This window comes from Devosia sp. P2_G7, from assembly GCF_056403495.1.
In genome coordinates this window covers 551,798-606,207 of record NZ_JBFUFI010000001.1, presented here as the reverse complement: position 1 = coordinate 606,207, position 54,410 = coordinate 551,798, and the positions used below count along the sequence as shown (strand labels likewise).

Here is a 54,410-nt window from a genome sequence, read left to right as displayed (position 1 = left end):
AACCTCAGCGCGACACAGGCGGATGCCGAGAAGGCGAATGCCGACCTCGCCGACCGGACGATCACCTCGCCGGCGGCGGGGCGGATCGAGCGGGTGTACTTCGACGCGGGAGAGATCGTTTCGGCGGGAACGCCGGTGATCTCGATCCTGCCGGAGGGGGCGCTGAAGGTGAAGTTCTACGTGCCGGAGACGGTACGGTCCGGGTTCGCGCTGGGCGACAAGGTAGCGGTGAGCTGCGACGGGTGCCCGGATGGGCTGACGGCGACGCTGAGCTATTTCGCGTCGGACCCGCAGTTCACGCCGCCGGTGATCTATTCGCGGACCGAGCGGCAGCGGCTGAGCTTCTTGATCGAGGCGACGCTGGACGACGCGTCGTTGCATCCGGGGCAGCCGGTGACGGTGGAGCGGGTGGAATGACCGAGCCGCTGGTTATCGATGTGCATGGGCTGACCAAGAGTTTCGGGCCGAAGCGGGTGGTCGATCATTTCGATATCCAGGTGCCGAAGGGAGCGATCTACGGGTTTTTGGGGCCGAATGGCTCGGGCAAGACCACGACCATCCGGATGCTCTGCGGGCTTTTGACGCCGGACGAGGGCGAGGGGACTTGCCTCGGGTTCGATGTGCGCAAGCAGGCCGAGCAGATCAAGGAGCAGGTCGGCTACATGACGCAGAAGTTCTCGTATTACGAGGACCTCAGTATCCGCGAGAACCTCGATTTCGTGGCGCGGATGTATCGGCTCGACCGGCGGAAGGAACGGGTGGACCAGGCGTTGGCCGATCTCGGGCTGGCGGACCGGGCGAAGCAACTGGCCGGGTCGCTGTCGGGGGGCTGGAAGCAGCGGCTGGCGCTGGCGGCGTGCCTGCTGCATGAACCGCGGCTGTTGCTGCTCGACGAGCCGACGGCGGGCGTCGACCCCAAGGCGCGGCGGGATTTCTGGGACGAGATCCGGCGGCTCTCGGCGATGGGTGTCACGGTGCTGGTTTCGACCCATTACATGGACGAGGCGGTGCAGTGCGACTTCATCACCTACATCGCCTACGGCAAGAAGCTGATCGACGGACCGTCGGCGAAGATTCCCGAGATGGTGGGGCTCGAGACCTGGCGGGTGGAGGGGCCGGACCTGCCGGCGCTGGAGGATCGACTGAAGGCTGAGCCGGGCGTGGTGCAGGTGGCGCGCTTCGGCACGGTGCTGCACGTGTCGGGGACCGACAAGGCGGCGCTCGAAGCCACCGTCGAGCGGCTGAAGGCGGAGGGGACGCATCGCTGGAGCCTGCAGGTGGCGGGGCTCGAGGAGGCGTTCATCTACCTGATGACGGGGGCACGAGATAACTTTGCCGGCGACGCCGGACAGGTCGCGGCATGAACGCGGTGTTCTCGTTCAGGCGCTTCGGCGCGGTGCTCTACAAGGAGTTCATCCAGATGCGGCGCGACCGCATCACTTTCGGGATGATGATCGGACTGCCGATCATCCAGCTGTTCCTGTTCGGGTTTGCCATCAACTCCGACCCGCGCAACCTGCCGACGCTGGTGGAGATGGGCGACAATGGACCGCTGAGCCGGGCGGTGATCGCCGGGATGCAGAACTCGTCGTATTTCGCTTTCAAGGGTGCCGTGGCCGGGATCGGCGAGGGCGAGGAGGCGCTGCGGCGGGGCGAGGCGAACTTCGTGGTGGTGATCCCCGAGGATTTCGAGCGCGACGTGGTGCGCGGCAATAAGCCGGAGATTTTGGTGGCGGCCGATGCGTCAGACCCATCGGCGACGGGCGGGGCGGTGGCGGCGTTGTCGGGGATCGTCAATGTGGCGATTGCCGAGACGCTGACGGGGCCGCTGGCGCAGCAGGCGGGATCGGCGCCGTTCGCGATGGTGGTGCATCGCGAGTACAACCCGGAGGGCAAGACCTCGACCAATATCGTGCCGGGACTCTTGGCGATCATCCTGTCTATGACGATGGTGATGATCACGGCGGTGGCGATCGTCAAGGAGAGCGAGCGCGGCACGATGGAAATGCTGATCGCGACGCCGGTGAAGCCGCTCGAGGTGATGCTGGGCAAGATCCTGCCCTATGTGTTCGTCGGCTATGTGCAGACGGCGGTGTTCCTCGCGGCGGCGAGCCTGATCTTCGGGGTGCCGTTCGAGGGGAGCGTGTGGGCGTTCTTTTTGGGGTTCAACCTGTTCATCGTGGTGAACCTGGCGCTGGGATTTTTGATCTCGACGGCGGCGCGGAGCCAGATGCAGGCGATGCAGCTGAGCTTTTTCACGATTTTGCCGTCGATCCTGCTCTCGGGATTCATGTTCCCGTTCGCCGGCATGCCCGGCTGGGCGCAGTTCATCGGGCAGGCGGTGCCGGCGACGCATTTCCTGCGGGTGGTGCGGAAGGTCATGCTGAAGGGCGGCGAGGTGGCCGACGTGACGGGAGAGCTCTGGGCGCTGGTGGTGATCCTCGTGGTGATCTCGGGGATCGCGATGCTCAGGTATCGGCAGACGCTGGACTAGCCGTATCATCACGGCTCGCCTATCTGACTGGGCGAACAATGGAGTGATGCGATGAAGGCCGTGGTGTTCGAGGAATTCGGCAGCCCGAGGAAAGTGCTGAGGCTGGTGGAGCGGCCGACGCCGGAGCCCGGGCCGGGGCAGGTTCGTGTCAAGCTGGTGCTGTCGCCGATCCATAACCACGACCTGATGATCGTCACCGGGCATTATGGGTACAAGCCGCAGCTGCCGCATGTGCCGGGGACCGAGGCGCTGGGCGTGGTCGACAAGCTGGGCGATGGCGTGACCAACCTCAAGGTTGGACAGCGGGTGACCGGCGGGGCGAGTGCGGCTTGGGCCGAGTATTATCTCGCCAATGCGCAGTCGCTGGTGCCGGTACCGGATGGGGTAGACGAGGCGACCGCGTGCCAGCTGGTATCGATGCCGCTGAGCGCATGGCGGCTGCTGGGTGAACTCGAGGTCGAGGCGGGCGACTGGATCGTGCAGAACGCGGCGAATGGCGCGGTGGGCAAGATCATCGCCAAGCTCGCGGCGGAGCGGGGCGTGCGGGTGCTGAATATTGTGCGGCGCGAGGAGGCGGTGGCCGAGCTCGCCGCCGAGGGGATCGGCGATGCCGTGTCGAGCGAGCACGCGGACTGGCAGGACCGAGCGCGGGCGATCACCGGCGGGGCGCCGATCAAGCGGGCGCTGGATTCGGTGGCGGGCCGGGCTTCGGACGAGCTGATGGACCTCGTGGCCGAGGAGGGCTGGCTGATCTCGTTCGGGGCGCTGAGCGGCCGGCCGGTGCAGCTCAACCCGGATAACCTGCTGTTCAAGCGCGCGGTGGTGAAGGGGTTTTGGGCCGCAAAACCCTCGACCTTCCACACGCCGGAGCAGATCCGCGCGGCGATCGTCGAGTTCGTCGGCAAGGCGGCGCGGGGCGAGCTGAAGCTGCCGATCGCCGAGGTGTTCTCGCTCGAGCAGGCGGCGGAAGCGGCGGAGGCCAGCAACGAGAAGGGCCGGCAGGGAAAGATCGCGATCCGGGGGAGCTGACGTGATCGTCTGGATCGCGTCGTTTCCGCGCTCGGGCAATGTGCTGAGCTGGTTGCGGCCCGAGGCGGGCAATCGGCTGGTGCTGCGATATGAGACGCTGATCGGCGAGCCAATTAGCGCCGTGACTGCAGCGATGGCGTCGCTGGTGCCGGAGATGCTTCCGCAGGGAGGCGAGGCGCCGATTCTGGTCGCGGCCGGAGAATGCCGCCGCGATGGCGATGCTTGGATGGTCCGACGCCTAGCTGCGATTGAGCGCTTCGGCTCGATCAGCGATGACGCCTCCTGCTAGAGGCCCAGCGCGCGGTTTACTTCGGCGAACAGGCGTTCGTCGGGCCAGTAGTTGTCCTGCAGCCATTGTTCTGACTTGCGGACCTCTTCGAGATTGCGGGCGACCCAGCCGATGCGCAGTGCGGTGCAGATCTTGCCGGTGGAGTGGCGGTACATCGCGGCCATGGTCTCGAAGACGCGCTTCGAGTGGCCATAGGTGTTGAGTTTGGCCCAGCCGACCTTGGGTTCGGCCCAATCGGATGAGGGCAGCAGGACGCGCGGGACCGGGTAAGCCTCACAGGCGGCGAGCAGGCGGGCGGCGTCGATGACCGCCTGGTAGTGCACCGCGTCCGGGGCATCGACGTCGGGCGAGGTGGCGACGTGGATGACGGCCTCGGCATTGGCGAGGGCATCGCGGACGGACGGCGCGTCGTAGTCGATGGTCGCGATGTCGGCGACGATCTCGGCACCGGCGACGCGGTCGATGCCGATGGCGCTGGGGAACAGGCGGCGGAGGCGCCGGCCGACATTACCCTCGGAGCCGATGATCACGGCTCTCATGCAGTGAGGCCGAACATCTGGTCCTGGCGCTGGCGCAGGGCGTAGAGGCGGGTGGATTGGTCGGGGAGGGCGTTGGCGCGGGTGAGGAGCTGGCCCTTCTTTACCGGGGCGGTGACCTTGCCGCCTTCGAGGAGGCCGACCGGTACAGCGTGCTGGCGGCGGGCGTCTTCGACGGTCAAAATGAAGCTGCGGTAGCAGGTTTCGCCGATGGCATCGAAGGTTTCGCCGACGGCGAGGTCGCGCTTGGCGACGGCGCAGACTTCGGCGACGGGGTTAGGCATCGGCACCATGTCGGGGCGACCGTAGAGCATGATGCGGGCGGCCGTCAGCGGCACCTCGAGCGAGGTCAGGTGGTAGGGGCGGAAGAAGGCGTAGTAGGGGCCCTTGCCGACATGCAGATCGTCCATGCGCTCGATGATGCGAGGGTGCTCGGCCTCGACGATGACGAAGACGCCGGGGGCGACGCCCTTACCGATAGTGAAATCGACGACGCCCTTCTTGTTGAGGATGCCGCCATCGGCCTTGGGGATCAGTACCTTCACCATCTCGTCGCGGTCGGCCTTGGGGCCGTGCATGCCCGGGACATCGGGGACGAGGCCGGTGGCGTTGGCGATGCAGGCCATCTCCACCATGGTCTTTGAGCCATCGACGAACTCGACCAGCATGCGCGGGTTCATGTTCCGGCGGATCGCTTCTTCGCGATAGTCGTCGGGAACCGCGTCGTGATTGAGCGGGTTGTTCTTGCCCTTGCCGGCGGAGACGACGCGGTAGCCGAGCGCCGAGGCGAACTCGATCAGCTCCATGCAGCTTGAGGGTTCGTCGCCGGCGCCGACGGAGTAGATAACGCCGAGGCGGTCGGCCTCGTGCTTCAGATAGGGGCCGATGGTGACGTCGGCCTCGACGTTCATCATCACGAGGTGCTTGCCGTGCTCCATCGCGGTCAGACAGTAGTCGGCGGCGACGCCGGGCTTGCCGGTGGCATCGATCACGACGTCGATCAGCGGGTTTTTGACCAGCGTCTCGGCGGAGGTGACGGCCATCTTGCCAGCCTCGATGGCGGCGGTGACCTTGGAATCGGTATCGGCTTCGACGGCGTGGGCGTCGTCGCCATAGGCGATGGCCATGGCGGCGCGGGCGGTGTGCGGCCGGCGAGTGGCGATCGCCGCCACTTCGATGCCCTGCATCAGCCCGCCCTGGGTGACGAGATCGGTGCCCATTTCGCCCGAGCCGATGACGCCGATGCGGATGGGTTTTCCAGAGTCGGCGCGCGCCTTGAGATCGCGCGCGATACCGGTCAGATGCACATTGGTGAGCGAGGTGGGGATGTTGGCCTTCATGACGGGCTGCTCTATCACTCACTCGGAAACATGGGAACACACGTATGACCGGCCAGCTCGATGTGATCCGCGAAGGGCACCTGGGGATCATTGCGCTCAACCGCCCGGAAGCGATCAACGCGCTCAGCCTCGAGATGATCGACGGGATCACCCGGGCGCTGGAGCAGTGGGCCGACGACGACGGGATCCGGCTGGTGCTGTTCGAGGGGCGGGGGCCGCGCGGTTTCTGCTCGGGCGGCGATGTGCGGGCGGTGCGGCAGGCGGTGCTCGACGGGCAGCCGGAGGTGGCGGATGCGTTCTTTGCCGCCGAGTACCGGATGAACGGCGTGATCGCACGTTATCCGAAGCCGCTCGTGGCGCTGACGCATGGCGTGGTGATGGGCGGTGGGATCGGGATTGCCGGGCACTGCGCGTTCCGGTTCACCACCAGCGAGGCGCGGTTCGCCATGCCCGAGGCGGCAATCGGCTTTGTCTGCGACGTGGGGGTGAACTTCATTCTCGGCAAGGCACCGGCGCACCGGGCGCTGGCTTTCGCGATGACCGGGGTGCCGGTGGGGGCGGGGGATGCGCTGGCGCTTGGGCTGACCGATTGCGCGATCGATCCCGCGCGGTTCGATGCAGTGCGGGCAGGGATTGTTGCGGCGGCCGGTGTGGCGCGGGTCGAGGCGGCGCTCGGGGCGTTGATGCAGGCGGAGATGGCGCCGGTGGGCGAGGCTGTGCTGTGCGCTGCGGCCGACCGGCATGAGGGGCTCGACTGGACGGATGCCGAGGCGATCGTCGGGAAGGCAGGGCGGGAGCCGCTGCTGGCGCAGTTGACGTTGCGCTCGCCGACCAGTCTTGTGGCCATTCTCGAGAGCCACCATGCGGCGCGGCGGATGGTCGACGTCGTCGCGGTGCTTGCGGCAGACCTGCGGCTGGCACGGCTGCTGGCGCGGCTGCCGGACTTCGCCGAAGGGGTCCGCGCGGTGCTGGTGGACAAGGACCAAAAACCCGAGTGGCGCCCCAAGTCGCTGGACGGCGTCGACCGGGCTTCGATCCGGGCGGTAATCGGCGTCGGGTAAGTCCTGAAAGCGCCCGAACTTAGCACTTCCTAAACCGTTCCATCGGATGCTGGCGCCGGGCAGAAGTCCATGGGGGCAGCCAAGTAGATGGCTCAGGCACGCAGCAAAACCATCGCCTTGCCGGCGATCGTCGATCTCGACGCGCTCGATCCGATTCGCGACGAATTGGTCGATGCCATCGATTCCGGGCCGGTTGCGGTCTCCGGGGCGGCGATCGAGCGGGTGGCGACCAATGCGCTGTTCCTGCTGCTGAGTGCCGCCGAAACCGCCCGCCGCAACAATTTCGCATTTTCGGTCACCGCGCCCAGCGAGGCGTTCCGGCTGGCCGTTTCGCGGCTGGGGCTCACTGGCCCGTTCGCCGCGATCATGGAAGGGTAATCATGCGTGTACTGACGGTCGACGACTCTAGAACCATCCTTGCGATGCTGCACCATACGCTCAGCAATGCGGGCTTCGAGGTGCTGCAGGCCGAGGACGGCCAGAAGGGCCTCGACGTGCTCAAGAACGAGAGCGTCGATGTGGTGATCACCGACATCAACATGCCGGTCATGGACGGAATCGAGTTCATCAAGAACGTCCGCGCCTCGGGCATGCACAACTCGCTGCCGATCCTGATCCTCACCACCGAAACCAGCCAGGACAAGCGCGACCAGGGCCGCGCCGCCGGCGGTACTGGCTGGATCGTCAAGCCGTTCGACCCGGAGAAGCTGATCTCGGTGATCCACCGCGTGGTGCACTGAGTTCTGCAAGAGCCTAACCGCCTTCCCGGCAACCCAGAAGGGTTCGTGACTAGCCCATGAGCGACCTCGACGACTTCAAGGCCACCTATTTCGACGAGTGCTCGGAGCTGCTGCTCGAACTTGAAGAGCAGTTCGCCGCCATCGAAGAGGGCGACCGTTCGAGCGACCGGCTGAACGCGGTGTTCCGCGCCATCCACTCGATCAAGGGCGGCGGCGGGGCGTTCGGGTTCCAGGGACTGGTGGGGTTTGCCCACGCCTACGAGACGCTGCTCGACCATGTGCGTGATGGGCGCGTCGAGCTCAGCGAGACGGTGACGGCGCTCTGCATCCGGGCCAACGATATCGTCGCCGACTTCGTCGCTGCGGCCAAGGACGGGACCGAGCTCGAAGCGGGCTACGGGGCCGAGGAAAAGCTGCAGTTCGACACGCTGACCTCGGGCGATCCGGACATGGCCGGCGAGCCGATGGAGGAGTTCGACATCGACTTCGTGCCTGTCATGGTGACCATTGCAGGGGCGGAAGACGAGATCGAGGAAGAGGCGGTGGCCGAGCCGCTGAGCCTCGAAGGGCTCGACGATGCGTTCGAGGCGCCGCCGCTGGCGCCGGAAACCGGGCACTGGACGATCCGCTTCACGCCGCATTCCGAGCTTTATGCGCGGGCCAACGATCCGCTGCTGCTGCTGCGCGAACTGGGGACGCTCGGCGACATGCAGGTGCGGGCGGTGCTCGACGAGATTCCGGCGCTCGCCGATTTCGAGCCGTTCGGGGTCTATTGCAGCTGGGAGATTTCGCTCAGCTCGGAGAGCGCGACCGAGGCGTCGATCGCCGAGGTGTTCGAGTTCGTCGAGGGCAATTGCGACCTGACGATCACACGCGGCACGGCACCGGTGATGGCCGAGGAAGCGCTCGACGCCGAGATCGAGGCGATGCCGTCGTTTGCCGAGCTGATCGACGTGACTGCGGACGAGCCGGAAGCCGAGATTGCGGCAGAGGCGCCAACCGCTGAGCTGCTGAGCTTTGCCGAGCTGGCCGAGAGCATGAAGCCGGCGCTGAAGGCGGCGCCGCCGAAGATGCCGCCGCCGCTGAAGCAGGCGGCACCATCAGAGGATTTTGACGGCGACAACGATCGCCGCTCGGGCGCCGAGGACCGGCGCAACGGGGTGCAATCGATCCGTGTCGACCTCGACAAGATCGACCGCGTGGTCAACATGGTGGGCGAGCTGGTGATCACCCAGTCGATGCTCACCCAGCAGATGGATGAGACGCTCCGGGCGCGCTACCAGGAGCTGGTGCGCGGGCTCGAGGTGCTGGCGCAGACGACGCGCGGGCTGCAGGACTCGGTGATGGCGATCCGAGCGCAGCCGGTGAAGACGGTGTTCAGCCGCATGCCGCGGCTGGTGCGCGAGTTGGCGTCGAAGACCGGCAAGAAGATCCGGCTCGAGACGATCGGCGAGAATACCGAGATCGACAAGACGATCATCGAGCAGCTTTCCGACCCCCTGACCCACATGATCCGCAACTCGGCCGACCACGGCATCGAGAGCCCGGAAAAGCGGCTGGCGGCGGGCAAGAACGAGAGCGGGGCTATCCGGCTGTCGGCCGAACAGGCGGGCGGCAATATTTTGATCGCGGTGGAAGACGATGGCGGCGGCATCAACCGCGAGCGGGTGCTGCAGGTGGCGCGCGACCGTGGCGTGGTGGGGCCGGAGCAGACGCTGAGCGACGAGCAGATCGATCAGCTGATCTTCGCGCCGGGGTTCTCGACCGCTTCGGAGGTCTCCGACATTTCCGGCCGCGGCGTCGGCATGGACGTGGTGCTTTCGAACATCAAGAAGATCGGCGGCTCGGTGCATGTGAAGAGCTGGACCGGCAAGGGCACGCGGATGACGCTGCGCCTGCCGCTGACGCTCGCGGTGCTCGACGTGATGCTGGTGAAGGTGGCGGGCAGCCCTTACGTGATCCCGCTGAGCTCGATCGTCGAGACGATCCAGTGCGCGCGGGCCAATTTCTCCCGCATGCCGACCGGTGGGCAAGTGCTGCAGGTGCGCGGCGAATATGTGCAGGTGGTGGACCTGGCTTCTCGCTTCGAGATGACCACGGACGTCGAGCGCGACAACCGCTTCGTCGTGCTCTGCGAGGCGGAAGGCGGGGTGAAGGTGGCGGTGATCGTCGACGACATCATCGGCCAGCAGCAGGTGGTGATCAAATCGCTGGAGGAGAACTTCCAGTCGATCGAGGGCATCGCCGGCGGCACTATCCTCGGCGACGGCAACGTGGCGCTGATCGTCGACGTGCAGGGTTTGAAATCCGCAACCGCGGCTCACAAGACCGCCGCCTGACGCGGCGCGACCGGACAATTGACGCCGGCCAGGAGGCCGGCAGGAAAGGCAGAAGACCATGGAATCCCTCGCATTCAAGGACGACATCTCCGGCAGCGTCGCGGCTGCCGCCAACTCGCTGCAGCTGATCGCGTTCTCGATCGGCGAGCAGACCTACGGGGTGGAAATCACCACGGTGCGCGAGATCCGCGCCTGGAACGGCGCGACGCCGCTGCCCAATACGCGCGAGTTCGTGCGCGGGGTGATTAACCTGCGCGGTACGATCGTGCCGATCTTCGACCTGCGCGCCCGCTTCGGCGAAGGCGTGACCTCGCCGACCAAGAACCACGTGGTGGTGGTGATGTCGGTGGGCGAGAAGTGGGTGGGGATCCTGGTGGACGCGGTGTCGGACATCCTGACCGTCGCCAAGTCGGACATCCACAACGTGCCCGAGGGCAACTCGATCGACACCGAACTGCTCAACGGCATCGTGACGCACGAGAGCCGCATGGTCGGGCTGATCGACCTGCACGCGGTGGTGTCCGGGGCGAAGATGGACGGCTGAGGCCGGGCTGTCACTGAAGGTTCAAGGCCGTCCGCGAGGGCGGCCTTTTTGTTTTTGAGTCAGTGGAAGTTGCGGCCTGAGGGAAGGGCGGCATAGGTCTCGCGGTCGAGCTGTTCGCGGCGGCGGCGCTCGCCTTCGTCGCGCCCGGGTTGCGGGCCGGAGCGACCTTCGTCGCCGTGCGCCAATATGCCATTGCCGAGATCGAGGCCTTGCGCCAGATCGAGCAGGCTGGGGGTAAAATCGGTGAAACTGCGCGAGACGAGGTGGGTGACGAGGCCCTCGCGCTGCAATTGACCACGCACCGCCAGCAGGCGCGAACCGAGTACGACGCGGCGGTTGTTGTCGAAGGTCTTGTTCCACACGATGATGTTGGCGATCCCCGTCTCGTCCTCGAGCGTCATGAAGATCACGCCGCTCGCCGTCCCCGGCTGCTGACGCACCAGCACGAGGCCGGCAGTTTCGACGATGGCGCCGTTCGGCTTGTCGATCAGGTCAGCGCAGCGCAGCGTGCCGCGGCGGTCGAGTTCGGGGCGGAGGAAGCCCACGGGGTGTCCCTTTAGCGACAGCGACAGCGTCCGGTAGTCGTGCACCACCGATTCACCCGGAGCCATGACCGGCAGGTCGATCTCGGCGTCATCGGGTTTCGAGACCCGCTTGGCGATCGAGAACAGCGGCAGCTGTTCGGAGCCGGCGACGCCGTTCAGCCCGCGGACGATCCACAGCGCCTCGCGGCGGTTTATCCCAAGTGAGCCGAAGGCATCGGCCTCGGCCAGCTTCTCCAGCGTTGCCACCGGGACCCCCGTCCGCACCCAGAGGTCGCGGATCGAGGCATAGCCATCACCGCGGCGGGCGATGATCAGGTTGGCGTGGTCCTGCTTCAGGCCGAGCACCTGCCTCAGGCCCAGCCGGATCGCCTTGGTCGACCAGATGTCGTCGCGCATCTCGGCGTGCTGCTTCATGATCCGCTCGCTCGCCGGGGTGCCGTCCTCCAGCACGTGCAGCCAATCCGAGCGGTTGATGTCGGCTTGCCGCATCTCAACCCCGTGCTCGATGGCATCGCGGACGATCTGCGCCGGCGAGTAAAAGCCCATTGGCTGGCTGTTGAGCAGCGCACATGCGAACACATCGGGGTAGTGGCACTTCATCCAGCACGAGGCATAGACCAAGAGGGCGAACGAGGCGGCGTGGCTTTCGGGGAAGCCATAATCGCCAAAACCCTCGATCTGCGCGAAGCAGCGCCGGGCGAAATCCTCGGCATAGCCGTTGTCCTTCATGCCATTGAGGAACCGGTCCTTGAGCGTATGGATGGTGCCGTTGCGCCGGAACGTCGCCATGGCGCGACGCAGCCGATCGGCTTCGCCCGGGGTGAATCCGGCGGCGACGATGGCGATCTGCATCGCCTGTTCCTGGAACAGCGGAACGCCGTAGGTTCGCTTCATCACCTCGTAGAGGTCGGGTGGCATGGGCTCCACCTTCTCGAGCCCCTGCCGGCGCTTCAGATAGGGATGCACCATGCCGCCCTGGATCGGGCCGGGCCGGACGATGGCGACCTCGATGACGAGATCGTAGAACTCTACCGGCTTCAGCCGCGGCAGCATCGACATCTGCGCCCGGCTTTCGATCTGGAACACGCCGATGGTGTCGGCGCGGTGGGTCATCCGGTAGACCGGCGCCTTGACCACATCGTCGACTTCCTCGGCCATCAGCAGCGGCAGCGTGACATCGCGATCGTAGTGCTGGTGCAGCAACTCGAACGAGCGGCGCAGGCAGGTGAGCATGCCCAGCGCCAGGATATCGACCTTGAGGATGCCGAGCGCGTCGATATCGTCCTTGTCCCACTCGACGATGGTGCGGCTCTCCATCGCCGTTTTCGAAATCGGCACCAGGCTCTCTAGGGAATCGCGGGTGATGACGAAGCCGCCGACATGCTGGCTGAGGTGGCGGGGGAACGATTTCAGCACCGGCACGACGTTGAACATCTGCGTCAGGGTCGGATCGTCAGGATCGAGCCCCAGCATCTTGATGCCCTTGAGGTCGGCGGCGTTGCCCCAGCCCCAATGCAGCTGGTTGAGCGCGCCGATGGTATCGTCGGAAATCCCGAATACCTTGGCGGTCTCGCGGATGGCGCTCTTGGAGCGATAGGAGATGACGGTCGCCGTCAGCCCGGTCCGCTCACCACCGTACTTGCTGTAGACATACTGCATCACCTCTTCGCGCCGCTCGTGCTCGAAATCGACGTCGATATCCGGTGGTTCGTCGCGTTCGGTTGAGAGGAAGCGGCCGAACACCAGCTTGACCTTGGTGGGGTCGACTTCGGTCACTCCCAGGCAATAGCAGACTGCTGAATTGGCGGCCGAGCCGCGCCCCTGGCAGAGGATTTTCAGCTTATGCCGGGCGTAGCGGACAACGTCCTCGACAGTGAGGAAGTAGGATGCGTAGCCTTTGTAGGCGATAAGGCAAAGTTCGCTCCAAAGACTGCGTTTGACCGTATCGGGAACTCCTTCGGGATAGCGATCGCGCGCGCCCTCCCAGGTCAGGCGCTCCAGTGTCTCCTGTGCCGTCTCGCCGTTGCCGATGGTTTCAGTCGGATAGTTGTACTTCAGCTGGTCGAGGCTGAAGCCGATGCGGTTCAGCAGCAGCTGCGTTTGCGCGATGGCATCGGGATGCTCAGAGAACAGCCGGGTCATTTCGGTCGGCGGCTTCAGGTGTCGCTCGGCATTCTGCTGCAGCCGGCGCCCGGCGGTCTCGAGCGTCAGGTGCTCGCGGATGCAGGTCACCACGTCCTGAACGATCTTGCGGTTGGGCTCGTGGTAGAGCACGTCATTGACGGCCAGCATCGGCACGCCGGCGTCCGCTGCCATCGCGGCCAGCCGGTTGAGTCTGGCCCGGTCGGTGCCCTTGAAGGTTGCCGCTGCAGCCAGCCAGACATTGCCCGGACTGAGCTTTGCCAGCCGCTCGAGCACGACGCCGGAATGCTCCCAGCGCGTCTCGTCGCAATGGAGGATCAGCAACTGGCCTTCGATGAAGTCTTCGAGGTCGGAGAAGCGGATGACGCACTTGCCCTTCTCGCTCTCCTTCCCGAGGTTGCCGCGGCTCAGCAGGCGGCAAAGCCGGCCATAGGCCTCACGGTCAGAGGGATAGGCGACGATATCGGGGGTATCATCGGCAAAGCAGAGCCGGACGCCGACGACGTAGCGGAAGTCGGGTGCCTTGTCCTTGAGGTCGCGGTGGGCAACGTAGCCGCGCACCACGCCGGCAAAGCTGTTGCGATCGCAGATCCCGACGCCACTCAGACCCAGCGCGATGGCGGCCGAGACCAGCTCCTCCGGATGCGAACCGCTTCTCAGGAACGAGAAGTTGGACGTCACCATCAGTTCGGCATAGCTGGGGCGGGTCATGCGAAGAACCCGTGCATGAACCAGCGCGGCGCTTCGGCGGCGCCATAGAGCCCGATGCGGAAGATCCAGAACCGCCGGCCGCCGTCATCCTCGATGACGTAGTAGTCGCGGACGGTGGTCAGTGGGTCGAACGCCGCGAGCGCGGAAACGTGTTCCGGCTCCTTTGGCTTCTGTTTGTCCGACTTGGGGTCGTCGCGCGGGTCGCGCTTCTTGCTGCCCCGCTCTGGCGGTTCCAGCACCTCAAGATTCTTGCCCGAACGCCACCACTCGGCCTCGATCCGCTCCGGCCCCGATGCCTTGAGGATGCGGTAGGCGATGCGCCGCCAGATGATCCGCATCGGCGGGCCATGCGGCACCTCCGCTATCACGTTGATCGGCTCTGGATTGGGCAGTAGCCGGAGCGGTCTTCGCAGTTCGGGATCAGGAAGAGCTTCCGGATCTTCCTCGGTTTGAGCGATTACAGGCTCCAGCTTCGCTGCCCGCTCGGGGATGTGGGTGTTGACGAACTTCGAGCGGGTGAGTGCCAGGGGGCCGAGCCGGCTCGTCATGCGATCATATAGTCGGTCGAGGTCCTGCGCCCCATCGCGCACTTCGAACGCCCCGAGCTGGATGCTCTGCACCTCCGACAACGAACTGGCCGCCAGCCGGATCATGTCGATGCCGAAGCCGGCATCGTACTCGCCTTCGAGCCGCTCCGACCGGTGCACGAACAGCTGGGCGATGTGGTTGGGATCTCGCGTTGCCCGGCCGGCATTGATGGTGAGGTTCATCACCTTGTGGTCGACCCGGTAGAGCAGCAGGTGGAAGGTCTGCGCCCCCAGCCCCTCGGACTCGAGGCGCAGGCCGAGCTGGATGGCGAGATCGCGGGCCGTCATCAGCACGTCGTCCATGTAGCCAACGGGTTCGGCGAAGCGGCGCTCGGCATAATATTCGGCGATCGGCAGACGCGGCGTGATCCGCTCTTCGATCCGGCCCAGCGCCTGGTCGAGCCTGAGGATCAGCGATTCCCCGAACCGGGCCTGCAGTGCCCGCCGATCCCGGTCATAGAGCTGCCCGATGGTCTTGAGCCCCATCTGGTTGAGTCCCGAGACCTGCGCCTCTTCGAGCCGCAAGCCGACGATTGGCAGGGTGGCGAGCGCCGCTTCGGTCTCACCCTTGGGAATGACGCTGCCGGGTGAGAAATGCGCCAAGGCCCAGGCCGCCCCAACCGTATCGGCGATGGCGCCAGAGACGGTGAAACCCAGGGTGCGCAGCCGGTTGACCAGCACTTCCAGCATTTTTGCCTCGCCGCCAAACAGGTGGGCGACCCCGGTGATGTCGAGGACCAGGTCACCGTAGGGCGCCGCCGCCGAGTGAACGGCGACAATCGGGCTGGCGTTGGAGTGCCAATCGGCAAAATCGGCGAAGACCTGCTCGATATAGGCCCGGTCGATCTCGCGGACTTCGAGTTCCGGCACCAGCGCGCGAGCGTCCGACAGGTTCTGTCCGGATGTCAGGTTTGCCTTCGCCGCCGCGGCATCCACCGCGGCGAGACGCATGGCGCCCTTCTGCTTCTCCCACAGGGCCAGCGGGCGGGTCGAGCGGGCGAGCGCCGGATCAGCCCGCCTGAGACAGTCGGTCGCCCAGCGTGGTAACGACAGGGCGAGATGGCGGCGCCGTTCGGTGAACAGCAGCTCCGGTGCGGCGTTCGGGTTCGACTGAAACGAAACCATTTTCTGTCCAGTCCACAAGCATGTTCTTGCCTTCGGCTCGTTGCGTCTTGTCGCCGAGCCGGCCTTTTTCGATCTCGATCTGGAAGCGGGGCGGGCCGGGTGCGCGCGGATCGAACGCCACCTCACCGCTCATTGCCGGCGAAACCCGCCAGCGCAGTTTTGCTGCGCTCGCCTCGCGTCCCCGGCCGTAGCGGATGAGGAACGCCGAGGTGCCGGCCGCAGCTGCACGGAGGCTCAATCGGCGCGACACGGTGAAATCGAGTGCCTTGGGGTGACTTGCGAGATCGGCGATGACCCCGGCGACCGCACGGCAGGCAATTGCTTCCTCCATTGCCCAGAGCAGCTCGGTTACGCTCTCGATCCGGCCGATCACCAACCGCGCCGGATCGATGCCGAACTGCTGGAGCCCCGCGCCATAAGGCAGCCCCAGCTCCTGGCCTTCACCTACCAGCTGCAGGTAGAGGATCGCCTGCCGTTCGGTGGTCAGCAGCTGCCGGGCGAGCCCGAAGGCGAAGCCCAGCGCGGCGCCGCTCTGGCGCTGCTCGTCGGCAAACACCTCGTGCAGCAGTCCATTGGGTGCGACGAGCAGCTCCAGCGGATCGGCAAGCTCCGGCTCGTCATTGGCAGCCTTTCCCAGCCCCTCCGCCACCATCGCTGCGCCTTTCGCCAGCAGCGGGCGCTTTTCCAGGGCGGCGATTTTCAGTCGTAGGGCGTCGAGATCGTGGCGTGCGAGGCCCGGCATCTGAGCCTCCCTGTTGTCAGTAATTAGAACAAATAGGGAACACCAGAGTCCGGTCGAGAGTCAAGCAGAAGAGTCAGCACACGCCGTGCTCACATCCTCGCGCTGCGGCACGCGGGCACTTTCGCGATTGGGCGGGAGTGCCTATCTTCCGTCGACCCACCCAAGGACTCCTCCCATGTTCGATGCGCTGCGCTCCATCTTCCAGAGACCCGATGCCACTGTGCTCAGCATGGAGCCGAAGCTGGCGGTGGCGGCGTTGCTGGTGCATCTGGCGGCGATCGACGGCAGTGTCAGCGAGGCCGAGCGGCAGGCGCTCGAGGGCACGCTGATGGATTATTACGGGCTCGGCGAGGACGAGGTGCGCAAGCTGATCGTCGAGGCGACCAAGCGGGACCAGGAATCGGTGGATTTCTACCGCTTCACTTCGGCGCTGAGTTCACTGGACGATAGCGAGAAGATCGAGATCATCCGGATGATGTGGCAGGTGGTGTTCGCCGACAAGCGCAACCACGAGCTCGAGGACAACATGGTATGGCGCATCGCCGAGCTGATCGGGGTGTCGTCGCGCGACCGCACGGTGCTGCGCAACCAGATGGCGCGGGCTTGAACCAGCTCAAAGGACGTTGCCGCTTTCGCGGGAATGACCCGGTGGTTGTCGGTTAGCTGAGGACCGGCGAGGCACTCAGGATGGGCCTCGGCCTTTGCCGGGCAGACGCGTTGGTGCGGGGCGCCTAGCGCTTCCAGGCTTCGAACTTGCCGACATATTCGGGCTCGCTCTTCTCGCAGTCGAAATCCTTTGCCTTCTCGTCGGCGGTTTTGCGGGCGAGGGCGTTGGCGTCGGGGTTGGCGAGGGCGTCGATATAGGCGATGTGGCAGGTGGCGCCGGGGGTGACTTTGGTGACGACCAGCACCTGGCCCTCGGGTTTGCCCTCTTCACCCTGGGTGAAGAAGCGGAGGATGGTGGCGAAGGGCTTGAAGTAGCCTTCGGCGTTGGAGACGCGCCACTCGATCTTGTCGCCCAGGTGGTTGAATGGGTTGAGGGTCTGCTCGGCAGCCTTCTCGGTGGTGGAGGTGAGGCCGTAGGAGACGAACATCCGCAGGTCGCCTTCGGTGACCATGACCGGGATGCCCTTGAGGCCGAGGCAAGCCCACATGGTGCCGAAGTCATCGGACTCGATCACCGTGCAATCGACGTTGAGGTTGAGGTCGGTGTAGCTCGATTCGATCTGCTGGGCGCTGGCCGAGCCGGCCCAACCGATGCAAGCGACATAAAGCGCACTGGCGAAAATGCGTCCGATCACGGCAATACCTCCTCAATACGTCTTGAACACCGCTGGGCTTCGCATGCCACCCGCGCATTCGTATGCCTTGCAATCATGGCCCCGGATAGGCCACAACCCGCCGAAATAGACCTAAGGCAGACCCAATGAACATCGACGCGATCCCGATCGGCAAGAATCCCCCCGACGACCTCAACGTGATCATCGAGGTGCCGCTGGGCGGCGAGCCGATCAAGTACGAGATCGACAAGGCCTCGGGGGCGCTGTTCGTCGACCGGTTCCTCTATACGCCGATGCGCTATCCGGGGAATTACGGCTTCGTGCCGCATACGCTTTGCGGCGACGGCGATCCGCTCGACGTGATCGTGATGAACTCGCGGCCGCTGGTGCCGGGTGCGGTGGTGCGCTGCCGGCCGTTCGGCATCCTGTTCATGGAAGACGATGGCGGCACCGACGAGAAGATCCTCGCCGTGCCGGTGTCGAAGCTGACCAAGATGTATGACGGGATCAACGACATCACCGACATGCAGCCGATCCAGCTGGAGCGGGTGAAGCACTTTTTCACCCACTACAAGGATCTCGAGCCCGGCAAGTGGGCCAAGATCGAAAAGCTCGGCGGCGTCGACGATGCGCGGCGGGTGATTCTCGAATCGATCGAGCGGGCCAAGGCGGCGAAGTAGTGCCGGCGGGTGCGCTGGTAGGCCCGATTGGGCCGCCCCTTGAAACTGTGAAACCGGGTTCACATATATCGGTCAACGGTTGGATCGGGGCGCTGTCCCTCCCGGCGACATGATCCCAGCCTACGAAAGGCGCTCCCCTAACGGGTTGAGCGCCTTTCTCTTTTTCAGCGTGTCGAAGGGTGAGCGATGAGCGGACGGATCGTCATTCTCAACGGGGTGCCGAGGGCGGGGAAATCCTCGATCGCGCGGGCGGTGATGGCGCTGGTGCCGGGGCGGTGGGTGAACCTCGGCGTCGATGCGATGAACGAGGCGCTGCCCAAGGACATGCTGCCTGGGATCGGCTTGCGGCCGGGCGGGGAGCGGGCGGAGCTGGAGCCGACGGTGGTGCGGCTCTATGCCGAGCTATACGACGAGATCGCGGAGCGGGCACTGGCTGGTGGCGATGTGGTGGTCGATGTCGGGCACCATGACGGCTACTCGCGGCCGCTTGGCATACTGGCCGCATCGGCGCGGCGGCTTGCTGGGCTGCCGGTGCTGTTCGTCGGGGTGCGCTGTCCGATCGAGGTGATCATGGCGCGGCGGAATGCCAATCCGCAGCACGGGTTCGGCCTCTATGTAGCGGGCGAAGGCGTGCCGGAGGCGGTGCGGCGCTGGCAGGGTGCGGTGCATGTGCCGGGGATCTACGATCTTGAGGTCGATACCGGGGTGATGACGCCGGAGCAGTGTGCGGCGGCGATCGCCTCGGCACTGCTGGCGCCGCCGCGGCCGAGTGCCTTCGAGCGGCTCGCCACACTCTAGCGTCAGTGCGGTCAACCACCAGCCAAAGCGACTACGGGTAACCCGCATGCGGGACGTCGACGCGGGCGCTGAAGACGCGGCCGGTGGGCTTGGCGACATCGACAGTGCCCGTCCATTCATTGGCGACCATGTAGAGCGTCCGGCCATCGGGGCCACCGAGCATGACGGCAAAGCACATGCGGTCGAGCTCGAACTTCTCGACGATCTCGCCACCATCGCGGACGCGCAGCACGGTGGGTCCGGTCGAGGTCCAGATGGCGCCTTCGGCATCGGCGCAGATGCCGTCATTGCCGTACTCGCCGACATTGGCCCATAGCCTGCGATTGCTGAGGCTGCCGTCCTCGGCGATGTCGAAGGCGCTGAGGTTGCCGTTGAACGACTCGGCGCAGACCAACGTCCTGCCGTCGGCGAGAATGGCCATACCGTTGGGGAAGGCGAGACCTTCGGCCACCTTGCGACTGGTGCCGTCGGGCGAGACCAGCGCGATGAAGCCGGGGCGGAATTCGCCGTCGGGGAAGTCGAAATCGACATTGTTGACGTAGATGTGGCCGCTGGGGTGCACGGTAATTTCGTTGCAGCCGCGGTCCGACAGGCTCGACAGGTCGGCGAAACGCGTGAAGCTGCCGTCGGGCTGCCGCACCTTCAGATCGTTATCTGCGGCGTGGACCAGCAGCATCCGCCCATCGGACAGCCAGTCGAAAGAAAAGGGCAACGAGGCGACCTCCGCCTCGACGGTTGACCGGCCTTCGCTGTCGATGGTGTAGAGTTTCTGGCCGACCCAGTCGGCGAACCAGAGCTTGCCATCATGCCAGCGCGGGCACTCGCCGAGCAGGATGCCATCCATCAGCTGGGTTATCTCAGTCATCGTCGCACTCCCTCATCGCTCTCAGGACAGTGTCGGGCGACGCGCGGCCATTTCGACAGGGGCGGGAAAGAAATCGGGCGCCGGAGGGGTGTCCGGCGCCCGAAGGGATTAGTGATTCACGTGAAGCAGGAGCGGCTTAGTGGCCGCCCATGCCCGCCATTTCGGGGTTCGCCGGCGGCTTCTTGACGAAGAAGGCCGCAACGATGGCGAACGTCGAGATGACGGCGCCGCAGAGGAACCCGGTGCGGATGCCGGCGGCGAGCGCGGTCACCGGCTCGGTGCCGGCGGCCGTCAGCGCGGCGGTCTGGATGGTCATCAGTGCCACGAACAGGGCGACGCCCGCCGCACCCGCGACCTGCTGGACCGAGCCGAGAATGGCCGAGCCATGCGAATAGAGCTGCATGGGGAGCGAGCTCAGCGACGCGGTGAACAGCGGTGTGAACATGATGGCGAGGCCGATGCAGAGCGTGATGTGGCCGGCGAGGATCACCCAGATCGAGGTGTTCTGATCGACCAGCGTGAGGCCCCAGAGCACGGCGCTGACAAGGATCGAGCCGGGAACCAGTAGGCGTGTCGTGCCCCACTTGTCGTAGAGCCGGCCGACCACCGGGCCGAGCAGACCCATCGTCAAGCTGCCTGGCAGCAGCATCATGCCGATCTGCAGCGGATCGAGCTTGATGACGTTCTGCAGGAACAGCGGCAGGAGGATGATGACGCCGAACAGCGCCATCATGGCGATGGCCATCATCACCACCGACAACGTGTAGTTGCGGATGGCGAAGGCGCGGAGATCGAGCAGCGCCTTATCCTGCAGGCTGAGCTGGCGCCACACGAACAGCACCATGGTGACGAGACCGACGCCGAGCGGAATCCACGGCGACATGCTGCCCTCGCCAGTGGCAGCCGACGCCTCGCCGAAGCTCGAGAGGCCATAGACGATGCCGCCGAATGCCAGCGCCGAAAGGACCACCGAGATGAAATCGAGCGGGGTCGAACGCGGGGTCGAGACGTTCTTCATCCGCCACGCGCCCAGTGCCAGGGCGGCGAGCGCGATCGGCAGCACCAGGATGAACATGAAGCGCCACTCGAAGTGAGTGAGGATGAAGCCGCCGATGGTCGGGCCGATGGCCGGAGCCACCGACATGACGATCGAGATGTTGCCCATGGTCTTGCCGCGGGATTCGGGAGGCACCAGCGTCATCACCGTGGTCATCAGCAGCGGCATCATGATGGCGGTGCCGGTTGCCTGGATGACGCGGCCGAAGACCAGGAGCTCAAGGCCGGGCGAGAGGGCGCAGATCAGCGTACCGGCCGAGAAGATTGACATGGCGAGCATGTAGATCGGCCGGGTGTTGATGCGCTGCAGCAGGAAGCCGGTGATGGGAATCACCACCGCCATCGTGAGGAGGAACGCGGCGGTGAGCCACTGGGCGGCGCTGGCGGTGACGCCGAGATCGGTCATCAGCGGCTGGATGGCGACGCTCATGATGGTCTCGTTGAGGAACACCACGAAGGTGGAGACGAGCAGCAGCGCGATCACCAGCCGGTTGCGGGCGGCGGTGGAGGAATCAATCGGAGCCGAGGCGGGCGCGAACCCGGCGGCATCGGACGGGACATCGGTGATGGTGTCGGAGGTCATTTGCGGCCTGCCTTGCGAGAAAATGAATCAAAGTAGGGGACGGTAGATGGCACAGATGGGGCGGCTGGAGCCAGCCGCCAAGGCGCATAACGCGGATGCATTGGGGCGGCAATTACTGGTGCGGTCATGAGGAAATCTCCTTGGCTTTCACCAGATCGACGAGTGACGTGCGGTGGAATCGACAGCGGCCGTATCGAAATCAGTTAAGCGGTGACTTAAGCGTTGTTGGAGCGAGAGTCAACGCAAGACGTCCGTGGGAACCGATGATCCGCTCGCACTGCGGCTGTCCTAACGCAGGGTGGGGGTCTTGAAGCAAGCCCCTTGTGCGCTACATATCAATAACGGAGGGGGGCAGTGCCCACCTCCTTTTTGCTGTCTGCCGGACGCGGCAGCCCACCTCCAAATCCCTCCAGAAGCCCACCGACCCGTATGGATGTGCTCCGTTACGAGCGCGTCGCAGTGGCGTGAAAGCCTGATACAGTTCCGCCCGCAGGGTGGGACCGGTGGGTAGCGTCAACTTCTGGAGATTGCACATGCATTATAAGGAAGAGAAATTTGAAGGTCGGGGCGGACTGAGCATTTTCTATCGCTCGTGGCGTCCGGATAATGCAGCGCGGGCGATTGTGGTCATCGTCCCCGGGTTCAACTCGCATGGTGGCCAGTATGGCTGGGCAGCCGAGCAACTGGTGGCAGACGGGCTGGCGGTCTACGCCGTCGACCTGCGCGGTCGCGGCAAATCGGATGGCGAACGGTTCTATGTCGACAAGTTCGCCGACTATGTCGGCGATGTCGAAGGGCTGATGAAGATCGTCAAGCAGCGCGAGCCGGGGCTGAAAGTGTTCCTCCTCGGACACAGCGCCGGCGGCGTGGTGTCGTGCATCTACACGCTGGAGCACCAAGCGGAGCTGGCTGGGCTGATCTGCGAGAGTTTTGCGCATCAGGTGCCGGCGCCGGACTTCGCGCTCGCGGTGCTGAAGGGGCTGAGCCACATCGCGCCGCACGCCCAGGTGCTGAAGCTCAACAACGAGGATTTCTCGCGAGATCCGGCGGTGGTGGCGGCGCTGAATGCCGATCCGCTGATCGCCCATGAAACTCAGCCGACCAAGACCGTGGCGGAGATGGTGCGGGCCGATGAGCGGCTGAAGGCGGAGTTTCCGCTGATCACCCTGCCGGTGCTGATCCTCCACGGTACGCTCGACAAAGCGACCAAGCCGAGCGGCAGCCAGCTGTTCTACGACACGGCCGGCTCGGCCGACAAAACCCTCAAGCTCTATGAGGGGCACTTCCACGACCTGCTCAGTGACCTCGGCAAGGAAGAGGTGATGGGCGACATCACCGGCTGGATCGACGCGCGGGCTTGAGGCGGCGCCGCAGTTGAGTTGGAGGCCGGGGCGATGCTCCGGCCTTTTGCGTTTCAGGTGTAGGGTTCGGGAACCTCTTGCGCAGGCGGACACTCCAATGCCGCACGGAGGATGAGATGCTGACAGTGCTGAAGCAGCGGAGCGACGTGGCTGGGCTGAGCGAGGCAGAACTGGTCGAGCTGGCGCGACAAGGTGGCGAGAACGCCATTCGCACGCTGATCGAGCGCAACAACCAGCGGCTGTTCCGGGCCGCGCGCAGCGTGCTGCGCAATGACGGCGAGGCCGAGGACGTGGTGCAGGAAACCTATGTGAAGGCGTTCACGGCGCTGGCGAGCTTTCGCGGCGAGGCGAGCTTTTCCACCTGGCTGACCCGCATTGCGCTGAACGAGGCGGTGTCCCGGTTGCGACGGCGGCGCAGGAACAGCGATCTAGAAGCGCTGGACCAGGCGGTGAGCGCCGATGCCGGGCTGGTGTTGCTGTTCCCGCTGTCGCTGGTTCCGCTCCCCGCTGATACGGAGGCCGCACGGTCAGAAATGCGCCAGATACTGGAAACAGCCATCGATGGCCTGCCGGAGGGATTTCGCACGGTGTTCGTGCTGCGCGATGTCGAGGGGCTGAGCACCGAGGAGACGGCGGAGCAGCTGACGCTGAAGCCGGAAACGGTGAAGACCCGGCTGCACCGGGCGCGGCGGATGTTGCGGGCGGTGCTGGAAGAGCAGATGCGCGGCTCGTTCGCCGAACTCTATCCGTTCGACGGCGCGCGCTGCGCCAACATGGCGGACCGGGTGATCGCGAAGCTCAGGCAGGCCTAACCGGTCACAGCGGCTTTTCGGCGAGGCCGCGGAAGGCGTCGGGGATGGAGCGCTCGAGTTCGAGCGTGGCGGAGCCGTAGCCGATGGCTTCGCGGCCGAAGCGAGTGCGGACGGCATCCATGGCGCGATCGGCGACGAGGCGGGAGGCGCCGCGACGGGTGCCGGGGTGGCGGGGCTCGTCGGCGAGGCCGAGCGGCAGTTCGAGCTGGACCAGCGGGTTGCGCTCGAGGTGCGAGACCGAGATGGCGAGGAGCGTGATGGTGCGCTCGTCGGGGTGATCGGCCTGCACGACGCGCACCAGGTCTTCGGCGATCTCAGCGAGGCTGACAGTGGCGGCGATGGGGCTATCGATGGTGATCGAGCGGGTGACGGCGCGCATGTCGCGGAAGCGGACGCGCAGGGTGATGGTGTGGCCGTGCCAGGATTTGACCCGCAAGCGCGAGGCGATGCGATCGGCGAGGTGGTGCAGCGTCGGGCGGTAGATACGCTCGATGAAAGGCTTTTTGCCGAGGGCGGATTGAGCGCCGGCCGAGCGGGCGCGCTGATTGGTGACGATGGCGCGCGGGTCGCGGTTCCAGCTCAGGGCGCTGAGCTTTTCGCCGGTGGCGCGGCCGAGCAGAGCCTGCACCCATTCGACGTGCTTTTCGGCGAGCTGGCCGATGGTGAGGATGCCCTCGTCTTCGAGCTTGCCTTCGGTGACCGGGCCGACGCCCCACATCAGCCCGACCGGCAGATGATGGAGGAATTCGAGTTCGCGGACCGGGTCGACGACGACGAGGCCATCGGGCTTGGCGACCTGCGAGGCGATCTTGGCGAGATGCTTGGTCCGCGCGACGCCGACGGAGATGGGGAGGCCGAGCTCGGCGCGGACGCGGGTGCGGATGGTCTGGGCGATGGTTTCGGGCGAGCCGAACAGGTGTTCGCAGCCGGCGACATCGGCGAAGGCTTCGTCGATGGAGATACGTTCGACCAGCGGGGTGTAGTCGGAGAGCACGGCGATGGCGGCGTCACCGAGCTGTTGGTATTCCTCGAAATGGCCGCCAGTGAAGATCAGTTCGGGGCAGAGTTCCTTCGCGGCCCAGCCGGACATGCCGCCGTGGACGCCGAAGGCCTTGGCCTCGTACGAGGCAGCGAGCACTACGCCACCGCCGACGGCGATCGGTTTGCCGCGCAGCTCGGGGTTCAGCAGCTGCTCGACCGAGGCGTAGAAGGCATCGAGATCGGCATGCAGGATGGTGGCGGGCTCCATCCGGGTTCTCCGTGGCGGCGTTGAGAACATAAAGTGAACGAAGGGTGGGGCTTGTCAAGCTGAGTTTGCGGCTGCCGGGGGCTTGTCTTGCTATCGACAGGTGTGCCGCCTAGGTCTGCTGCTGGGGATCTGGAGGGTGCGATGCGGGCAGTGGTCTATTCGGCTTACGGGATGCCGGAGGAGTTGCGGCTGACGGAGGTGGCACGGCCGGTGCCGAAGGCGGGCGAGGTGCTGATCCGGGTGAAGGCGGCGTCGCTCAATTCTTGGGATTGGGACCTGCTGCGGGGCCAGCCGTTCCTGGTGCGGCTCGGCGGGCTGCTGCGGCCGCCGTACCCGATCCTTGGGGCGGATGTGGCGGGCGTGGTCGAGGCGGCAGGCGAGGGGGTAACGCGGTTCGCGGTGGGCGATGCGGTGTTCGGCGATCTCAGCGGGGCGAGCTGGGGCGGGTTCGCGGAGTATGTCGCGGCGCCTGAAGCTGCATTAGCGGCGATCCCCGCGGGAGTGAGTTTTGAGGCCGCGGCGGCAACGCCGCAGGCGGGACTCTTGGCGTGGCAGGGGTTGCGCTGGAAGGGCGAGGTGCAGCCGGGCGACAAGGTGCTGATCAATGGCGGCGGAGGCGGGGCGGGGACGTTTGCGATCCAGCTGGCCAAGCGTGCCGGGGCCGCGGTGACGGGGGTGGACCGGGCCGAGAAGGCGGAGCTGATGCGATCGGTCGGGGCGGACCGGGTGATCGACTATGCGGCGACGGACTTCACTGCCGAGGGGCTGCAGTACGACCTCATCCTCGACATGGTGGCGGCGCGGCCGCTGGCGCATTACCGGCGGGCGCTGGGTCCGCGGGGCCGGTTCGTGATGGTGGGTGGGAAGACGTCGACGATCCTCACGGTGGCACTGGCCGGGGCGATGACATCGAAGCCGGAGGGGCAACAGATGGGGCTGCTGCTGCACCGGCCGGATGTGGGGCAACTGGCGGAGCTTGGGGCGCTGGTGGCAGCGGGGACGATCGTGCCGGCGGTGGAGCGGGTGTATCCGCTGGAACAGGCTGCAGAGGCGTTTCAGCGGATCGGCGACGGGCGGGCGCTGGGGAAGCTGGTGGTGGCGCCGTAGCTGTCAGCCCCCCGCCAGGGCCAGCAGGCGGTCGGTTTCTTCCGGGACGTTCTCCGAAAGGCGGGCTGCGGCGATGATGGGGAGCCAGGCGCGGATTTCGGGGGCGGTAAGGGGGCCGAGGGCCAGGTAGCGCTCGAGATAGGCGTTGGCGAGGTCGGGGCCGGCGCCGTGCAGCATCAGCACGTAGGAGCGGGCGACGTCGGCGGCGGGTGGGCCGGAGGTGGCGTCGGGCCAATCGACGATGATGGCGGCGCCGGGCGTGCCGATGATGTTGAACGGGTGGAAATCGCCGTGGCAGAGGCGGTTGCCATCGGGCAAGCAGGCCAGGTCGACGAGCTGTTTTGTGCGCAGCGCTTCGTCGAGCTGGGGCACATGGGCGATGCGGTGCGCCAGGCGAGGCTTCAGCGGCGACAGGCGCGTTTCCTCGCGGGCGTGCATGGCTAGGTGTAGCTGCACCATGGCTTCGAGCGCGGCGGGGATCTGCGTGGGATCGGCGGTGGCGAGGGTCGCCAGCGGCTGGCCGGTGGCGCGGGACATGACGAGGCCCCAGCGGCCGGCGAACTTGCCGGCTTCGAAAACCTGCGGGGTGGGCAGGCCGTGATCGGCGACGACGGCGAGGATGGCAGCCTCGCTGAAGGCGACGGCGCGGGCGGCAGGGTCACGATAGAGCTTCAGCACGTGCTCGCCGTAGTGGAAGGCTTCGGCCACCTTGCCGGAGCCGAGCAGGTGGCCGATTTCGGGGCGGGTCATCAGCTGAGCGCGGCCTTGAGGGCGGTGGCAATCGTGTCCTTCCCGCGGGTGAGCTGGAAGACCTTGCCGATCGACTTGGGCTCTTCGAGCAGGGCGACCACCACCGCGGCGACGTCCTCGCGCGGGACCGACTCCTCGTTGATCGCCTCCTGGCTCAGCACCACCTTGCCGGTGCCGCCGCCATCGGTGAGCTCGCCCGGCTCGAGGATGGTCCAATCGAGGCTGGAGCTGGTGATGTGCTTGGCCGCGGCGCGCTTCTGCTTGTAATAGTCCTTCATCTCATCGTTCATCGAACGGGTGGAAAGCCCGGTGCTGGCGCCGATGGAAGAGATCGAGACGTAGCGCTTCACGCCCGTCTTTTCGGCAGCGCGGACGGTGCGCAGCGTGCCCGTGCGGTCGAGGGCGCTGCTTTCGCCGGCGCCGGACCCGGCCGCGAACACCACGGCATCGGCATCCTTCATGGCGAAAACGATGTCGTCGAAGGGCGATTTATCGAGATCGAGCAGCACGGTTTCGGCGCCGAGCTTCACCATATCGGCCATGTGCCGGGGGTTGCGAATAGTGGCGACGACGGCGTGCCTGGCCGCGATGAGCTTTTCAACGATCAGGATGCCGGTGCGGCCGTGGCCGCCGATGACGATGATGCGCATTGGGATACCTCAGTTCCGGAAAGGGTGCCGCAGGTGAGGCGATAGGGCAAGCTCGCTAGGAGTAAGGGAGATGATTCGATGACTGGACGGCAGGTGGTGGTGCACCACGACGATCTGGGGGCGAGCTGGAGCGCCAACATGGCGTTTCTCGAGCTTTGCGAGCAGGGCGTGGTCACTTGCGGCTCGGTGATGGTGCCTTGCCCGTGGTTTCCGCATATGGCGCAGTTGGCGCGGGAGAATTCCGAGCTCGATATCGGGGTGCACCTGACGCTGACCGCCGAGTTCGACCGCTTTCGCTGGCGGCCGATGACCGGCACGGCGGACAATGGCATGTGCGACGCCGAGGGTTTTATGTGGCGCCGGGTGGCGGACACGCGGGGCGCCGATGTGGCGGCGGTGGAGCGCGAGCTCCGGGCGCATATCGATGCGGCGCTCGACGCGGGCATCGATGTGACGCATCTCGATGCGCATATGGGCACGGTGTGGTTGCCCGAGTTCGTCGAGATCTACGAGCGGCTGGGGGCGGACTACCGGTTGCCGATCTTCCTGCCGGGGCCAACGGATAGCTGGGTGGAGCCTTCGGCGGCGCTGAATCGCGCGACGGAGCGGGCTCAGGGCCGGGGCAACCCGGTGTTCGACGGGGTGGTGTCGACGCCGTTCGGCAATCTCAGCCCGACGGCGGCGGACTATCGCGGAATCCTCGACGGCGCGCGGCCGGGGCTCAACTGGGGGGCGTTCCATTTCACCCGGCCCGGTGACGTCGCGATGATCTCGGACGACGCGCCGCTGCGGCTCGCCGAGTACGAGCTGTTCCGTTCGGGCGCGGTGGAGCCGATGTATGCCGAGCTCGGGCTGGAGCTGGTGGGGATGCGCGGGTTCCGCGAGCGGATGCGGGGCCGGTAGATCGATTTTCTCCGATGCGGATTCGCGATGTCGAATTGGCGGGCGCGGGTTCGACTAGCCTCGTAAATCCGGAGGGATCGAAAAATGAAGTTCGTTTGTCTCGTCTATATCGACAGTGTGGCCATCGGGGCGCTGAGTGAGGCCGAGGGGCGGCAACTGGCCGACGACTCGATTGCGTTCGACTGGGGCCTGAGGAACAGCGGCAAGCTGATCCTGGCGCAGCCGCTGGAGGCGCCGGGGACGGCGGTGACGGTGCGGCAGCGGGCGGGCAAGCTCTCCCGCACCGACGGGCCGTTCGTCGAGGCCAAGGAGCACCTGGGCGGGTTCTTCATGATCGAGGCGGCTGATATCGACGAGGCGATCGCACTGGCGAAGACGAGCCCGATCATGCGCGTCGCGAGCGTGGAAGTGCGGCCGGTGCTGGAGCAGGTGGATAGTGTGACGCGGTTGGGGCGGCCGGGGGTGGTCAGTTGAATCTGACCATGCATAGCAATTGAACAGAGCAGCAAAGCCGATCGCAAACATGGCGCCGGCCGAGCGCGCTGACCTAGCTAGGATCAAGATCCGCAAGGTAGTAGATCGCATTAGTGCTCTGCTGGCGTTGTCTGAACAGAACAAACTGATCGTCTACTCACCGCTTCTGTCCGGTCAGATACCCCGCTCTCTCGCTGCAAATGCGTTCAATATTTTCCAACGCGCGATGCATGCACAGGAGGTCGTGCAGCTCTTCGCGCTTTGGGATACCCCTGACGAGAAGCTGACGCAGAACAGCATAAGGATAGTACACCAACTGATCGACGACGACGGGGTGGTGGACATCTTGGCGAGAGAGGCCGGGTCATTCTGGCCCCACCAGCCGAGCTTCGGCGAGGGGGAAGAAGCGAAGACCCGGAAAGACCTGAACTTGCTAAGGATCAAGATTCCGCAGGTAGTTTCGTCGGAAGAGTTCCGGGCCCTAAAGAACCTCAGAGACAAGTATCTGGCTCATGCCCTCGACGCTACCGTAGCGGAATCCAAGGGATCTCCGATAAGGGCCGCCAAGTATGGCGATGAGCAGAAGCTGCTCCAAGAGACCGTTGAGATCATTGAGGGTCTCTACCTGCGAGTGTCGGGTACGAACTTCGATCTAGAGGAGAATCGAGCCATGCATGGTCGCCACGCGGAAGAGTTGTGGTGGAACTGCACGTTCAAAATACCCGGCCGATGACCCATCGGTGCCGAGCGATCGCCCGAAATAAGAAGGCCCGGGTCTCCCCGGGCCTCCTGCATTTCGCATCAGGAGAGAGGCTTACGCCACCCCACCCATATGGGCCAGCACCGCCAGCAGCAGGAGCGCCACGATGTTCGTGATCTTGATCATCGGGTTCACTGCGGGACCAGCCGTGTCCTTGTAGGGGTCGCCGACGGTGTCGCCGGTGACGGAGGCTTTGTGGGCGTCGGAGCCTTTGAAGTGCTTGACGCCGTGGCTGTCGGTGAAGCCGTCTTCGAAGCTCTTCTTAGCGTTGTCCCAGGCCCCGCCGCCGGCGGTCATCGAGATGGCGACGAAGAGGCCGGTGACGATGACGCCCATCAGCATGGCGCCGAGCGCGGCGAAGCCCTGGTCGCGGCCGGCGATCCAGAAGATGACGACGAAGACGACGATCGGCGACAGCACCGGCAGCAGCGAGGGAACGATCATTTCCTTGATCGCGGCCTTGGTGAGCATGTCGACGGCCTTGCCGTAGTCAGGTTTGTCGGTGCCGGCCATGATGCCCGGCTTTTCCTTGAACTGGCGGCGGACTTCCACCACCACCGATTGCGCGGCGCGACCGACGGCAGTCATCGCCATGCCGCCGAAGAGGAACGGCAGGAGGCCGCCGAACAGCAGGCCGACCACCACGTAGGGGTTAGCGAGCGAGAAGTTCACCGCCTGCATGCCGTAGAAGAACGAGCCTTCGACGGCGTTGGCGACGAAGTACTGCAGATCCTGCGTATAGGCGGCGAACAGCACCAGGGCGCCGAGGCCGGCCGAACCGATGGCGTAGCCCTTGGTGACGGCCTTGGTGGTGTTACCGACGGCGTCGAGCGCGTCGGTGTTGTGACGCACTTCCTTGTCGAGGCCGGCCATTTCGGCAATGCCGCCGGCATTGTCGGTGACCGGACCGAAGGCATCGAGGGCCACGACGATACCGGCGAGCGCCAGCATGGTTGCCACGGCGAAGGCGATGCCGAACAGGCCCGCCAGGTTATAGGTGACGATGATGCCGGCGATGATGACGATGGCCGGGAGCGCGGTGGATTCGAGCGAGACCGCGAGGCCCTGGATGACGTTGGTGCCGTGGCCGGTGACCGAGGCTTCGGCGATCGAGTTGACCGGGCGGCGGCCGGTGCCGGTGTAGTATTCGGTGATGACGATGATCAGGCCGGTGATGGCGAGGCCGACGACACCGCACCAGAACAGGTGCCACGGGGTGAAGGCCTTTTCGGCGGTGCCGAGTGCGGCATTGAGATCGCCGAACACCAGCCAGAGCACGGGGAGCAGCGCGATCAGCGAGAGGACGCCGGTGGCGATGATGCCCTTGTAGAGGGCGCCCATGATGTTGTTGGAGGCGCCGAGCTTGACGAAGTAGGTGCCGATGATCGAGGTGATGACGCAAGCGCCGCCGATGGCGAGCGGCAGCACCATGCCCATGAGCTTGAAGGCGTCGGGCAGGACGATGGCGGCCAGCACCATGGTGGCGACGATGGTCACCACGTAGGTTTCGAACAGGTCGGCGGCCATGCCGGCGCAATCGCCGACGTTATCGCCCACGTTGTCGGCAATGGTGGCCGGGTTGCGCGGATCATCTTCCGGGATGCCGGCTTCGACCTTGCCCACCATATCGCCGCCGACATCCGCACCCTTGGTGAAGATACCGCCGCCGAGACGGGCGAAGATCGAGATCAGCGAAGCGCCGAAGCTGAGCGCCACCAGGGAGTCGATGACGACGCGGCTGGTCGGCTCGTTGCCGAGGAACTGGGTGAGGACGATGAAGTAGAGCGCCACGCCGAGAAGGCCGAGGCCAGCGACGAGCAGGCCCGTGACCGCGCCGGACTTGAAGGCGAGGTCGAGACCGCCGGCGAGCGATTTGGTTGCCGCCTGCGCGACGCGCACGTTGGCGCGGACCGAGACGTTCATGCCGATGAAGCCGGCGGCGCCCGAGAGCACTGCGCCGATCAGGAAGCCGACGGCGGCATAGGCGCCGAGCAGGAAGAAGGCGAGGATGAAGATGACCACGCCGACGATGCCGATGGTGGTGTACTGGCGGCGGAGATAGGCGGAGGCGCCTTCACGCACTGCGGCGGAAATCTCCTGCATGCGGGCGGAACCCGCATCGGCCTTCAACAGGCCCTGCGTCGTGACGACGCCGTAAACGATGGAGAGCAGACCGCATATGACGATCGCCCAGAGCAATAGAGTCATAGAAATGTTCCCTCGGTTCTGATCACCGGGGAACGCTCCGTAGTTGCAGCGGCGAACCGCTCCTCCTCGCCCCCCGACGATGCGTGCCAAACTTGTGCCAAATCGCCGCAGGGTGTGCAACGGCTTTGCGACAAGGGGATGCGGGGCGGTCTGCCTTCTCCCCTTGAGGGAGAAGGTGGCGAGCGCAGCGAGACGGATGAGGGGGCGGATATCGCGACTGCCCCTCACCCGCCTCGCTTTGCGAGGCACTCTCTCCCTCAAGGGGAGAGGGAAGGGGTGCTAGGCGGCGTAGCGGGAGGCTGGCTTTGAGAGCGACAGGTGGGGTTGGAGCGCGGTGCGCTTTTCGGCCCAGGCCTCGTAGGCGGCGACGGATTCCAGCGAGGGGATGGTGACCAGTTCGCCGGCGTCGAGGCCAGCGAGGGCGGCATCGACCATGGCGTCGGCGTCCATCACCGCTTCGTCGGGGAGGCCGGCGCCGCCTGATATCATCGGGGTGCGGGTGTAGCCGGGGAGGACGGCCTGGACCTGAACGCCCCTGGCTTTGACATCGAGATCGAGCGACAGCGAGAGGTTGAGCACATAAGCCTTGGAGGCGGCGTAGGCGGCGGCCCCCGGATTGTCGATGAAGGCCATGGCGGAGGCGAGATTGACGATGGCGCCGTTGCCACGGGTGGCGAAGGCCTTGGCCGCGACTGAGGCGAGGCGAGTGAGGGCGACGACGTTGACGGTCAGCATGCTGGTCAGATCGTCGAGATTGCCGGCGCTGAGCGGGCCGCCGCCGATGAGGCCGGCGGAGTTGACGAGGAGGGTGATCGAGGCGTCGGTGTCGAGGCGGCGCTCGACGCGGGCGAGGCCGGCGGCATCTCCGAGGTCGGCGACGATGCGGTCGACGACGACACCGTTGGCAGTGGACAGGCTGGCGGCGAGCGCCTGCAGCTTTTCGGAGTTGCGCCCGACAAGGACGAGGTCATAGCCGCGCTTGGCGAGGCGGTCAGCGTAGATTTCGCCGATGCCGGATGAGGCTCCGGTGATGAGGGCGGTTCCGGGACGTGCGGCCATGATCGATCTCCTGTGAATGGCGACAGGTCATTTACATGATGATCGTAATTTATCGTGACAAGGGTGCGGTCGTGGATTCTTTTGAGAGCAGGCTGTCGGTGGCGGCGGTCAGGAATTCATCGGCGAGGGTGGGGTCGGTGACGGTGCGCGACAGCGTCAGGGCGCCGACCATGCTGGCGTAGATCGCCATGGCGCGGGCGCGGGAGACGCCGGTGGCTTCGACCATCAGGTCGAGGTAGCCGGCGATGCCGGCTTGAAAGGCGGCACGCAGTTCCGGGCTGCCGCGGGCGGCATCCTGCGACAAGGCGGCGATGGCGCAGCCGGCCTCGGTCGCGTCGCGATGTGCGGGGGAGAGATAGAGCCGCACGATGGCAGCAAGCGGATCGGGTGAGGATGCGGCGGCCTGGCGCAGCCGGTCGGTGGTTTCGGCGAAGACGCGGGTGACGGCTTCGGCTGCGAGGGCGTCCTTGCTGGCGAAGTTATTGTAGAAGCCGCCATGGGTCAGGCCGGCGGCCTTCATCAGGTCGGCGACGCCGATGCCGTCAAAACCGTGCCTGCGGAATTCGGTACCGGCGACCTCGACCACATGCGCACGGTTCTTCGCTGCCTGCTCGCGGGTGACCTTCATCGCACGCTCCAGTTTGATGCTGATCGTAATGTAAGATGTCTAGCCAAGCTTTGCGAGGGCGGCGGCGAGGGCAGCGGGGTCGCCGGCAATGTGCAGGGTCTTGAAGCGGGCGGTATCGCCGGAGACGAGGGTGATCGCGGATTTCGGGATGCCGAGGGTCTTGCCGAGGAGGGCGATGACGGCGGCGTTGGCCTTGCCCCTGTCGGGGACGGCCTTGACGCGGACTCGCAGGACGGTGGTGCCGTCGTCACGGGTTTCGATGCCTTCGACGCGGTCGACGCCGGCATTGGGGGTGACGCGGAGGCGGACGCGGACGCCGTCGGGCAGCTGCTCGACCGCGGAACTCACGAGCGGGGGTAGAGGTCGGTGCGGAGGATCGCCATCAGCCGCTCCGGGCGCTCGATCGGCGCGAAGCCGTAGCGCTCGTAGAGGCCGTGGGCGTCGGCGGTGACCAGCATGAAGCGCCTGAGGCCCTGGAGATCGGGGTGGGCGACGACCGCGTCCATCAGCGCCTTGCCGAGGCCGAGACCCTGCTGGCCTGGGTCGATGAACACGTCGGCGAGCCAGGCGAAGGTGGCGCGGTCGGTGATGACGCGGGCGAAACCGACCTGCGCACCGCTGGGGCCGTAGAGGCCGAAACTCAGGGCATTGGCCACCGAGCGGGCGACGACATCACGCGGGATGGCGCCGGCCCAGTAGCTCTGCTCGCTCAGGTAGCGGTGGACGTAGTCGAGGTCGATCCGGGCCGGATCGGTGGAGACTTCGTAGCCCTGCGGCCGCATCTGGCTAGATGAAGCGGCCGACCGCCATCGACGCGATCCAGTTCTGCAGGAAGAAGATGATGACGAAGACGATCAGCGGCGACAGGTCGAGCCCGCCGACCGGCGGAATGATGCGGCGGATCGGCTTCAGGATCGGCTCGGTGATCTGGTTGAGCACGCGCCAGACGGAATTGACGAACTGGTTGCGGGTGTTGATCACGTTGAAGCTGATCAGCCAGCTCATGATGATCATGATCAGGAAGATCCACCAGACGATGTTCAGGATGAAGCTGAGCGTCTGCAGAATGGCGAAGATCATCGTCGGGCCCTCAAGGTGTCGGCCCTATTTAGGGGGCGACGGCGCGCCCGGCAAGCGGGCGCGACGATTTTGCCTTTGAGTGTGGTGGGTTGGCGCCTAGTGGAGCGCCGCGCCCTCGATATGGCCGAGCTTGTCCGGATTGCGCATGATGTAGAGGCCGACGATCTTGCCATCGACGATCTCGAGCGCGGTGGTCTGCAGTTCGCCATCGGCTTCGAGCGTGACGTAGCCGGGCAGGCCGTTGATCATCGCCACGCGGACGAGCTGGGACGGAGCGCGGGCGAACAGCCGAGCCATCCGCGCCATCAGCTGCAGCACGTCGTCGAGGCCGACGATCGGAACCGGACCGGCCGGCCGCTTGCCGCCGCCATCGGCGGTGACCGTGATGTCGGCTGCGAGCATGGATTTGAGCGTCGCCATGTCGCCGGTCTGCGAGGCAGCAAAAAAGGCCTCGGCCATCTCCATGCCGCGGCGCTGGTCGACTGCGAAGCGCGGGCGGGCATCGTGGACGTGCTGGCGGGCGCGGGCGGCGAGCTGCCTGCAGGCGGCGGGCTCGCGGCCGATGGCACCGGCGACTTCCTCGAACTCCATGCCGAAGACGTCGTGGAGGAGGAAGGCGGCGCGCTCAAGTGGGGAGAGCCGTTCGAGTGCCAGCAGCAAAGGCAGGGTCACGTCTTCGGCGAGGTCGGCCTCGGTATCGACCACCGGCTCGGGGAGCCAGGGGCCGATATAGGTCTCGCGCTTGCGGCGGGACGACTTCAGCACATCGAGGCAGAGCCGGGTGACGACGCGGACGAGGAAGGCTTCCGCGTTGTCGACCTCGGAGCGATCGGTGGTGTGCCAGCGCAGGAACGCGTCCTGCACCACATCCTCGGCATCGGCAACCGAGCCGAGCATGCGGTAGGCGACGCGGGTGAGGCGGGGCCGATGAGGTTCGAAGCTGATGGCCGCATCGGCCCGCCCGGCATCCATGTTACGCAGCCACCTTGATGACCGCCGAACGCGGCGGGTTCACCTGGAAGCCGGCATTGATGCGGTTCCAGGTATTGATGTTGCCGATCATCAGGGTGAGGACGATCTGTTCGGCCTCGCTGAACTCGGCCGACAGCAGCTCGTAGGCCGCCTCGGACGTATGATCGAGCCTGGTCAGCGCTTCGGTCCAGGCGAGGGCGGCCCGCTCGCGGGGCGTGAAGTGGGGGGCTTCCCTCCAGGCGTCGAGCAGGTAGATGCGCATCTCGGTCTCGCCGTCCTGGCGGGCCTCCTGGCTGTGCATCACGAGGCACACGGCGCAGCCGTTGATCTGGCTCGCGCGGATCTTGACGAGATGGGCGATCGCCGGCTCGAGCCCGACATCGGGAACGCCGTGGCTGTAGTCGATCAGCGGCTGGATGAGGTCCATCCGGGCATAGGGGTTGGTGCGCTTAGTCATCATTGTCTCCATGTCATTTCGATGATCACGACAACAAGACGACCGGGGGCCCTACCGATGTGACATGGGGCTCAGTTTTTTTCGCCGGCGCGGCTCGGACGCCAGGTAAAGAGGCGGAAAATGTAGAGGCCGACGACGGCGATGAGGACCAGCCAGGTCAGCGGGTCGAGCCAGCTTTCGACCAGGTGATAGTGCTCGTGGAGGAGGTAGCCGGCGCTGACCAGCACGGTGTTCCAGATCAGCATGCCGATGGCCGAGAACAACGCGAAGGTGGGGAAGTTCATCTTCGCAAGGCCGGCGGGGACCGAGATCAGGGTACGGAGGATCGGGAACAGCCGCCCGACGAGAACGATGGGTCGGCCCCAGCGGTCGAAGATGCGGGCGGCGTAGTCGATCTCGTCGGCATTGAAGGCGAACCAGCGGCCGATGTGGTCGGCGAGCCATTTCACGCGCTCGAGGCCGAACAGGCGGCCGACGAAGTACCAGGGCAGCATGCCGATCAGCGAACCGATGGTGGCGGCGAGGATCACGCCGAAGAAGTTGAGTGTGCCCTGACCGGCGGCGAAACCGGCGAACGGCACGATCAGCTCGGAGGGGATCGGCGGGAACACTGCCTCGAGCAGCATCAGCAAGGCGATCCCGACATAGCCGAGGTCGGTGATGATCTGGGTGATCCAGGTGGCCATGCGTGTTCGCTGCTCCGTCGTTTCCGGCGTTCAGTAGCCCACAGGGTCAGTGCCGCGAAAGCGGAAACGCTGTTTCGAGGCTCAAAAACGAAAATCCCCGCTCGTCGCGGGGATCTTCAGTTCTGTCTGGTGCCGGAGACCGACGCCGGTGATTAGCTCGCCTTGGCGGCGCGCATCATGCGCTTGCGGTCGTTCGGGTCGAGCCAGATCTTGCGCAGGCGAATGGATTTGGGCGTCACTTCCACGTACTCGTCGTCGGCGATGTAGCCGAGCGACTGCTCGAGTGTGAGCTTCTTGGGCGGGGTCAGGCGGACCGCCTCGTCCTTCGACGTGGTACGGATGTTGGTCAGCTGCTTGCCCTTGAGCGCGTTGACTTCGAGGTCGTTCTCACGGGCGTGCTCGCCGATGATCATGCCCTCGTAGATGTCGACGCCGGCATCGATCATGATCGGGCCGCGCTCTTCGAGGTTCCACAGCGCATAGGTCACGGCCTGGCCGGTGCCATTCGAGATCAGCACGCCGGTGCGGCGGCCCGGGAGGGCGCCCTTGAACGGCTGGTACTCGTGGAACAGGCGGTTGAAGATGGCGGTGCCGCGGGTATCCGACAGCAGCTCGGGCTGGTAGCCGATGAGCGAGCGGGTCGGAACGTAGAAGCGGAGGCGCGTGCGGCCGACGCCCGAGGGACGCATGTCGACGAGGTCGCCCTTGCGCTCGGTGAGCTTCTGCACGACCACGCCGGTGTGCTCGTCATCGACGTCGATGATGACTTCCTCGATCGGCTCGAGCTTCTGGCCGTTCTCCTCGCGGATAACGACGCGCGGGCGGCCGATGGTGAGCTCGAAGCCCTCGCGGCGCATGTTTTCGATCAGCACGGCGAGCTGCAATTCGCCGCGGCCGGCGACGTCGAACGAGTCGTTGTCCTCGCCCTCGGTGACGCGGATGGCGACGTTGCCCTCGGCTTCGCGCATCAGGCGCTCGCGGATGACGCGGGATTGCACCTTGTCGCCCTCGCGGCCGGCCAGCGGGCCGTCATTGATGCGGAAGGTGACCGACAGGGTCGGCGGATCGATGGGCTTCGACGGCAGCGGCTCATTGACAGAGGGGACCGCCAGGGTGTCGGCGACGGTCGAGGTCTCGAGGCCGGCAATGGCGACGATATCGCCGGCTTCGGCGAGATCAATCGGGGTGCGCTCGAGGCCGCGGAAAGCGAGAACCTTACTGACGCGGCCCTTTTCCACTTCCTTGCCGTCACGGCCGAGCGAATGGATGGCGTCGCCGGCCTTGACCGTACCGGAGGTAATGCGGCCGGTGAGGATGCGGCCGAGGAACGGGTTGCGCTCGATGGTGGTGACCAGCATGCGGAACGGGCCGGTTTCGACCTTGGGCTCGGGTACATACTCGAGCACCTTGTCGAGCAGCGGGGCGAGCGAGTCCTTGGGGCCTTCCGGCTTGTCGGACATCCAGCCGAGCTTGGCGGCGCCGTAGAGGACCGGGAAATCGAGCTGCTCGGGGGTCGCGTCGAGGGCGATGAAGAGGTCGAAGATCTCTTCGAGCACTTCGAGATGGCGCTCGTCGGGGCGGTCGATCTTGTTGATCGCGACGATGGGGCGGAGGCCCTGGGCCAGGGCCTTGCCGAGCACGAACTTGGTCTGCGGCATCGGGCCTTCGGCGGCGTCGACGAGGATCACCACGCCATCGACCATCGACAGGATGCGCTCCACCTCGCCGCCGAAGTCGGCGTGGCCGGGGGTATCGACGATGTTGATGCGCGTGTCTTTCCAGACCAGCGAGGTGACCTTGGCCAGAATGGTGATGCCGCGCTCGCGCTCGAGATCATTGCTATCCATGGCGCGCTCTTCGACGCGCTGGTTGTCGCGGAACGAGCCGGACTGCTTGAGGAGAACGTCGATCATGGTGGTCTTGCCATGGTCAACGTGAGCAATGATTGCGATGTTACGCAAAGACATGAGGGGCGGCCGATCAGATTTTCCGGAGATTAGCCGCGCCCCATATCGGACAAGGGTCACATTCTCAAGACAATTCGCGGAATGGGAGGGTTGCGGCATCTCGCGGGAGCGGTGAGACGCCCCCGTTACCCCAGCGCGAAAACTGCGGGGACGCCCCACCCAACGCAGCGGCGACGCATCGAGCGTGCCCCCGCACCGACATGACGGATGGACGAGGGGCCGATCGACATCGGACGCGAAATATCTGGCAGGTGCTCAGCGGCGGGCCGCAACTAGCGCCTGAAGGTCGCCATCAGTATTGCGATGCCGCCCCAGGTGAAGGCCCCGCCTATGATGAACCACCAGATCCACATGGCGATTGCGGAAAAGCCGTTAGAAGCAAACATCAGGCCGAACCCGAGCGTGCACAGCCCCGGCAGTAGCAGGAGCAATCCAGCGATGACGGCGAGAATGCGCCCGATCATGCGATGGCCCGTTGCCGATCCAGCCGCTCACGGATCGGGCCGATTTCGCCGTTGCGATAGAACAAGTTGTAGGTCTCGAACGGGATGATCTGGCCGTTCGGGGTGACGAAGTGGATGCAGCTGCGCTTGGCAGCGGGCACCGAGAAGTTGTGGCGATCCATGAAGTTGATGACGGCGACGCGGAACACCGAGGAGTAGTCGAGGCCCTGAGGCACTGGCACTTCGGGCAGGCAGCAGAGCAGCGCCGTCATCTTTTCGGTGATGGTGCCCTCGCCGACCGACAGCGAGAACAGATCGAAGATACGGCGCTTCAATTCAGGGTAGCGCTCGAAGGTGACAGAGTTGGGCACGGAATCGAGCAGCATGTCGCGCGGGATCATCGAGGTGACGGGGGCGACGGTGCGGCCGTTGCGCAAGCCATAGCCGATGGTGATGGCGTCTGGATTGCAGGGGAGCGGGATCATGTCGGCTTCGCCGAACAGGCCGTGCTCGTCGACGATGCGGCGGCGCACCTCGGAGAGGGTGAGGCGATTACCGCGGAGGCTGAAGCCCTCGTTGCGGCCGGCATCCTGGATCGGCTGGAAGGTGACGCCGCGGACGCATTGCCAGCCCAGCGCGTGATCGATGATGCCTGGCACTTCGTGGTCGTTGACGCCCTTCTTCAGCGTCGCGACCAGCGTGGTCGAGATGTTGTGGTGCTCGAGCGCTTCCAGCGCCTGCTGGCGGATACGGCGGAGGTCGGCGCCGCGCAGGTCCATCAGGGCGTCGCGCTCGAGGCTGTCGAACTGCAGGTAGATCTCGAGACCGGTTTTACGCGCGGCCAGAGCCTCGACGAAGGCCGGGTCCTGGGCGATGCGGATGCCGTTGGTGTTGATCATCAGGTGGCGGATCGGGCGGGCCTGGGCGGCGTCGATCACGGCGAGGATGTCGGGGCGGATGGTGGGCCCGCCGCCCGAGATCTGGAGCAGATCCGGCTCGCCCTCGCTGCGGACCAGCGCATCCATCATGCGTTCGATCGTGGCGAGGGGCAGGTGCTCGGTGTGCTGCGGCGAGGAGCCGGCAAAGCAGACGGGGCAGGTGAGGTTGCAGTGCTGGTTGATCTCGATGATGGCGAGGCAGGAATGCTGCTCGTGATCTGGGCAGAGGCCGCAATCATAGGGGCAACCGTAATCGGTGTGGGTCTGCACCTCGAGCGGACGGTCGCCGGGCTTGAGGAAGTCCTTCTGCCACTTGAAGAACTCGATATCGGTCGAGACCAGCACCTTCTGCACGCCATGGGTGCGGCAGCGCTTCTCGTACCAGACGGCGCCATCGCTGAACTGGATCTTGGCCGGCACGAGCGCCAGGCACTCGGCACAGAGCGAGGTGGTTTCGCCGTAAAAGATGTAGGGTTTAATCTTTCGAACCGGGGCCGGTTCTTCAAACGCGTCGAGCACTTGCCTGATTATCCCTCAATAATATTGTCAAGGCGTAGAACACGAGACCGACACACACAATCTGAAATATCGTGAGCCCGGCGAATAGTGCTGGATAGGGTTTGAGGAACTCCAGCGCGAACCGCTGCAGGCCGTAGAGCAGGACCAACAGGGCAAAGCCGTTGCGGAGCACCCAAGCGTCGCGGCGGATCAGGGCAATGCCGTAGGCCAGCGCAAACAGGGCGAGCGCCGCGGACTCGTAGAGCTGGACCGGGTGGCGCGGAATACCGTCACCGAAGTCATGTGCCCAGGGCAAGTCGGTGGGAGTGCCGTAAGTGAAATCGTCGAGGCCCGCAAAGTAGCAGCCGATCCGGCCGACGGCGATGCCGATGGCGACCGGCACGGCGTAGAGCGCAGCAGTGCGGCCGCGCATGCCGACGCGGAGCTTGTAGAGCTCCACCGCGAGAATGGCGCCGGCCAAGGCACCCTCGATCGAGCGGGCGAAACCGGGGAGACCGGCAAGCCAGAGGTTCAGGCTGCCGAGAGCGTAGGCCCCCAAGGCGGCGCCGATGACCAGGGCGGCGAGATAGCCCGTGCCGACTTTTCCAGCGGAAGGGAAGGCGCCGGGCATGAAGCGGCGGAGGGCGAAGGCAACCAGCGCCGCGGCTAACCAGGCTAGTCCATCGAAGACGGCGTGGACGTCCATGCGACCCCCCCGGTCCTCGATCTCAGGTATCAGATGTCAGGAGACCCGGCGCAGCTTGGGGCGGGTGGCGGCTTCTTCGGCCAGCATCTCGGTGACCGCCTGGGCGCTGATTGGGGGCGAGAACAGGAAACCCTGGACTTCGTTGCAGCCCTGATCGCGGACGGCGGCGAGCTGTTCCTCGGTCTCGATGCCTTCGGCGGTGGTGGACATGCCGAGCGACTGGCCGAGGCCGATCACCGCCTTGATGATGGCGAGGCTGTCGCCTTTCGACTTGAGATCGCGCATGAAGGTGCGGTCGATCTTGATCTTGTCGAAGGGGAACGAACGCAGGTAGCTCAGCGACGAGTAACCGGTGCCGAAATCGTCCATCGAGATGCGAACGCCGAGTGCCCGCAGCTTGTGCAGGGTCTTCAGCGTCGGCTCGTTGTCGGAGAGCAGCAGCGACTCGGTGATCTCGAGTTCGAGCCGGGTGGGGGAGAGACCGGTATCGCGGAGCGCGGCTTCGACCGTCTCGAACAGGCGCTTGTTCTTGAACTGCACGGGCGAGAGGTTGACCGCGACGCGCACACCGGGCGGCCAGTTGGCGGCAGTGCGGCAGGCTTCGCGCAGGACCCATTCGCCGATCTGGACGATGAGGCCGGTTTCCTCGGCGATCGGTATGAACTCGGTCGGCGAGATGGTGCCGCGATCAGCGGTATCCCAGCGCAGCAGCGCTTCGAGGCAGGTGATGCGGTTTTCTTTCAAGCCGACCAGCGGCTGGAACACCAGGCGCAACTCGCCCTTGGCGAGGGCGAGGCGGAGACCGGCCTCGATGGTGCGACGCTTCTGGATGGCGGCATCCATGCCGGACTCGAAGAAATGGAAGGTCGAGCGCCCCTCGTTCTTGGCCTTGTAGAGCGCCAGGTCGGCGTTCTTCATCAGGGTCTCGGAGGTCTCGCCGTCCTGTGGGGCCATGGCGATGCCGACCGAGGTGCCGATGACCAGCTGGTGGCCGTCGATGGTGAAGGGGTTGGCCATCGCCGTGACGATGCGCTCGGCGATGGTGGCGGCTTCCGCCGGGTTGTCGACGCCACGCAACATGAGCGCGAACTCGTCGCCGCCGAGGCGGGCCAGCAGGTCGTTTTCCCGGGTGGCGCCCCACAGGCGCGCCGAGACCTGCTGCAGCAGCTTGTCGCCAAGCGAATGGCCGAGCGTGTCGTTGACCGACTTGAAGTGATCGAGATCGATGCAGAGTACTGCGATGTGCTCGCCACGGGCGAGGCCGGGCTCGGCCGCCGCCATCTCCTCGAGGAACTGCACGCGGTTGGGCAGCTGGGTCAGCGCGTCGTGGCGCGCGAGGTGGCGGATGCGCTCTTCGTGCTGGCGCTGCTCGGTGATGTCTTCGTGGGTGGTGACCCAGCCGCCATCCTTCATCGGATGGTGCTGCATCATGATGGTGCGGCCGTTGAGCTCGTGGATGTTCTTGCCGTACTCGCCGCGCGAAATCACCTCGCGGCGCCAGCGGATGTAGTCTTCGCGGTTGGCGCCGGCCTGCATGCCCTCGTCGAACAGGTGGCCGAGGATGTCGTCGAGCTGGGTGCCGGGCTTCAGCAGGTGCTCGGGCAGGTTGTAGATGCGCTGGTAGGGCTGGTTGCAGATCACCAGGCGACCCTTGGGGTCGTACATGCAGAGGCCCTGGGAGATGTTGTTGACCGCCGCATCGAGCCGGATGTTCTGGCGTTCGAGCTCGCGCTTGCGCTTCTGGATGATCTCGGAGGACGCGATCTCCTCGGTGACATCCTCGTGCGTCACCACCCAGCCGAGGCCGGGGGAGAAGGCGTGGGCGGTTTCGAGCCAGCGATCGCCGGCAACCCGCTCGCGCACCTTGGAACGGGCGCCGCCGCGGTTGCCGAGCAGTTCCTTCTTGTAGGCGGCAAGGAACTCTTCGGGGGATTGGTCGGGGTGGTTGCCCATCTCGGAGGAAAGCTTGACCACTGCCTCCAGCGTCATGCCCTTGCGGACGCGGCGGGTGGGAAAGCCGTAGATGTCGAGATAGTGCTGGTTGAACATCACCAGCTTGAAATTGGGCGACCAGACGCAGAAGCCGTAGGGAACCGACTGCAGCGCCGCATCGAGCAGCAATGCATCTGCGGCCTTGTGGTCGGAATCGACGGACAGCGCCTTCACTTCTGGTCAGGCTCCCAATTCCCGTTATTCGGGCCTGGGAACGCTAGCGATGGGTGGTTAAGAACGCTTTAAGCAAAAGCCCTTCGCCCGTTACTCGAGACCGACCTTCAGCATCTCGATTTCGGCTTTCAGCTTCTGGATTTCGAGCTCGTAGAGCCGGGCGCAATTGAGCCGGGTGGGAGCTTCGCCGAGCGGAATGATGACGCGGGCGTAGGCGACGGCGCTCTGCGGCGCGCTATCGTCGATGCCGTAGTCGTCGCTGGAATACGCACTCGACAGGTCGCCGCCCGCGACGCCGAGATCGAGATAGCCGCCGGAGGAGTTGATCGACTGGCTGCAGCGCACCCCCTCGGAGGTCGTGATCGAGTCTTCGCCGCCCGGTCCTACCGGAGGTGGCGGGAGGAGCAAGCCGTCAGCCGCCGACGCCGGCCATGCGGCCAGTGTAGCGACCACAGACGCGCGGCAGAATCGGACCATCGAGTGCTTTAGGCATGACACAGAGCGCAATTGTCCGCTCCTTCTTGGTGGGATCGATATCGAAGGTCACGATGACCTGGCGGGCGAAGCCGGGCGCCATGGTGAGTTCGGCGGGCCTGATGACGACGCCGCCGATGGGCGTCTGGTAGTCGGAGGCGAGGGGCACGAGGACGAATGTCATCCGGCGGTTGTAGGGATTGCCGACGGTCAGCTTGAAGGCCTTCTTGTCCGAGGGCGTGACGCCTGATTTCTCGAGCGGCGACAGCGATTGCGCGGCGACCGGGGCGGCGAGGGCGAGTGTGGCGGCAATCGCCATCGGCAGGATGGCTAGCTTCAGGGATGGCATGTGACGACGGTCCTTGTTCCATAGGTGCCGGGGGCAAAGCCGTTGGGGTTCAAGATGCGGTTGTTGATCGTGATTGTGATCGACAGGCCGGAGAGAATGCCCGTTGCCTGGAAGCTGGTCGTTGCGCTCGTGTAGGATTGGCTGGCGCCGGGAAAGAGACCGAGTACGGAGGCGGCGCTGTAGGCTACCTGCAGCGTCTCGGCACTGGCATTGTAGCCCGACGCCGTCTGGATACGCGTCGGGGGCGCGACGTCGATGGTCGCCGTGCCGTCGAGCAACGTCAGGACGCTGGTCATGGTCCCCGGGGTGGTTCCGTTGACCTCCGAGCCGAGCATGGTGTTGTCGTTCGATGCGCGCAGGGTACCGGGCGACTGCACGTTAAGCGTGCAGGCCAAAGCGGGCAGCGGCGCCAGTAGTACCGCGCCGATGAGCGCACCAGCGGCCGTGTAGCTCAGGGCTGCGCGCATGTGACCACGGTCCGCGTCGTGTAGGTGGCCGCGGGGAAGCCGGCGGAGTTGCGGATCCGATTGTTCACCGTCAGCACCGAGGCGGCGATGGTGCCGAGCGACTGGGTAGTCTGGCTGGCCGTGTAAGCCTGGGTGATGCCCGAGAGGCCGGAGGCGCCTGTGTAGGAGACTTCGACGATCTCGGTGCCGACGGAATAGCCGCCTGGTGCGCTGGAGGTACGGGTCGGTGCGCCGATGGTGAGCGTCGAGCCGCCGATCGACAGGACGGTAACGGAACCGGGCGTGCCGCCGGCCTCCTCCGAACCAAGTGTGGTGCCTGTGGTGAGGTTCAGCCCCAGCGTACCGTTGGTGCTGGCGACGATTGTGCAGCCAGCTGTTACGGTGCCGGTGAAATCGACGTTGGCCGCTGCCGCGGGCATGGCGCCGGCCAGCAGGGCGAGGGTGGTTGCAGCAAGTAAACGCATCACTTTACTCCGGGTACGCGATGAAACTCGCCCGGAGTGTCAGTATTTCATGGTTAATGAGTGCTAAATATTGATCGCACTAGGCGTTAGTGCGCAAATCAACAACGCACCAACGCGCCGACCGGCAAGAAATGCCTACCGGTCGGCCACGCAGTAACACGCACATGTGTACGTTGAAGGTAGCGGTAGCCGCGGTCGCGCCGCGGCCGCCGGGCTACTTCTTGCCGAGGTTGAGCCGGCGTGCGGCGTAGGTCTTGAGGCGCAGGCCGTTGAGGCGGATGAAGCCCTCGGCGTCGTGGTGGTCGTAGGCCACGGCGCCTTCCTCGAAGGTCACGAGGTCCATGTTGTAGAGCGAGTAGGGCGAGGACCGCGCGATGACGCTGGCCGAGCCCTTGTAGAGTTTCACGGTGACGTCGCCGGTGACGAACTGCTGGGACTTGTCGATCAGCGCCTGCAGCATCTCGCGCTCGGGCGAGTACCAGAAGCCGTTGTAGATGAGCTCGGCATATTTCGGCATCAGCTCATCCTTGAGATGGGCCTCGCCGCGGTCGAGGGTGATCGACTCGATGCCGCGGTGCGCCACCAGCATGATGGTGCCGCCCGGGGTCTCGTAGAGGCCGCGCGACTTCATGCCGACGAAGCGGTTCTCGACCAGGTCGAGCCGGCCGATGCCGTGCTTGCCACCGAGTTCATTGAGCTTGGTGAGCAACTCGGCCGGGCTGAGCTTGACGCCATTGACCGAGACCGGGTCGCCCTTCTCGTAGCCGATAGTGATGATCTCGGCTTCGTTCGGGGCCTTCTCGGGGTCGACGGTGCGCTGGGCGACATAGTCGGGCGCCGGCACTGCCGGATCTTCCAGCACCATGCCCTCGGACGAGGTGTGGAGGAGGTTGGCGTCGACCGAGAACGGCGCTTCGCCGCGCTTGTCCTTGGCGATCGGGATCTGGTGCTTTTCGGCATAGTTGAGCAACGCAGTGCGTGAGCGCAGGTCCCACTCGCGCCAAGGGGCGATGACCTTGAGGTCCGGCTTCAGCGCATTTGCGGTGAGCTCGAAGCGGACCTGGTCGTTGCCCTTGCCGGTGGCGCCATGGGCGATGGCATCGGCGCCGGTTTCCTCGGCGATCTCGACGAGATGGCGGGCGATCACCGGACGGGCGATCGAGGTGCCAAGCAGGTACTGGCCTTCATAGAGGGCATTTGCGCGGAACATCGGGAAGACGAAATCGCGGACGAATTCCTCGCGCACGTCGACGATGCGGATGTCCTTGATGCCGAACATCTCGGCCTTCTTGCGGGCCGGTTCCAGTTCCTCGCCCTGGCCGAGGTCGGCGGTGAAGGTGACGATCTCCGCCTGGTAGTGCTCCTGCAGCCACTTCAGCATGATCGACGTGTCGAGGCCGCCCGAATAGGACAGGACGATCTTCTTGATGTCTTTGCTCATTTCATCTCTCGGCATGATTTGGCGGCGACGCTACACCGGCGCGAGCGCAACGTCCTTGCGAAAACGTCACTACTAGCGCAATTTGTGGCAGATAATGCCAATAGCTGGTGCAGGAGCAGCGCAAAGTGCCAGAAGTGCTTGATGCCATCGACCGCCGGATCCTGAATGCCCTGCAGCGCAACGGCCGGATCTCGAATGTCGAGCTCGCCAACGAGGTGGGGCTGTCGCCTTCGCCCTGCCTGCGCCGGGTGAAGCTGCTCGAGGAATCCGGGATTATCGACAAGTATGTCGCGGTTCTCAATGGACCGAAAGTGGGCTTGGGGCTGACGGTGTTCGTGCGGGTCTGGTTCAAGACGCAGGATTCGACCGTTACCGAGAAATTCGCCGAGACGGTGCGGCAGTTCCCTGAGGTGGTCGAGTGCTATCTCACCACCGGCGAGTGCGATGCGATCATGCGGGTGGTGACGGCGGACCTCCACGCCTACTGGCGCTTTCAGTCCGACCATCTGGCGCGCATCCCGAGCGTGCAGAGCGTCAAGACCGACGTGCCGATGGAAACGATCAAGCGCAGCCACGAGTTGCCGCTGGGGTGAGGCTCAGCAGGCGATCTCGCCTCGCATGGCGCTCGAGTCGCCCCAGGTGGAGAGCCAGATCAGGCTCTCTGTCACCAACCCGATCACGGGCAAGGTCACGGCACGGACCAAACCCTGCCGCGGTTGGTGTTCCACGGCGTGCTGCAGGTGGGCGAGTTCCTGTTCCTGAATCGAGCTGATCAGGTCGTGCAACTCAAGATCCTGCTGCTTGAGGAAGGCCTTTTGATGCTCGAGGTGTCGATGCACGGTTGCCTCGACCGCCTCAGTGCAGACCCAGATCATGTTGCGGCCCATGAGCGCCGTCGCGAAACCGAGGACGTAGCCGCCAAGGCTCCAGAACGCCATCACTCGACACGGCCTCGCGTTTCTATCCGGCATCGCCCCTAAGAACAGGCGGCAGTGTTCGATCTCGTCGTCGCGCATCTCCGTAAGCGCCGGAACGATGTCGGGGTAGAAGCGGTGGGCGAACGCCAACTGGGCATTGTAGATGCGGATGGCCCCGAACTCGCCGGCGTGATTGACCTTGAGGATGCGGCGAACCGTCAGCGCGTTGGAGCGCGATTCCCAGAACGCCATGCCTGGTCCCCGCCCATTGGCCACGATGCCGGGAGATGATAGGCAGCAACTGGCCATTCTGGAAAGTCCCCATGCCCGCCTTCATTCCCGACCTTGCCGTAATCCTCGCCTTCGCGCTTGCGGGCGTGATCCTTGCGATCACTCCCGGCCCGGATATGGCGCTGCAGCTGAGCCGGGCCATCAACTACGGCCGGGCGCATGGGCTGGCTTGCGCTGCCGGCGCGATGACCGGGGTGCTGGTGCATACGACACTCGCGGCGCTCGGCATCTCGGTGCTGATCGTTGCGGCGCCGGCGCTGTTCCTGGCGCTGAAGATCGTCGGGGCCGTGTACCTCATCTGGCTCGCCTGGCAGGCGATCGTCCATGGCGGCGGCCTGCGGCTTGCCGCGGCGGCCAAGAAGGCACCGACGCTGCGCCAGAGCTACATGACCGGCGTGGGGATCAACCTGCTCAACCCCAAGGTGGTGCTGTTCTTCGTGACGTTCCTGCCGCAGTTCGTCGATGCGCATGACCCGGCTGCGAGCGGAAAGCTGTTCTTCCTCGGTGCCGAGTTCATCCTCATCTCGATCCCGCTCGCGGTGCTGACCGTCTATGCGGCCGAATGGATCGCGGCGGCGTTCAAGCGCACCAAGTGGGTCGAGAAAGCACTGAACTGGAGTTTTGCGGGCATCTTCACGGCGTTCGCCGCGACCATCCTCACGGCGCAGGCGCGCCACTGATGAACTATTCCCACGCCTTCCACGCCGGGAACTTCGCCGATGTGATGAAGCATCTCATCGTTACGCGGCTGGTCGAGTACCTGAAGAAGAAGGACGCGGCGTTTCGGGTGATCGATACGCATGCGGGGATCGGGCAGTACGACCTGACCGGGGCAATTGCCAAGCGCTCGCCGGAATGGATCGACGGTATCGGCAAGGTGCTGAAGGGCGGCCTGCCGCAGAAGGCGCAGGCGCTGGCGGAGCCGTATCTCAAGGTGCTGGCCGAGCTGAACCCGGGCGACAAGCTCGAAACCTATCCGGGTTCGCCGCTGCTGGTGCGCAAACTGTTCCGGCCGCAGGACCGGCTGTCGGCGCTGGAACTGCACCCTGAATATGCGGAGCGGCTGGGCAAGCTCTTCGAGGGTGACGTGCAGGTGCGGGTGATCCATCTCGATGGGTGGCTGTCGCTCAACGCGCATGTGCCGCCCAAGGAGAAGCGCGGGCTGGTGCTGGTCGATCCGCCGTTCGAGGAGCGCGGCGAGTTTGAGCGCATCGTCGACGGGTTGGTGAAGGCGCATGGCAAGTTCGCCACCGGGGTCTATGCGCTGTGGTATCCGCTGAAGGACACGCGGGCGGTGCACGATTTCATCTCGGCGCTGCGCGATACCGGCATTCCGAAGATGCTGCGCGCCGAGGTCAGCATCCGGCCGGCATCGAACCCGCCGCGGCTGCACGGTTCGGGCATGATCCTGGTCAACCCGCCGTTCACGATGGAAGCGGAACTGCGGATCCTGCTGCCGGCGCTGGCGCAGTTGCTGGGCGATCCGGGTGCCGGGCGTCACAAGCTCGAGTGGATCCGCGGCGAGGAGTGACGGGCTAATAGTCGACGGTGTCGACCAGAACGAAGCTCGTCAGTTGCGGCGTATGGATCAGGCCGCGCGCTTCGGCCCCTACCCACATCTGCCGGAGCGCTGCCGTCATTCGTTCGGAGGCTTCGCGCGTTGCGAACTCCAGCTCAATCATGACGTGGTTGGGATTGTCGGCATGTCGGCCGACACGATGGCGCAGTACGCCCATCTGGCGGCGCCCTAGCGGATCGCTGTCGAAGCCCTGGCGGCGCCAGGTGTCGTAGTCGGGAACCGAATGCTCGATGTGCAACACATACATTTCGTTCTCCCTGTTATCGCCCTCAGTCGTAGCGCAATGGCGCGGCTAGAGCTCGAACTCGTAATAGATCATCGCATCGCCGGTGCCGCCGATCTTGCGGTAGAGGCCGTTGGCTTCGAGGTTGTCGAGCTCGGTGCCGAGCCAGGCTTCGCGACAGCCCAGTTCGCTGCCCCAGCTGAACATGGCCGATACCAGGCGCGTGGCGATGCCCTGGCGCCGGTGGGTCGAGGCGGTGCCGACCTCGTCAATGTAGAGCTCGGTCGCCTTGTCGGGATGATGGTGGATGACGGCGGCGCACTGGCCGACGACGACGCCGTTGTCGAAGGCGAGGAGCATCAGGTGGCCGGGCTCGAGCAGGTAGGTTTCGAGGCGCTCGGGATGGATGGGCTCGTCGAAGACGTCGGGGGCGATCTCGGTGAAATCGAGTTCGTCGCCGGGGTGCATGCGTTTGATGTCGATGGGCATCGGCTGGACTCCTTGCTGGGAGGCGTCACCGATTGGGGATCGGATCAGACGTGCCGACGGGCACCGCGCCGTGGGTGCCGCGCTCTGAACGCGGCTAGACGATCCTAGACGGGGTTTAGCGGCTCGCCAAGATGTCAGGCGGTGAGCGCGTCGCGCTCTTTCTTGGTCAGCCGCTCGGTCTCACTCTTCAGCTGCCCGCAGGCGGCGAAGATGTCGCGGCCCCGCGGGGTGCGGACCGGGCTGGCATAGCCGGCATTGTTGACGATGTCGGCGAAGCGCTCGATGCGCGAGGACGACGAGCAGTCGTAGTTGGTGCCGGGCCAGGGGTTGAACGGGATCAGGTTGATCTTGGCCGGGATGCCGGCGAGCAGGCGCACCAGCTCGCGGGCGTCGGCGTCGGAATCGTTGATGTCCTTGAGCATGACGTACTCGAAGGTGATGCGGCGGGCGTTCGACAGGCCGGGGTAGTCGCGGCAGGCCTGGATCAGCTCTTTCAGCGGATACTTCTTGTTGATCGGCACCAGCATGTCGCGCAACTCGTCGCGCACTGCATGGAGCGAAATGGCCAGCATGACGCCGATCTCGCGGCCGGTGGGCTCGATGAACGGCACGACCCCGGAAGTGGAGAGGGTGATGCGGCGCTTCGACAGCGAGATACCGGCCTCGTCCGAGGCGATCAGCAGGGCCTGCTTGACGTTGTCGTAATTGTAGAGTGGCTCGCCCATGCCCATCATCACCACATTGGTGATGGCGCGGCTGTCGCCTTCGGAGCCGCCCGAACCGCGCGGCGCCGGCACGAGGCCGCCGTCATCGGGGCGGACGCCGCCGGGGAAATCGCCGAGGCGCTCGCGCGCCATCAGGATCTGGCCGAGGATCTCGCCGGCGGTGAGATTGCGCACCAGCTTCTGCGTGCCGGTGTGGCAGAACGAACAGGTGAGGGTGCAGCCGACCTGCGAGGAGACGCAGAGCGTGCCGCGGTCTTCCTCGGGGATGTAGACGGTCTCGACTTCGACAGGCGGCAGCAGAGGATTCTTGGGATCGCGGAAGCGGAACAGCCACTTGCGGGTACCGTCGATCGAGACCTGCTCGGTGACGATCTCGGGGCGATCGAGCAGGAACGTGTCGGCGAGCTTCTGGCGGAAGCCCTTCTGGATGTTGGTCATCCGGTCGAAGTCGGTGACGCCGTTGTGGTAGATCCAGTTCCACAGCTGGGAGGCACGCATCTTGGCCTCGCGCTCGTCGAGGCCGATGCCCATCAGCGTCTCGCGCAGCTCGGGCTTCATCAGGCCGACGAGCGACGTCCGCCCGGATTTCGGGCGGTCGACGTGGGCATGATGGTCAAGGTCGAGGGCGATGGACATGTGCGGGCGGCGGCTTCCGAGCGTTTCAGGGCGCGGCACATAACATAGTAGCACGGATCGCGCAAAACACGGCGGTGGGAGGCTGGCTTGCACCGAGTGGGTGGTGGCCCCCTCCACCAGCTTCGCTGGTCCCCCGCCACGCGGGGGAGGATCAAGGGATTAGCCGGTGCAGTCTTCGATGGCGCGGCTAGCGGAGGTGGCGCCGCTCAGCGAGAAGGTTTCGGTGATCCGGATGCCCTTGTCGCTGGTGCCTTCGATGACGACCGAGGAGCCGGCGCGGAGCGCACCAGCGAGGTTCTCGTTCTCGCTCGGGTTCTGCAGCCAGGCGGCGTCTTTTTCGGTGAACAGCTCGAAGCTCTGGCCGCTGACCGTGGCAGTGGCCGTGGTGTCGGGGGCGAACATGAAGCCGGCAACCAGGTTGAGCTCGTTGCTGACGCTCTCCGAGGGGCGATTGGTAAGGTAGAGCCAGGCCTCGGTGAAATCGTCGGGGCTGGGAGTGACTTCGGTGGGCCGCGACAGTGCGAAGCACACCGGGCCGGTCGACTCGGTGGCGGTGTAAGCGGTCCAGTCGCGATACTCGCCGAGCAGCTTCACCGACTGCGCCATGGCTGAGCTGGCCAGCAAGGGCACGGTCAGCGTGGCGAGGGCAGCGAGAGCGCAGAGTTTCATGAGCAGGGCCTCAACAGTTCGGCGGTTGGTAGCAGGCAAAGCCTGATGGGTTCAATCGCCGAACGTTCCAGAAGGGCGCGGGGTTTCACGCCGCTCAGCTGCAGGCCTTGTTGATTTCACCCAGGGCGGCGGTGACGCCTGACAGGCTGTAGCTGTCGGACATCTTGTTGCCCTTCTGCGAGGTGCCGTTGACGGTGAGCTTAGTGCCCGCCTTCAGCGCTTCGACGAAGGTCGCTTCGTCCGCCTCGACGGCGAGCCAGGCGGCTTCGCCTTCGGTGACCATGGGGAAGGTCTTGCCGTCGACCGTCGCAGTGACGGTGGCATTGGTGGGGTGGAACGGGTAGCCGACCTGGGTCTGCACTTCGTTCTTGGTGCCCAGGCCCTTGCGGTTGATCACCAGGAAATGGATCGGGCTGCGCCGCACCGGGCTGCCGTTCACTTCCTTGGGGGTCCAGTCATCGGGCGAGGCCGAGATGTAGCACATGGCGCCATTGGCATCGGTACCGGTCCAGGCGGTCCACGCCTTGAAGGTCCCCAGTTGCTTGATTTCCTGCGCTGAGGCCGGCACGGCCGCCAGTGCGAGGCAAAGGCTTCCGGCAACGAGACCTGCCAGCGCCAAACGAGATGATGTCATCGCCCGAACATCCTTGTCCGAAGTTGCGCAACCAGCACCTGGGCATCCTGCCATGGCATGGTTACCAAGGTCTCAAACCGGTCGCGCATTTTGAGTAAGTCGCGACATTAGCGGCAATCTTGTCGGCAATTTGACAGGGCAAATCGCCGAAAATCCTGTTTGGGCCCGCATGGTGAAAGAAGCGTTAACGCTCACGCCGCCAGCGGGTAGCTCTGCTCCACCAGATAGGGCCCGCCGCCGACCGAGTCACGGCTCGAGAACAGGACGAAGCGACCGACCTTGAACTCGAGCGGGGTGAAGCGGCCGGAAAAGGCGATGAAGCTCGCGACTTCCTCGGCGGAGACGCCGCGGAGCCGGGCCAAAGCCACGTGCGGCACGAATTTCCGGCCTTCCGGCGCGAGGCCGCAGCGTTGCAGCACCCGCTCCTGCGCCGCCTGCAAGCGTAAGAGAGCGGCATTGGCGGAGCAGCCGGCGAACAGGGCGCGGGGGGTGTTGCCACCGAACGAACCCAGGTGATCGAGCTTGACCGTGAAGGCCTCGCTGTCGGCCAGGCGGTCGAGCATGTCGGTCACTTCGCTCGCCACATGGTGATCGACGTCGCCGATGAAGCGCAAGGTAATGTGATAGTTCTCGGTGTCGATCCAGCGGGCGCCGAACAGGCCTCCCCGCTTGAGCGAGAGGGCGAGGCCCACCTCTGGAGGGACCTCGATTCCGGTAAAGAGCCTGGGCAATCGACCCTCCCTTTGCCGCTGTGAGCCACGTGATTCGCGCTCATCTACACAAGAAACGTAGCGACGGAGGATGGCTCCCGCAAGACACGCAGCACAGCGTGGTAAAGCGGCTGCGCCGTGAGGCGAAAAGGCTCGGATAAACCGTTGAAGAATTGCGACATTACGGAACGTTAAGGTGGGATCCCGAAGTCTTGTATTCGCCAGGGCCTGCCCTCATATTGTGTGATCGACGGCAGTGGCTCGGAGGAGCGCCCCGTCACGTCGCCAGGAAAAGGAATTTCGTCATGGCTGAATTCGACCGTCCGACTATCGCCGCTCAGCGGGCCGGAACCGCCGCGGCCATCGATGAGGGCCTGCGCAGCTACATGCTGAAGGTCTACAACTATATGGGCATTGGTCTGGTGGTGACCGGCCTTGTTGCCTATTTCGGCAACTCCTTCGCCACCACCACCGACCCGAGCCAGGCTGTGGCGCAGCTGACCAATGGCACGATGCTCACCTCGTGGGGCGCACTGCTCTATACGTCGCCGCTGATGTGGGTGATCGCCTTCGCGCCGCTGGCCTTCGTGCTGGTGCTGAGCTTCGGCATCAACAAGCTGTCCGGCGCGACCGCGCAGCTGCTGTTCTGGGTGTTCGCGGCCGTGATGGGCCTGAGCCTCTCGTCGATCTTCATGGTCTATACCGACGCTTCGATCGCCAAGGTGTTCTTCATCTCGGCGGCGACCTTCGGTGCCATGAGCCTCTACGGCTACACCACCAAGCGTGACCTCACGAGCATCGGCAACTTCCTGATCATGGGCCTGATCGGCTTGATCATCGCCTCGATCGTGAACATCTTCCTTGCTTCGAGCATGCTCGACTTCGCCATCTCGGCGATCGGCGTGCTGATCTTCGTGGGCCTGACCGCCTACGACACGCAGAAGATCAAGGAAGGCTACAACGAGGGTTACGGCGCTGAGGT

60 protein-coding genes (2 of these 60 running past the window's edge) are annotated in these 54,410 nt (G+C 65.2%); 23 read left to right on the top strand and 37 right to left on the bottom strand.

Annotated features, from left to right (window positions below; translation table 11 throughout):
- The 5 genes in view from AC1DWU_RS03125 to AC1DWU_RS03105 are tightly spaced (at most 51 nt apart) and all read left to right on the top strand, a layout consistent with a single transcriptional unit that may run on beyond the window.
- Positions 1-417: the end of an HlyD family secretion protein gene (locus tag AC1DWU_RS03125; RefSeq protein WP_477148492.1), read on the top strand. The gene continues 531 nt to the left of window position 1, outside the view; 417 of the gene's 948 nt are visible here — the last part of the coding sequence; the start codon falls outside the window, past its left edge; its stop codon occupies positions 415-417.
- A complete protein-coding gene (locus tag AC1DWU_RS03120) occupies positions 414-1,364 on the top strand; it encodes an ABC transporter ATP-binding protein (RefSeq protein WP_477148491.1) in 951 nt (316 codons plus the stop codon). Before AC1DWU_RS03125 ends, AC1DWU_RS03120 begins: the two co-directional genes overlap by 4 nt.
- Positions 1,361-2,494, top strand: a complete 1,134-nt coding sequence (locus AC1DWU_RS03115; protein WP_477148490.1) for an ABC transporter permease — start codon at positions 1,361-1,363, stop codon at positions 2,492-2,494. The genes AC1DWU_RS03120 and AC1DWU_RS03115 overlap by 4 nt, the downstream gene beginning before the upstream one ends.
- A gap of 51 nt (positions 2,495-2,545) precedes the next feature.
- Positions 2,546-3,523, top strand: coding sequence for a zinc-binding dehydrogenase (locus AC1DWU_RS03110; RefSeq protein WP_477148489.1), 978 nt, complete (start codon positions 2,546-2,548; stop codon positions 3,521-3,523).
- 1 nt (position 3,524) lies between these two features.
- The gene (locus tag AC1DWU_RS03105; protein ID WP_477148488.1) at positions 3,525-3,812 is read left to right on the top strand and encodes a hypothetical protein; all 288 of its coding nucleotides are present in this window, start codon (positions 3,525-3,527) and stop codon (positions 3,810-3,812) included.
- Here AC1DWU_RS03105 and AC1DWU_RS03100 read toward each other — a convergent pair.
- A complete protein-coding gene (locus AC1DWU_RS03100; protein ID WP_477148487.1) occupies positions 3,809-4,351 on the bottom strand; it encodes an NAD-dependent epimerase/dehydratase family protein in 543 nt (180 codons plus the stop codon). The genes AC1DWU_RS03105 and AC1DWU_RS03100 overlap by 4 nt on opposite strands.
- The gene (locus tag AC1DWU_RS03095; protein WP_477148486.1) at positions 4,348-5,688 is read right to left on the bottom strand and encodes an NAD(P)H-dependent oxidoreductase; all 1,341 of its coding nucleotides are present in this window, start codon (positions 5,686-5,688) and stop codon (positions 4,348-4,350) included. Before AC1DWU_RS03095 ends, AC1DWU_RS03100 begins: the two co-directional genes overlap by 4 nt.
- 44 nt (positions 5,689-5,732) lie before the next feature.
- On the opposite strand from AC1DWU_RS03095, the gene AC1DWU_RS03090 reads away from it, so the two are divergent.
- The 5 genes from AC1DWU_RS03090 (at position 5,733) to AC1DWU_RS03070 (ending at position 10,372) form a co-directional block, all read left to right on the top strand.
- A complete protein-coding gene (locus AC1DWU_RS03090) occupies positions 5,733-6,749 on the top strand; it encodes an enoyl-CoA hydratase/isomerase family protein (protein ID WP_477148485.1) in 1,017 nt (338 codons plus the stop codon).
- Positions 6,750-6,836: 87 nt separating this feature from the next.
- On the top strand, positions 6,837-7,127 hold the full coding sequence (locus AC1DWU_RS03085; protein ID WP_477148484.1) for an STAS domain-containing protein: 291 nt from the start codon (positions 6,837-6,839) through the stop codon (positions 7,125-7,127).
- 2 nt (positions 7,128-7,129) lie between these two features.
- Complete coding sequence (locus AC1DWU_RS03080; RefSeq protein WP_055874686.1) at positions 7,130-7,489, top strand: response regulator; 360 nt, start codon at positions 7,130-7,132, stop codon at positions 7,487-7,489.
- Between the two features lie 56 nt (positions 7,490-7,545).
- Positions 7,546-9,828 carry a chemotaxis protein CheW gene (locus AC1DWU_RS03075; RefSeq protein ID WP_477148483.1) on the top strand — a complete coding sequence of 761 codons (2,283 nt, stop codon included), beginning with the start codon at positions 7,546-7,548 and terminating at the stop codon, positions 9,826-9,828.
- A gap of 58 nt (positions 9,829-9,886) precedes the next feature.
- Positions 9,887-10,372: a chemotaxis protein CheW gene (locus AC1DWU_RS03070; RefSeq protein ID WP_477148482.1), complete on the top strand. Its 486-nt coding sequence runs from the start codon at positions 9,887-9,889 to the stop codon at positions 10,370-10,372.
- 59 nt (positions 10,373-10,431) lie between these two features.
- Here AC1DWU_RS03070 and AC1DWU_RS03065 read toward each other — a convergent pair whose 3' ends face one another.
- From AC1DWU_RS03065 to AC1DWU_RS03055, 3 genes are read right to left on the bottom strand one after another with little or no spacing between them, the layout of a single operon-like run.
- On the bottom strand, positions 10,432-13,770 hold the full coding sequence (locus tag AC1DWU_RS03065) for an error-prone DNA polymerase (RefSeq protein ID WP_477148481.1): 3,339 nt from the start codon (positions 13,768-13,770) through the stop codon (positions 10,432-10,434).
- Positions 13,767-15,482 (bottom strand): Y-family DNA polymerase, encoded by a 1,716-nt coding sequence (locus AC1DWU_RS03060; protein ID WP_477148480.1) that lies wholly within the window; start codon positions 15,480-15,482, stop codon positions 13,767-13,769. The genes AC1DWU_RS03065 and AC1DWU_RS03060 overlap by 4 nt, the downstream gene beginning before the upstream one ends.
- A complete protein-coding gene (locus AC1DWU_RS03055) occupies positions 15,367-16,224 on the bottom strand; it encodes an ImuA family protein (protein WP_477148479.1) in 858 nt (285 codons plus the stop codon). The genes AC1DWU_RS03060 and AC1DWU_RS03055 overlap by 116 nt, the downstream gene beginning before the upstream one ends.
- A gap of 175 nt (positions 16,225-16,399) precedes the next feature.
- On the opposite strand from AC1DWU_RS03055, the gene AC1DWU_RS03050 reads away from it, so the two are divergent.
- Positions 16,400-16,831, top strand: coding sequence for a tellurite resistance TerB family protein (locus AC1DWU_RS03050; protein WP_477148478.1), 432 nt, complete (start codon positions 16,400-16,402; stop codon positions 16,829-16,831).
- A 124-nt stretch (positions 16,832-16,955) separates the two neighbouring features.
- Here AC1DWU_RS03050 and AC1DWU_RS03045 read toward each other — a convergent pair whose 3' ends face one another.
- A complete protein-coding gene (locus tag AC1DWU_RS03045) occupies positions 16,956-17,525 on the bottom strand; it encodes a hypothetical protein (RefSeq protein WP_477148477.1) in 570 nt (189 codons plus the stop codon).
- 125 nt (positions 17,526-17,650) lie between these two features.
- Between AC1DWU_RS03045 and ppa the strand changes: the two genes are divergently transcribed.
- Positions 17,651-18,184: an inorganic diphosphatase gene (gene ppa, locus AC1DWU_RS03040; protein WP_477148476.1), complete on the top strand. Its 534-nt coding sequence runs from the start codon at positions 17,651-17,653 to the stop codon at positions 18,182-18,184.
- A gap of 186 nt (positions 18,185-18,370) precedes the next feature.
- Positions 18,371-18,982, top strand: a complete 612-nt coding sequence (locus AC1DWU_RS03035) for a chloramphenicol phosphotransferase CPT family protein (protein ID WP_477148475.1) — start codon at positions 18,371-18,373, stop codon at positions 18,980-18,982.
- Between the two features lie 31 nt (positions 18,983-19,013).
- Here AC1DWU_RS03035 and AC1DWU_RS03030 read toward each other — a convergent pair whose 3' ends face one another.
- A complete protein-coding gene (locus AC1DWU_RS03030) occupies positions 19,014-19,847 on the bottom strand; it encodes an SMP-30/gluconolactonase/LRE family protein (RefSeq protein ID WP_477148474.1) in 834 nt (277 codons plus the stop codon).
- A 136-nt stretch (positions 19,848-19,983) separates the two neighbouring features.
- Complete coding sequence (locus AC1DWU_RS03025; RefSeq protein WP_477148473.1) at positions 19,984-21,486, bottom strand: MDR family MFS transporter; 1,503 nt, start codon at positions 21,484-21,486, stop codon at positions 19,984-19,986.
- 533 nt (positions 21,487-22,019) lie between these two features.
- Here AC1DWU_RS03025 and AC1DWU_RS03020 point away from each other — a divergent pair.
- Both AC1DWU_RS03020 and AC1DWU_RS03015 read left to right on the top strand, forming a co-directional pair.
- On the top strand, positions 22,020-22,847 hold the full coding sequence (locus AC1DWU_RS03020; RefSeq protein ID WP_477148472.1) for a lysophospholipase: 828 nt from the start codon (positions 22,020-22,022) through the stop codon (positions 22,845-22,847).
- A gap of 116 nt (positions 22,848-22,963) precedes the next feature.
- Positions 22,964-23,659: an RNA polymerase sigma factor gene (locus AC1DWU_RS03015; RefSeq protein WP_477148471.1), complete on the top strand. Its 696-nt coding sequence runs from the start codon at positions 22,964-22,966 to the stop codon at positions 23,657-23,659.
- Between the two features lie 4 nt (positions 23,660-23,663).
- Here the strand turns inward: AC1DWU_RS03015 and dinB are convergent, their stop codons facing one another.
- Positions 23,664-24,908 carry a DNA polymerase IV gene (gene dinB, locus AC1DWU_RS03010; protein WP_477148470.1) on the bottom strand — a complete coding sequence of 415 codons (1,245 nt, stop codon included), beginning with the start codon at positions 24,906-24,908 and terminating at the stop codon, positions 23,664-23,666.
- A 141-nt stretch (positions 24,909-25,049) separates the two neighbouring features.
- Between dinB and AC1DWU_RS03005 the strand changes: the two genes are divergently transcribed.
- On the top strand, positions 25,050-26,015 hold the full coding sequence (locus AC1DWU_RS03005; protein WP_477148469.1) for an NAD(P)-dependent alcohol dehydrogenase: 966 nt from the start codon (positions 25,050-25,052) through the stop codon (positions 26,013-26,015).
- 3 nt (positions 26,016-26,018) lie between these two features.
- Here AC1DWU_RS03005 and AC1DWU_RS03000 read toward each other — a convergent pair whose 3' ends face one another.
- Positions 26,019-26,765: an aminoglycoside phosphotransferase family protein gene (locus AC1DWU_RS03000; protein ID WP_477148468.1), complete on the bottom strand. Its 747-nt coding sequence runs from the start codon at positions 26,763-26,765 to the stop codon at positions 26,019-26,021.
- Entirely contained in the window at positions 26,765-27,415 is a 651-nt protein-coding gene (locus tag AC1DWU_RS02995) for an NAD(P)-binding oxidoreductase (RefSeq protein ID WP_477148467.1), read from the bottom strand. The genes AC1DWU_RS03000 and AC1DWU_RS02995 overlap by 1 nt, the downstream gene beginning before the upstream one ends.
- Before the next feature lie 78 nt (positions 27,416-27,493).
- On the opposite strand from AC1DWU_RS02995, the gene AC1DWU_RS02990 reads away from it, so the two are divergent.
- From AC1DWU_RS02990 to AC1DWU_RS02980, 3 genes are all read left to right on the top strand, one after another.
- Positions 27,494-28,318 (top strand): polysaccharide deacetylase family protein, encoded by an 825-nt coding sequence (locus tag AC1DWU_RS02990; protein WP_477148466.1) that lies wholly within the window; start codon positions 27,494-27,496, stop codon positions 28,316-28,318.
- 84 nt (positions 28,319-28,402) lie between these two features.
- Complete coding sequence (locus AC1DWU_RS02985) at positions 28,403-28,792, top strand: YciI family protein (protein WP_477148465.1); 390 nt, start codon at positions 28,403-28,405, stop codon at positions 28,790-28,792.
- A gap of 19 nt (positions 28,793-28,811) precedes the next feature.
- Positions 28,812-29,525 carry an AbiU2 domain-containing protein gene (locus tag AC1DWU_RS02980; RefSeq protein ID WP_477148464.1) on the top strand — a complete coding sequence of 238 codons (714 nt, stop codon included), beginning with the start codon at positions 28,812-28,814 and terminating at the stop codon, positions 29,523-29,525.
- Positions 29,526-29,606: 81 nt separating this feature from the next.
- Here AC1DWU_RS02980 and AC1DWU_RS02975 read toward each other — a convergent pair whose 3' ends face one another.
- From AC1DWU_RS02975 to AC1DWU_RS02885, 19 genes are all read right to left on the bottom strand, one after another.
- Complete coding sequence (locus tag AC1DWU_RS02975; protein WP_477148463.1) at positions 29,607-31,760, bottom strand: sodium-translocating pyrophosphatase; 2,154 nt, start codon at positions 31,758-31,760, stop codon at positions 29,607-29,609.
- Between the two features lie 279 nt (positions 31,761-32,039).
- Positions 32,040-32,819, bottom strand: coding sequence for an SDR family NAD(P)-dependent oxidoreductase (locus AC1DWU_RS02970; protein ID WP_477148462.1), 780 nt, complete (start codon positions 32,817-32,819; stop codon positions 32,040-32,042).
- Between the two features lie 49 nt (positions 32,820-32,868).
- Positions 32,869-33,447, bottom strand: coding sequence for a TetR/AcrR family transcriptional regulator (locus tag AC1DWU_RS02965; protein ID WP_477148461.1), 579 nt, complete (start codon positions 33,445-33,447; stop codon positions 32,869-32,871).
- Between the two features lie 39 nt (positions 33,448-33,486).
- Positions 33,487-33,795, bottom strand: a complete 309-nt coding sequence (locus AC1DWU_RS02960; RefSeq protein ID WP_477148460.1) for a DUF167 family protein — start codon at positions 33,793-33,795, stop codon at positions 33,487-33,489.
- Complete coding sequence (locus AC1DWU_RS02955; protein ID WP_477148459.1) at positions 33,792-34,229, bottom strand: GNAT family N-acetyltransferase; 438 nt, start codon at positions 34,227-34,229, stop codon at positions 33,792-33,794. Before AC1DWU_RS02955 ends, AC1DWU_RS02960 begins: the two co-directional genes overlap by 4 nt.
- A gap of 4 nt (positions 34,230-34,233) precedes the next feature.
- Positions 34,234-34,527: a YggT family protein gene (locus AC1DWU_RS02950; protein ID WP_477148458.1), complete on the bottom strand. Its 294-nt coding sequence runs from the start codon at positions 34,525-34,527 to the stop codon at positions 34,234-34,236.
- A 96-nt stretch (positions 34,528-34,623) separates the two neighbouring features.
- Positions 34,624-35,499 carry a sigma-70 family RNA polymerase sigma factor gene (locus AC1DWU_RS02945; RefSeq protein ID WP_477148457.1) on the bottom strand — a complete coding sequence of 292 codons (876 nt, stop codon included), beginning with the start codon at positions 35,497-35,499 and terminating at the stop codon, positions 34,624-34,626.
- A gap of 1 nt (position 35,500) precedes the next feature.
- Positions 35,501-35,956: a carboxymuconolactone decarboxylase family protein gene (locus AC1DWU_RS02940; protein ID WP_477148456.1), complete on the bottom strand. Its 456-nt coding sequence runs from the start codon at positions 35,954-35,956 to the stop codon at positions 35,501-35,503.
- Positions 35,957-36,027: 71 nt separating this feature from the next.
- Complete coding sequence (locus tag AC1DWU_RS02935; protein WP_477148455.1) at positions 36,028-36,642, bottom strand: DedA family protein; 615 nt, start codon at positions 36,640-36,642, stop codon at positions 36,028-36,030.
- Between the two features lie 152 nt (positions 36,643-36,794).
- Positions 36,795-38,609, bottom strand: a complete 1,815-nt coding sequence (typA, locus tag AC1DWU_RS02930) for a translational GTPase TypA (protein ID WP_477148454.1) — start codon at positions 38,607-38,609, stop codon at positions 36,795-36,797.
- Positions 38,610-38,881: 272 nt separating this feature from the next.
- The gene (locus AC1DWU_RS02925; protein WP_477148453.1) at positions 38,882-39,073 is read right to left on the bottom strand and encodes a hypothetical protein; all 192 of its coding nucleotides are present in this window, start codon (positions 39,071-39,073) and stop codon (positions 38,882-38,884) included.
- Positions 39,070-40,509 (bottom strand): radical SAM protein, encoded by a 1,440-nt coding sequence (locus AC1DWU_RS02920; protein WP_477148452.1) that lies wholly within the window; start codon positions 40,507-40,509, stop codon positions 39,070-39,072. Before AC1DWU_RS02920 ends, AC1DWU_RS02925 begins: the two co-directional genes overlap by 4 nt.
- The gene (locus tag AC1DWU_RS02915) at positions 40,493-41,194 is read right to left on the bottom strand and encodes a prolipoprotein diacylglyceryl transferase (RefSeq protein ID WP_477148451.1); all 702 of its coding nucleotides are present in this window, start codon (positions 41,192-41,194) and stop codon (positions 40,493-40,495) included. The genes AC1DWU_RS02920 and AC1DWU_RS02915 overlap by 17 nt, the downstream gene beginning before the upstream one ends.
- Before the next feature lie 36 nt (positions 41,195-41,230).
- Positions 41,231-43,360, bottom strand: a complete 2,130-nt coding sequence (locus AC1DWU_RS02910; protein WP_477148450.1) for an EAL domain-containing protein — start codon at positions 43,358-43,360, stop codon at positions 41,231-41,233.
- 90 nt (positions 43,361-43,450) lie between these two features.
- A complete protein-coding gene (locus tag AC1DWU_RS02905) occupies positions 43,451-43,768 on the bottom strand; it encodes a hypothetical protein (RefSeq protein WP_477148449.1) in 318 nt (105 codons plus the stop codon).
- A gap of 4 nt (positions 43,769-43,772) precedes the next feature.
- Positions 43,773-44,183, bottom strand: a complete 411-nt coding sequence (locus AC1DWU_RS02900; RefSeq protein WP_477148448.1) for a hypothetical protein — start codon at positions 44,181-44,183, stop codon at positions 43,773-43,775.
- Positions 44,171-44,650, bottom strand: coding sequence for a hypothetical protein (locus AC1DWU_RS02895; RefSeq protein ID WP_477148447.1), 480 nt, complete (start codon positions 44,648-44,650; stop codon positions 44,171-44,173). The genes AC1DWU_RS02900 and AC1DWU_RS02895 overlap by 13 nt, the downstream gene beginning before the upstream one ends.
- Positions 44,635-45,114, bottom strand: coding sequence for a hypothetical protein (locus AC1DWU_RS02890; protein ID WP_477148446.1), 480 nt, complete (start codon positions 45,112-45,114; stop codon positions 44,635-44,637). Before AC1DWU_RS02890 ends, AC1DWU_RS02895 begins: the two co-directional genes overlap by 16 nt.
- 214 nt (positions 45,115-45,328) lie before the next feature.
- Entirely contained in the window at positions 45,329-46,555 is a 1,227-nt protein-coding gene (locus AC1DWU_RS02885) for an argininosuccinate synthase (protein WP_477148445.1), read from the bottom strand.
- Between the two features lie 125 nt (positions 46,556-46,680).
- On the opposite strand from AC1DWU_RS02885, the gene AC1DWU_RS02880 reads away from it, so the two are divergent.
- The gene (locus AC1DWU_RS02880; protein WP_477148444.1) at positions 46,681-47,148 is read left to right on the top strand and encodes an Lrp/AsnC family transcriptional regulator; all 468 of its coding nucleotides are present in this window, start codon (positions 46,681-46,683) and stop codon (positions 47,146-47,148) included.
- Between the two features lie 3 nt (positions 47,149-47,151).
- Here AC1DWU_RS02880 and AC1DWU_RS02875 read toward each other — a convergent pair whose 3' ends face one another.
- A complete protein-coding gene (locus AC1DWU_RS02875) occupies positions 47,152-47,724 on the bottom strand; it encodes a demethoxyubiquinone hydroxylase family protein (RefSeq protein ID WP_477148443.1) in 573 nt (190 codons plus the stop codon).
- A gap of 71 nt (positions 47,725-47,795) precedes the next feature.
- Here AC1DWU_RS02875 and AC1DWU_RS02870 point away from each other — a divergent pair, with 71 nt between their 5' ends.
- Together AC1DWU_RS02870 and AC1DWU_RS02865 are read left to right on the top strand one after the other, a co-directional pair.
- Entirely contained in the window at positions 47,796-48,443 is a 648-nt protein-coding gene (locus tag AC1DWU_RS02870; protein WP_477148442.1) for a LysE family translocator, read from the top strand.
- Positions 48,443-49,294 carry a 23S rRNA (adenine(2030)-N(6))-methyltransferase RlmJ gene (locus tag AC1DWU_RS02865; RefSeq protein WP_477148441.1) on the top strand — a complete coding sequence of 284 codons (852 nt, stop codon included), beginning with the start codon at positions 48,443-48,445 and terminating at the stop codon, positions 49,292-49,294. Before AC1DWU_RS02870 ends, AC1DWU_RS02865 begins: the two co-directional genes overlap by 1 nt.
- Before the next feature lie 4 nt (positions 49,295-49,298).
- Here AC1DWU_RS02865 and AC1DWU_RS02860 read toward each other — a convergent pair whose 3' ends face one another.
- From AC1DWU_RS02860 to thpR, 6 genes are all read right to left on the bottom strand, one after another.
- Complete coding sequence (locus AC1DWU_RS02860; protein WP_477148440.1) at positions 49,299-49,589, bottom strand: hypothetical protein; 291 nt, start codon at positions 49,587-49,589, stop codon at positions 49,299-49,301.
- A 45-nt stretch (positions 49,590-49,634) separates the two neighbouring features.
- Positions 49,635-50,099, bottom strand: a complete 465-nt coding sequence (locus AC1DWU_RS02855; RefSeq protein ID WP_477148510.1) for a GNAT family N-acetyltransferase — start codon at positions 50,097-50,099, stop codon at positions 49,635-49,637.
- Positions 50,100-50,188: 89 nt separating this feature from the next.
- Entirely contained in the window at positions 50,189-51,415 is a 1,227-nt protein-coding gene (rlmN, locus tag AC1DWU_RS02850) for a dual-specificity RNA methyltransferase RlmN (RefSeq protein WP_477148439.1), read from the bottom strand.
- A 159-nt stretch (positions 51,416-51,574) separates the two neighbouring features.
- Complete coding sequence (locus AC1DWU_RS02845; RefSeq protein WP_477148438.1) at positions 51,575-52,084, bottom strand: invasion associated locus B family protein; 510 nt, start codon at positions 52,082-52,084, stop codon at positions 51,575-51,577.
- Positions 52,085-52,178: 94 nt separating this feature from the next.
- Positions 52,179-52,718 (bottom strand): invasion associated locus B family protein, encoded by a 540-nt coding sequence (locus tag AC1DWU_RS02840; protein WP_477148437.1) that lies wholly within the window; start codon positions 52,716-52,718, stop codon positions 52,179-52,181.
- Between the two features lie 191 nt (positions 52,719-52,909).
- Positions 52,910-53,449: an RNA 2',3'-cyclic phosphodiesterase gene (gene thpR, locus AC1DWU_RS02835; protein ID WP_477148436.1), complete on the bottom strand. Its 540-nt coding sequence runs from the start codon at positions 53,447-53,449 to the stop codon at positions 52,910-52,912.
- A gap of 284 nt (positions 53,450-53,733) precedes the next feature.
- Between thpR and AC1DWU_RS02830 the strand changes: the two genes are divergently transcribed.
- Positions 53,734-54,410 carry the 5' portion of a Bax inhibitor-1/YccA family protein gene (locus AC1DWU_RS02830; RefSeq protein WP_477148435.1) on the top strand. It continues 97 nt past the right edge of the window, so the window shows 677 of its 774 coding nt (coding positions 1-677); the start codon lies at positions 53,734-53,736; its stop codon lies beyond the right edge, outside the window.

Bases quoted from the DNA above. Each gene is read 5' to 3' on its own strand.
- AC1DWU_RS03000 (WP_477148468.1), bottom strand. From the start codon at position 26,765: ATGACCCGCCCCGAAATCGGCCACCTGCTCGGCTCCGGCAAGGTGGCC.
- AC1DWU_RS03080 (WP_055874686.1), top strand. From the start codon at position 7,130: ATGCGTGTACTGACGGTCGACGACTCTAGAACCATCCTTGCGATGCTG.
- AC1DWU_RS03065 (WP_477148481.1), bottom strand. From the start codon at position 13,770: ATGACCCGCCCCAGCTATGCCGAACTGATGGTGACGTCCAACTTCTCG.
- AC1DWU_RS02950 (WP_477148458.1), bottom strand. From the start codon at position 34,527: ATGATCTTCGCCATTCTGCAGACGCTCAGCTTCATCCTGAACATCGTC.
- AC1DWU_RS03025 (WP_477148473.1), bottom strand. From the start codon at position 21,486: ATGACCTCCGACACCATCACCGATGTCCCGTCCGATGCCGCCGGGTTC.
- AC1DWU_RS03050 (WP_477148478.1), top strand. From the start codon at position 16,400: ATGTTCGATGCGCTGCGCTCCATCTTCCAGAGACCCGATGCCACTGTG.
- AC1DWU_RS03035 (WP_477148475.1), top strand. From the start codon at position 18,371: ATGAGCGGACGGATCGTCATTCTCAACGGGGTGCCGAGGGCGGGGAAA.
- typA (WP_477148454.1), bottom strand. From the start codon at position 38,609: ATGTCTTTGCGTAACATCGCAATCATTGCTCACGTTGACCATGGCAAG.
- AC1DWU_RS03120 (WP_477148491.1), top strand. From the start codon at position 414: ATGACCGAGCCGCTGGTTATCGATGTGCATGGGCTGACCAAGAGTTTC.
- ppa (WP_477148476.1), top strand. From the start codon at position 17,651: ATGAACATCGACGCGATCCCGATCGGCAAGAATCCCCCCGACGACCTC.
- AC1DWU_RS03100 (WP_477148487.1), bottom strand. From the start codon at position 4,351: ATGAGAGCCGTGATCATCGGCTCCGAGGGTAATGTCGGCCGGCGCCTC.
- AC1DWU_RS02840 (WP_477148437.1), bottom strand. From the start codon at position 52,718: ATGACATCATCTCGTTTGGCGCTGGCAGGTCTCGTTGCCGGAAGCCTT.
- AC1DWU_RS02845 (WP_477148438.1), bottom strand. From the start codon at position 52,084: ATGAAACTCTGCGCTCTCGCTGCCCTCGCCACGCTGACCGTGCCCTTG.
- AC1DWU_RS03075 (WP_477148483.1), top strand. From the start codon at position 7,546: ATGAGCGACCTCGACGACTTCAAGGCCACCTATTTCGACGAGTGCTCG.
- AC1DWU_RS02870 (WP_477148442.1), top strand. From the start codon at position 47,796: ATGCCCGCCTTCATTCCCGACCTTGCCGTAATCCTCGCCTTCGCGCTT.
- AC1DWU_RS03110 (WP_477148489.1), top strand. From the start codon at position 2,546: ATGAAGGCCGTGGTGTTCGAGGAATTCGGCAGCCCGAGGAAAGTGCTG.
- AC1DWU_RS03070 (WP_477148482.1), top strand. From the start codon at position 9,887: ATGGAATCCCTCGCATTCAAGGACGACATCTCCGGCAGCGTCGCGGCT.
- AC1DWU_RS02925 (WP_477148453.1), bottom strand. From the start codon at position 39,073: ATGATCGGGCGCATTCTCGCCGTCATCGCTGGATTGCTCCTGCTACTG.
- AC1DWU_RS02945 (WP_477148457.1), bottom strand. From the start codon at position 35,499: ATGGATGCCGGGCGGGCCGATGCGGCCATCAGCTTCGAACCTCATCGG.
- AC1DWU_RS02990 (WP_477148466.1), top strand. From the start codon at position 27,494: ATGACTGGACGGCAGGTGGTGGTGCACCACGACGATCTGGGGGCGAGC.
- rlmN (WP_477148439.1), bottom strand. From the start codon at position 51,415: ATGTCCATCGCCCTCGACCTTGACCATCATGCCCACGTCGACCGCCCG.
- AC1DWU_RS02965 (WP_477148461.1), bottom strand. From the start codon at position 33,447: ATGAAGGTCACCCGCGAGCAGGCAGCGAAGAACCGTGCGCATGTGGTC.
- AC1DWU_RS02975 (WP_477148463.1), bottom strand. From the start codon at position 31,760: ATGACTCTATTGCTCTGGGCGATCGTCATATGCGGTCTGCTCTCCATC.
- AC1DWU_RS03030 (WP_477148474.1), bottom strand. From the start codon at position 19,847: ATGACTGAGATAACCCAGCTGATGGATGGCATCCTGCTCGGCGAGTGC.
- AC1DWU_RS02875 (WP_477148443.1), bottom strand. From the start codon at position 47,724: ATGGCGTTCTGGGAATCGCGCTCCAACGCGCTGACGGTTCGCCGCATC.
- AC1DWU_RS02955 (WP_477148459.1), bottom strand. From the start codon at position 34,229: ATGCGGCCGCAGGGCTACGAAGTCTCCACCGATCCGGCCCGGATCGAC.
- AC1DWU_RS03115 (WP_477148490.1), top strand. From the start codon at position 1,361: ATGAACGCGGTGTTCTCGTTCAGGCGCTTCGGCGCGGTGCTCTACAAG.
- AC1DWU_RS03085 (WP_477148484.1), top strand. From the start codon at position 6,837: ATGGCTCAGGCACGCAGCAAAACCATCGCCTTGCCGGCGATCGTCGAT.
- dinB (WP_477148470.1), bottom strand. From the start codon at position 24,908: ATGGAGCCCGCCACCATCCTGCATGCCGATCTCGATGCCTTCTACGCC.
- AC1DWU_RS02885 (WP_477148445.1), bottom strand. From the start codon at position 46,555: ATGAGCAAAGACATCAAGAAGATCGTCCTGTCCTATTCGGGCGGCCTC.
- AC1DWU_RS03015 (WP_477148471.1), top strand. From the start codon at position 22,964: ATGCTGACAGTGCTGAAGCAGCGGAGCGACGTGGCTGGGCTGAGCGAG.
- AC1DWU_RS02860 (WP_477148440.1), bottom strand. From the start codon at position 49,589: ATGTATGTGTTGCACATCGAGCATTCGGTTCCCGACTACGACACCTGG.
- AC1DWU_RS03095 (WP_477148486.1), bottom strand. From the start codon at position 5,688: ATGAAGGCCAACATCCCCACCTCGCTCACCAATGTGCATCTGACCGGT.
- AC1DWU_RS02995 (WP_477148467.1), bottom strand. From the start codon at position 27,415: ATGCGCATCATCGTCATCGGCGGCCACGGCCGCACCGGCATCCTGATC.
- AC1DWU_RS03060 (WP_477148480.1), bottom strand. From the start codon at position 15,482: ATGGTTTCGTTTCAGTCGAACCCGAACGCCGCACCGGAGCTGCTGTTC.
- AC1DWU_RS02895 (WP_477148447.1), bottom strand. From the start codon at position 44,650: ATGCGCGCAGCCCTGAGCTACACGGCCGCTGGTGCGCTCATCGGCGCG.
- AC1DWU_RS03005 (WP_477148469.1), top strand. From the start codon at position 25,050: ATGCGGGCAGTGGTCTATTCGGCTTACGGGATGCCGGAGGAGTTGCGG.
- AC1DWU_RS02935 (WP_477148455.1), bottom strand. From the start codon at position 36,642: ATGGCCACCTGGATCACCCAGATCATCACCGACCTCGGCTATGTCGGG.
- AC1DWU_RS02985 (WP_477148465.1), top strand. From the start codon at position 28,403: ATGAAGTTCGTTTGTCTCGTCTATATCGACAGTGTGGCCATCGGGGCG.
- AC1DWU_RS02865 (WP_477148441.1), top strand. From the start codon at position 48,443: ATGAACTATTCCCACGCCTTCCACGCCGGGAACTTCGCCGATGTGATG.
- AC1DWU_RS02970 (WP_477148462.1), bottom strand. From the start codon at position 32,819: ATGGCCGCACGTCCCGGAACCGCCCTCATCACCGGAGCCTCATCCGGC.
- AC1DWU_RS02900 (WP_477148448.1), bottom strand. From the start codon at position 44,183: ATGCCATCCCTGAAGCTAGCCATCCTGCCGATGGCGATTGCCGCCACA.
- AC1DWU_RS02890 (WP_477148446.1), bottom strand. From the start codon at position 45,114: ATGCGTTTACTTGCTGCAACCACCCTCGCCCTGCTGGCCGGCGCCATG.
- AC1DWU_RS02940 (WP_477148456.1), bottom strand. From the start codon at position 35,956: ATGACTAAGCGCACCAACCCCTATGCCCGGATGGACCTCATCCAGCCG.
- AC1DWU_RS03055 (WP_477148479.1), bottom strand. From the start codon at position 16,224: ATGCCGGGCCTCGCACGCCACGATCTCGACGCCCTACGACTGAAAATC.
- AC1DWU_RS03090 (WP_477148485.1), top strand. From the start codon at position 5,733: ATGACCGGCCAGCTCGATGTGATCCGCGAAGGGCACCTGGGGATCATT.
- AC1DWU_RS02915 (WP_477148451.1), bottom strand. From the start codon at position 41,194: ATGGACGTCCACGCCGTCTTCGATGGACTAGCCTGGTTAGCCGCGGCG.
- AC1DWU_RS03020 (WP_477148472.1), top strand. From the start codon at position 22,020: ATGCATTATAAGGAAGAGAAATTTGAAGGTCGGGGCGGACTGAGCATT.